Below are 54,661 nucleotides of genomic sequence, written 5' to 3'. Positions count from 1 at the left end.
CGGCGATCGACTCCTCGACGAGGACCGGGTTGAAGTTGTAGAAGGTGGCGACGACGACCGGCGCCGGGACCGCGCCGAGCGCCGCGGACCTCGACGCGAAGTAGCCCGCGCGGCCGCGAAGACCGAGTTCCCCGTACGCGGCAACGGCTTCCGGGGCGAAGTAGATCATTCCGTGGTAAGGCTCGAGCAATCGCCAGGTCCGCCGCGCCGTTTCGATCACCGGGTCAACATACCATCCGGTCGGTACGGCAGGGTGCACGTGGATCACTTCGCGCGTAGGTTCAGCGGGCTCAGTCGACCCGGCGGCGAGCCCCGGAAAGGTGATCACGTGTCGGACGACGACCTGTCCCCCCTGTGGCAGCGGCAGTGGCCCGAGTGCCGTCCGTTCGCCGATGAGCTGAAACTGGCGTACCGCGACCGATGGGTGCGTTTCCACAGCCTGCCCGAATCGCAACGCTATGCCGGCCGTCGGCCTTGGCGACCCGACCTCGTGGACGACTTGCTCCGCGCCGCCGCCGACGACGGAGGCTCCGACGTCCTGCTGCCCGCAATCGGTGAACACGACGACCTGAAACATCGCCACACCGACTGGCTGTCCGTTCACCCTTCGGGCTTCTGAACATCGGGTCGCGCGTCCACAATCGACTCCGGGCGCAGCGGCCACTCCGCGGAGGTCAGGCTGAGCCGGTCGTCGAAGGGGTACCGATCACTTGCGTCCGCCGGCACCGGCCCGCGGACGAAACAGCGGTGGAGCAACAGTTCTCGGCGCTCGTCCAGCGGCTCCGTCTCCTCCTCGGACCACCCCGCGCGAAGCGCCGGAGGATCGGCGCCGATGTCCACCTCGCCGTCCCAGTTGAGGTGCAGGCCGTCCTGGTCGGAGTAGAACCGCGGAAAACTGGTCCCCCACTGGGAGTTCGAACCCCAGCCGTGGGACAGGTCGGAGGTCGGGCGCTGCCCGCGGCGAAAGGTGAAGTACAGCGTCGACGTCGTGGCCACGGTGGCGTCGACGAGGTGCTTCGGGGCCCGCACCCGGACACCGGCGCGGCTGAACAGCAGGTCGCCGAACCACAAGCCCGGCCACAGCACTTCCTCCACGGTCACGGCGGTCGCCGATGGGTCCTGCACCACGGCGGAGATCTCGTGGTGGAACGGGGAAAACGACTCGGCGTGCTCGAACGGCGTCAGTCCGATGGCCGAGAAGAACTCCGCGTGCTCGCCTTGGCCGCCGAACCGCTCGATCAGGTAGTCGCTGACCCGGCTGAGCCCGTACAGCTTCATGATCCGCCACAGCTGCTCGTCGTCGCCGGCGGCAGGCACCGGTTCCCGCTTGCGGAGCGATTCCAACGCGGCCAGGTGGTCGGCTGCCTCCGACCGCTGGTCGCCCAGGTACGCCCGGCAGTCGTCGTGCTCGAGCAAGCCTTCGTACAGCCGGCGGAAGTACCACCAGTCGAGTTCCACGGCGTGATCATGACCCAGCCCGCCCACGACCGCAACGACGTTCTGGCGAGCGGAATTGCGTTGGCCGAAGCTCCATGATCGGGAACTATCGCCGGAATGGACATCGATCCGCCGGCCGCGCCAGCACGGCGGCGGGTCTTCGCCGACACCGTACGCGCGCTGGCCGGTTCCCCGCAGCTGTCCGCTCTGCTCGCGTGGATAGGCGACAACGCGGAATCTTCCTCGGCGTCACCATCGGCGTACTGGTCGTGCTGGCCGCGGTCTTCGCACTGCTGCAGGTGGCACCTGCCGCCGGCGAAGCGGTCGATGTCATCGCAACGGTACTGATGGTGGCCGGAGGTGTTGCGCTTGTCGGCGCGTTGATCGTTCTCCTGCGCCGTCGCAAAACATGACCGAAGCCCCAGCATGAAGGAGCACGGCGGTGAGCGCGGCCAGCGGGCTCAGGTCGGCTCCTGGCGCAAGGCGGCCGCCATCCATTCCTGGACCGCCGCCGTCTTGTCCGGGTCCGGCTTGGGGGTTCCGTTGATCGTCGCGACGAGCGTGGTGTACCTGACCATCAAGTTCGTCCCGGTCAGCTGGGCGCGCCTCTGCGCCGATCTCGTCCGGTCGAATTCGGCCATGGTGCGGCGGGACTTTTCGATGTCGTGGTCACCCGTCATGGCCGCGACGAAAGCGGCCGAGTCGGCCACCATCCGCTCGGCGATGTCCCGGGCCTGCGCGGAGTCCGCCGGGACGCCTGCCTGCTGCGCCGCCTGCGCCTCCAGGTAGAGGAGCCGCCGCCGCTCGGCGCGGGCCAGCATCTCCGGCGTGGCCATCAGCTTGCCCTGTTCGGTGCCGAAAGCCCGGTGGAAGTGGGCCCGCAGCTCCGTGCGGAACCCGTCGTCCTGCACGATCTCGGCGAGTTCGATCCACGCCTCGAGCTGCTCGGTGGACGGCTCTTCCGGCAGGTGCGGCCGCCGGTTGTGCAGCCGTTCCAGGTAGCCGGGGTGGACGTCCAGACCGTCGGTCACGAAGTCCCAGAACCGGCTGATGAGCTCGTCGCGGTCGTCGTCGGACATCGACACGAGCTTGTGCATCAAGCTCACCTGTTCCGTGGTGGTGTGCTGCCGCACGATGGTCCGCAGCACCGCTCGGCGCGCGCGGAACTGCCGCAGCTGGTCCTCGACCAGCCGCAGGTGCCTGACGGCCAGGTCCTGCAGCGTGCTCTCCTCGGCCAGCACCCGGCGGATGTCGGCCAGACCGGCGCCGAGGTCGCGCAGGGTGCGCACGAGTTCGAGCCGGGCGATGGCGTGCACGTCGTACTGCCGGAAGCCGCCTTCGGTGAGACCGGTGGGCGTCACGACGCCTTCGTCGGCGTAGAACCGGATCGCGCTCACACTCAGACCGGTGCGGCGGGCGACATCGCCGATGGGATAGAGCTCGTTCATACCCGCCACTATGCGATCTCGACCGGCTTGAGAGTCAAGGCGGCCGGTTCCTGGAAGCCACCGATCCGCTGTTCGAGCAGTTCCGCGAGCCGCAGCGGGGTGCGGTCCTCGAACGCCGGGCCGATGAGCTGCACCCCGACGGGCAGCCCCTCGGGAGACCGCCCCGCGGGGATGGCCGTGGCGGGCAACCCGGGCATGGTGGCCAAGCCCGCCCAGACGAGCTGGTCGAAGTACGGGTACTCGACGCCGTCGATGTCGGTGCGGCGCTCCAGTGGATTGGGGTGGTGGTCGTGCGGGAACGCCGGCGTCGGCGTGATCGGGCAGACCACCGCGTCGAACTCGGCGAACAGCTGCCGCCAGCCGTGGCGGTGGGCCTCACGGCTGTTGTTCGCCTCCAGCCATTGGCGGTGGCTGAAGTCCAGGGCGCGCACCCGCACCGCGTCGAGACTTTCGTCGTCCGCGCTGAGGGTCGGCAGCTGCTCGATCGGGAAACGCGCGATCGAGCCCGAAATCAGCAGCTTCATGTACAGCGCCGCGGCTTCGGCGAGATCGGGCAGCAGCGGACTGTGCCGTTCGACGCGCGCGCCGCCGTCGGCGAGCGCGGTGGCCACCCGGTTGACGCCCGCCCGGACGGCGGCGCTGGTCGGGATGAGCGGGTGCTCGTCGAGGACCAGAACCCGGAAGTCGGCGAGCCGCTCGTGGCGGGCCGGCGGAAGTGCCAAGCGGTGCGCCTTGCCGAACGTCAGCGGGTCCGGCCCGGCCATGACGTCGAGCAGGAGCGTGAGATCGCGGGCACTGCGCGCCATCGGGCCGACGACGGCGAGGTCGAGGTCGACCGGCAGGGCCGGCTCGGACGGCGCGACCATGCCGCGAACGGCCACCAGCCCGAGCGTCGGCTTGTGCGCGTAGACGCCGCAGAAGTGTGCGGGGGTGCGCAGCGAGCCGGCGAGGTCGGAGCCGATGGACAGTGCGCCGAACCCGGACGCCAGGGCCGCCGCCGACCCGCCGGACGACCCGCCCGAGGTCCGGCCGGGATCCCACGGGTTGGCGGTGGTCCCGTAGATCTCGTTGAAGCTCTGGATGTCCTGCAGTCCCAACGGGACATTGGTCTTGCCGAGCACCACCGCGCCCGCGGCCTTGAGCCGCGACACCTGCACCGCGTCCTCGGCCGGCACGTGGTCCCGATGCGGGGGCATGCCCCAGGTCGTGGGCAGCCCGGCGACGTCGTAGGACTCCTTGACCGTCACCGGAACGCCGAGCAGCGGCCGGTCCGCACCCCGCGCGCGGGCCTGGTCGGCCTGGCGCGCGGCGGCGCGTGCCCGGTCGAAATCCGGTACGCAGATCGCGTTGACCACCACGTCGTCGCGCTCGATGCGGGCGATCGCCTCATCGGTCAGTTCCACTGAAGTCACCGCACCGGCGCGCAACGCGGAAACGAGTTCTTCGGCCGTCTGATAGCTCCATTTCATGAATGCGAAGCTATCGAGACGCCATTGCGGGCACGAAATCCGGATTCGCGCAACGAAGGTCACCCGGGGCGCCGTAGGCCGACTCCACCTCATAAGCCATGAAATGCCGCGTCGCGCAATGGGATGCAAGTCTCCCCGGCGGGCCGCGAGATGGGCTTCTAATCCACCGACGCCGACGGCGGCAGCACCCTGCGGAACAGCCGCGCGATCCGGTCGAGGTCGACGTCCGCGGCCAGCTCGGCCTCGTCCGGCAGCTCGTCCACCGAACGCTCGATTCCGAACAACAGGCGCGGGAGCGTCGGGTGGACGACGAGGCCGATCAGCTCGTTCGCCGCCGCGTCGGCCTCGTCGGTCGCCAGCCCCCACGCCGCCGCCAGGTGGGCCGCGAGCTCGCGGGCCGTGGTCCCGAAGAGGACGTCGTAGAGGCCTGCCGCCAGGTCCGGCAGCCGGTCGGCCTCGGCGATGCCCAGCCGGAGCATCCGGGCGACCGACGACCACCGCACCAGCTGCAGGAAGCGCCCGCAGTAGCGCACGACCGCGTCCGCCGGGTGGTCGGCGTACTCGGCGGGCGTGCGCATCCGCGCTCCGAACAGGGCGCGGACGCGCTCGACGACCGCGAGGAACAGCTCGTCCTTGGTCGGGAAGTGCGCGTACAGCGACCGCTTCGACGTTTCCGCGCGCGCGGCGATCGCGTCCATGGTGGTCCGCTCGAAGCCGTCCTCCAGGAACGCGAGCTTCGCCGTGTCGAGGATGTGCTCGCGCAGCGCTTCCCCGCGTCTCGCCATGGCGTCCACCTCAAAGTATACGGTACAGTCGAGTTTACTTCTGGTCCTCGTCGTTCGGAGTCATCATCCATGATCGTGATCACCGCTCCCACCGGGCAGATCGGCAGCAAGCTCGTCCCCGCGGTGCTGCGGCACAGTGAGCCGGTCCGCCTCATCGTCCGGGACCCCGGCAAGCTGCCCGCCGAAGTGCGGGAGCGAGCCGAGGTCGTCGTCGGGTCGCACCGCGATCGCGACGTCCTGGAGCACGCCCTCGACGGCGCCGACGCGCTGTTCTGGCTCATGCCGGCGGCCCCGACCGCGAGCAGTCCGTACGAGGCGTACGTCAGCGCGTCCATCCCGGGCGCCGACGCCGTCGTACGCCACGCGGTCCCGCGGGTCGTGGTCATCTCCGCGCTCGGGCGCGGGTCGCAGATCTACGCCGGGCACATCTCCGCGTCGCACGCGATGGAAGACCTCTTCCGCAGCACCGGGGCGCACGTGCGCGCCCTGGAACTGCCCAGCTTCATGGACAACATCCTCCGGCAGGTGGCCTCGATCCGGAACGGCGTCGTCTCGGGCACGATCCCGCCCGATTTCACCATGCCGTGGATCGCGACGAAGGACATCGCGGCGCTCGCCGCCGGCTACCTGCTCGACCACACGTGGACCGGGCAGGACCCGGTCGAAGTCCTCGGCGGCGAGGACCTCTCGTACCGGGACATCGCCGGAATCCTGAGCGACGTCCTCGGCTCGCCCGTCCGGTACGAGGCCGGGGAACGCGCTGCCGTCGAACAGTTCCTCGTCGGCCGGGGGTTCTCCGAGGCGATGGCCCGGTCCGTGGTGGACATGGACCGGGCCGGCGAACGCGGCATCAACAACGCGATCCCCCGCACCGCCGAGAACACCACGCAGACCACCTTCCGCGCGTTCGCCGAGGAAGCCATCGCACCGGTTCTCGTTTAGCGAGCGGTGATCCGGCCGTTGCGGATCGCCGAGCGCAGCAGGAACGCCGCGGCGACGAGGCAGGACAGGATGCCGGCCACCCCGGCTTCCGGGCCGAAGGAGCCGCCGGTCAGCGCCGGCGGCCCGGACAACGCGGTGTGGACCAGGCCGCCGAACTCGCTCGACTTGCCCGACACCGCCGTGCCGACCCCCGCTTCGGCGACGTTCCAGGCGAAGTGGACGCCGATCGGCATCCAGAGCGCGCGGGTGGCGATGTAGGCGGCGGTGAGCAGGATGCCGCCTTGCAGAACGATGGCGGTGGCGCCCCACAGCATCGCGCCCGTGCCGGTTTCGGAGGTTCCGGCGAGGTGCACCGCGCCGAAGAGCACCGCGGAAATCGCCAGGGCGGGCCAGGTCCCGAACCGCTCTTCGGCGATGCGGAAGAGCACGCCGCGGAACACGACTTCTTCCGTCACCGCCACGCAGGCCATGACGCCGAGCGTCGCCAGGAACTTCCAGGAGTCGCCTTCCGTGACCTGCCAGCCGCCGAAGACGAGGATGATCAGCATCGTCGCCAGGAAGGCTCCGGCGCCGACGGCGATTCCGCCCAGCAGCCCGGGCAGCGCCCGGTCGCGCGCGAGCTCCGGCACGGATCGCCGGTGTTCGACGAGCTTGCTCAGCCGTGCGTAGCAGAACAGCGTGGCACCGCCGACGGCCACACCGACGACGAGGTCGACGACGCTGAAGCCGTTCAAGGCCACGGTCAGCTGTTGCGCGACGACCATCACGACCAGCATCGCGGCCAGCAGCAACGGAAAGCGCCACCGGCGCGACCAGGGTGCCGGGCGGCCGGTGGTCGTGTCGTCGGCTGGGGAAGTCATGTCGGGTGATCCCTTCGGTTCCGGACAATGCGGGGGTTGCCGGAAAAGCTAGAAGGGACGGCGGCCACGCGATTCCCCCTTCCGAGGACATCGGCGGGTAGCTCGCACGGGGGATACTAGGCTCTGCGCCATGCCGACGACGTGGGTCAGCAAGCGGCTGGGGGCGGTCGGGAACCGGTGGCGGGGCTGGGACGCCGCGGTCGTGGACCGGGGGATCGCCGTGGTGTTCACCGTGCTGGCGTTCGTGCCGGCGCTGGCCACCATGGGCGCGGAGTTCGGCGACCTGCCGCGGCGGCCCGCCGACCTCTTTTCGGTGGTGCTCGTGCTGGCGCAGACCGTGCCGCTCGCTGTGCGCCGCACCCGGCCCGCAACGTGCCTGGCGATCACGGGCCTCGCCTTCGCGGTCCACGAGTCGCTCGCCTACCAGCCGCAGTTCAGCACCGTGACCGTGTACCTGGCGCTGTATTCCGCCGGCGCGTACCTGGAGCGGTTCCGGCGGACCACGGCCGGCCTGGCGACGGCCGCGTACGTCGTGCTCTGCGTCGTCTTGACCGTCCTCGGCTCCCCCGACCGCCTGACCGAGTTTTCGGTCTTCTCCCTGATCTTCGTCATGTTCTGGGTGCTGGGCGCCTTCGTCCGGCACCGGCGGGCGGAAGAGTCCGAACGGCGCCGGTCGGCGGCGACCGCCGCGGCCGCCGCGGAACGGGCGCGCATCGCGCGGGAGCTGCACGACGTGATCACCCACCACGTCACCGCCATCGTCGTGCAGGCCGACGCCACGCAGTTCCTGGTCGGCTCACCGGACCGCGTCACCAAGGCGCTCACGGCGATGGGCGCGACCGGCCGGCAGGCGCTCGCCGAGCTGCGCCACCAGCTCGACGTCCTGGAAGCCACGGGCGAGTCCGCGCCGCGGCCGTCGGTCCAGGGCACCGTGCGGGACCTGGTGGAGCGCACGCGCGCGAGCGGACAACCCGTCGAACTGGCCGAAACGGGCGATCCGCCGCCCCTCCCCCTCGACGTCTCCCTGGCCGTCTACCGGGTGGTGCAGGAGGGCCTGACGAACGCCGTCAAGTACGCCGCCGGGCAGCCGACCGAGGTGCGGACCGCCTACCTGGACGGCCGCGTCGAGGTCGAGGTCACCAACTCCGCCGCGCCGGTCCCGGTCTCGGTGGGGGTCCGGCGGGAGCTCGCCGGCGGGCGCGGCCTGACGGGGTTGCGGGCACGGGTCTCGGCGCTCGGCGGCGAGCTGACGGCCGGTGCGCGGCCGGACGGCCGGTTCCGGCTGCGCGCGGTGGTCCCGATCGCCGGTGGCGCATGACCATCCGCGTGCTGATCTGCGAAGACCAGGAACTCGTCCGCACGGGTTATGCCACGGTTTTCGGGGCCCAGCCGGACATGGAGGTGGTCGGCGAAGCCGCCGACGGCGAGGCGGCGCTCGAAGCGAGCGAGCGCCTGAGCCCGGACGTCGTCGTCATGGACATCCACTTGCCGGGCCCGGACGGCATCGCGGTGACCCGGCGGATCGCGCGGCCCGGCGCCACCCGGCCGCCGAAGGTGCTCGTGGTGACGGCGTTCAACACCGACGAGTACGTCTACGAAGCGTTGCGCGCCGGGGCGAGCGGGTTCCTGCTCAAGGATTCCCCGGTGACCGAGCTGGTGAACGGGATCCGCACGATCGCCCGGGGTGAGTCGCTGCTGGCCCCGGCGGTGACGCGAAACCTCATCGGCCGTTTCGCCACCCGCGTCCGGCCGGCGGCGCAGGACAGCCGAGCACCGGCGATCCTGTCCCCGCGCGAGCGCGAGGTGCTGCGGTTGATCGCGAAAGGCTTGTCCAACACGGAGATCGCCGAGGAGCTGGGGCTCGGCTTCGAAACGGTGAAGACGTACGTTTCCAGCATTCTGACCAAATTGGACTTGCGGGACCGGGTGCAAGCGGTCGTGTTCGCTTACCGGACGGGCTTTGTCAGCAGTGAGGGGTACTAGAGGCTCGTCCAGCAGAACATGAGCTCCCCGGCTTCCCGAGCGCGTCGCGCGAGTCCGACCATCGACTCGATGAACTCCTGTGCGTGCGCGACGTCGACGTCGTGTTCTTCGATCCGTGCCCACTCCTGCGCCACGCGAGGCAGATCGTCGGCTTGGGCCAGCGCATCGCGGACCGAGGTGTCCAGTTCGGTCACCCAGGGGCCCTCGAAGTCGGCGTCTTCTTCCCCACCGGCCGGCCACACCAGGCGGTCGTCCACGAGGTCCGAACTCCACGGCACCTGCCGGATCGCGGCGACCATCTGGCCCAGCACGACGGTCGGATCGACGCCCTTCGCTTCGACGCCGTCGAACGCGGTACCGACCGGCGTGGACCCGTCATCGGCATCCAGCACTCGTCGCACGGCGTCGGCATCGGGTGCGCGGAAGTAGTCGAACAGCGGCATGCGACGGATTATGTCGGTACGGCGCCATCCGCGTCAGGCCGACCCGGGGTGGATGCCGTAGCCAGGACACAGGCCAAGCACTCGCCGCACAAGCTCGGGCCAGGCTCAGCAGGTGCCGTCCTGCACCGGGTAGTGGATGACGACCGCACCACCGGTGGCGTAGTTGGCGACATCGGCAGTTACCTGCAGGCCCTGCGGAGACGACCTTGCCGCGGTCATTGCCGCGGCGTCAGCGAACTCGGCCTCGAAGACCGCGAAGTACGGCGTCTGTCCCTGCGTCGCTGTCACCTCGAAGCTGTAGCGCCACGCGAGCAGGCCGGGCATGCGCTTGACCAGCGGGAGGTGGTTGTTGACGTAGTAGTCGCGGAAGTGGTCGGGATCGGCGGGCTCGGGATACAGGACCACCAGCTTGTGCATGACACCCTCCGTTCAGCGGCGAGCGACCACGACAATTCGAAGGTCGCGGTCTGTCGCCGTACCGCCGCCACCCTAAAGGCACACGAGCGGGAGCAACGAGCGAATATCCGCTGATGGCGTATGTAATGAACTTCCCGGTCGACGCGACGCGCTGGGCAGCCGGACTACCTCCGGACGCCTGGCCGGCGGGCTTCGCCACGAGCGGGAAGGTCTACCGCAACGAGGTCTTCGCCCTCGCCGAACGTTGGCGTGCGCGGGACGTCTCGAGCGTGCAGCTCGCGGCGGGCGTACTGGCCTGGGGACACGGGATCCGCGGGTACGGACCGTATCGGACCGGCCGCGTCCTCACCCGGGAACTGGCCGGCGAGCGGCTGGAAGCCGCGCTCGGCGGACTGCGTCCGGACCTCGTCACCCCGGTTGTGCTCGAAGACTGCTACGAGCGGTTCACGACCACCGCGAAGCTCCCCGGTCTCGGAGCTGCCTTCTTCACGAAGCTGCTCTACTTCACCGGCTATCGCCGCGGCAAAGGGGGAATTCAGCCGTTGATCCTGGATCGGGTCGTAGCGGGCCGAATGCCCACGGCGGCAGGGCCGGCCGGGAAGTACAGCACGGCCTGGTGGACCAGCACCTGGCTGACCTACCTGCACTGGGCAGCGGACCAAGCCGCCCGTCCCGGGTTCGGCGACGAACCGGACCGCGTCGAGATGGCGCTCTTCACCGGCTCTTGGACACCATGACTTTCCGCGCAGGTTTGCCTTGGGCGGGCTCCGCGGACAAGTTCGTGCCGGACGGGTTCGATCCGCCGACCTCGCTCGTCGCCGACCGGTTTCGCCTCGAACCGCTGGGGCCGCAGCACAATTCCGCCGATCATGCCGCCTGGATGTCGAGCATCGAGCACATCCGGGCGACTCCCGGCTACCACCACCGCAACTGGCCACCCCGCGACGGCATGACCCCAGAAGCCAACCTCGCCGACCTTCGCCGCCACGCCGACGACCTCGCGCGGCACGCCGGTTTCACCTTCACGGTTCTCGACCCGCGCGACGACGACGTCATCGGTTGCGTCTACCTGTACCCCTCGGCCTCCGACGAATGGGACGTCACGGTGCGGTCCTGGGTGCGCGCCGACAGATCAGACCTCGACGGACCGCTCGCCGACGCCGTCGCACGCTGGCTCGCGACCGACTGGCCCTGGCCACGCGTGGACCGCTGCGGTCGCTGACCACGTCGAGGGCTCAACGTTTGCTCATGCGCAGGATCAACGCGACCGAGTCCTCCGAGTGGGCTGACGGAGTCAAAACCTCCTGCAAGAGCAGGCCACGCATCGCAGCAACAGTCACCGTGGCCAAATTCAGCGCCTCCCCGGGGTCGAGCCCTTCGCGTTCCGCCAGCGACGCCAGCATCTTGGTCAGGTCGTCGAGCGAGTCGATGAACTCGCGGAAGTCCTCGGGGCTGTACGCGGCGAGTCCCACGACGTGGAAGAACCCTCGGACCCGCGACAGCTGCTCCGGCCGCGTGTAGGTCCGCCAGATCGCCACGACGAGGTCGTCGAACGTGCCCTGGCGGGCGGCCTCGACCAGGACCTCGTTGTCCCGGGAGCGCTGCGCCCCGAGCATGGCCGCCAGCACGCCCGGCAGGGACCCGAAGTGGTAGCGCAGGAGCGCGTGGCTGGTGTCGGCCCGGACGGCGATCTCGCGGAGCGACACCTCCGGTGCGGGCAGGTCCTCGCCGAAGGCGTCGAGAAGTCGGGCGAGGAGACGCTCCCGCGCGTCGCCCCGGCGTTCCGTGCTTGACAGGATCACTCCCACAGTTTATCCATTGGAAAAGAACCGCCGCGTTGCCCCCACATGGTCGCAGCCGGCGCCTGCGGAGGGAACGACTCATGGGACCGTGTCAAGTGGTCGGTGCGACGGTCGTCGACGGGTCGGGCCGCGACCCGGTCGACGTCGACGTCAGCATCGAAGACGGGGTCATCGCTCAGGTGGGGGCCGCCGGCGAACGCGGTGAGCGCCTCGATGCCGGCGGCCTGACGATGACGCCCGGCCTGATCGACGCGCACGTCCACTTGGGATTGTCGAGCCCGATCCAGCCGCAGTTCTCGTTCCGGATCAGCGCCGCCGAGCTCGCGGCCGACATCTTCGCCACGGCCGGCGCGACGCTCGACGCCGGCTTCACCACCGTCCGGGACACCGGCGGGGTCGACGGCGGCCTCGTCACCACGATCGCGAAGGGCAAGGTCAGGGGGCCGCGCGTCCTCTCGTGCGGACCGGTCCAGTGCCAGATCGGCGGCCACGGCTACTACGGAGCCGAATGGGAACCCACCGAGCGGTGGAGCGACCACCACCTCCCCGGCCTGTGCGCCCTGTCCATGATGTCCGGCAACGCGGACGAGCTGCGGCGCAACGTGCGCGAGGCCTTCCGGCGCGGAGCCTCCTTCCTGAAGCTCTGCGTGACCGGCGGAGTGGTCGGCGCGCACGACCGGCTGACCGACACCCAGTTCACCGTCGAGGAGATCGCCGTCGCCGTCGAGGAAGCCGCGGCGCGGGGCACCTACGTCACGGTGCACGCCCACAACAACGACGGCATCCGCAACGCGGTCGAGGCCGGGGTGCGCTGCGTCGAGCACGGCACCGATCTCGACGAAGCCACGGCCACCCTGATGGCCACTCACGATGTCGCCCTCGTGCCCACGTTCGCCGTCGTCGAGCAGCTGCTGCACGACACCGCCGGCGCCGGCCTCGACGCGTCGACCCGCGATCGGGTGCTGGGTGTTCGTGAGCGGATGACCGACGCGCTCGCCGTCGCCAAGGAAGCCGGGGTGCGGATCGGGCTGGGTTCCGACCTCATCGGCCCGGCTCAGGACCGCCGCGGCGAAGAGCTCAGGCTGCGCGCGAAGCTCGAAACCCCCATGGACGCCCTGGTGGCGGCCACCAAGACCAACGCCGAGATCCTCGGCCTGTCCGGCCAGGTCGGGGTCATCGCTCCCGGCGCGCAGGCCGACCTCGTGTTGTGGAACGGCAACCCGGTCGAAGACCCGGAGCTGTTCGCTGATCCCGCCAATGCCGTCCTCGTCATGCAGGCCGGCCGAATCGTGAAGGACCTCCGATGAGCACCATGTGGCAGGGCTGCCTCGCCGACACCGACTACTTCGAGCTGCGGTCCGGCGGAGGGCACGACTACGGCGTCTGGGTCACCACACCACCGGGCTACGACCCGGCCTCGACGCAGGCGCCCGCCGTGTACGTGCTCGACGGCAACTGGGCCGTGGGCATGACGGCGCCGCTCATCGTCACCCAGAAAGACCCCATGCAGCAGATCCGGCCCTACATCCAGGTCAGCGTCGGCTACGCGGGCGAGGACGCGCAGCACTGGGCGCGGCTGCGCAACCGGGACCTCGTGCCGCCCGGCGAGCCCATCGCCCCGGAGTTCGTCGACGCCGTGGAGACGGGGATCCGGACGGGCGCGATGACCCGCGAGGAAGCCGACGCCTACCTCGCCGAATTGAAGGAAACCCACGCCGACGCGTTTCTGGGCTTCCTCACCGAGGAGCTGCACCCGCGGATCGAACGCGACTACGGCACCGCCGCGAGCGGTCACGGCCTCTTCGGCTACTCCTACGGCGGGCTCTTCAGTCTCTACGCCTGGCTCACCGGCAACACGCTCTTCGAGAGCATCGGAGCGGGCAGCCCCGGTGTCGTCGGTGAAGACAGCCAGGTTTTCGCGATGCTCGAGAAACTGGGTGACAGCCTGCCCGCCGCCAAGCTCCACCTGACGGTCAACGACCAAGAGCTTCTCGGAAGCCTGGCCGTCTACCAGAACCTCGCGAAGAACGCGGCCACCGTCCTGCACCGGCTGACCGCCGGCGGCGGAGCCGTCACCAGCGCGGTGCTGCGCGAAACGCACGTGACCGGCCTGCAGGCGTCGTTCCTCAGCTACCTCAGGACCTGCCGTGCCCGGTGAGCGCGCGAGTGCCGAGGTGGTCGTGATCGGGGCCGGGGTGATCGGTGCGTCGATCGCCCTCGAGCTGGCGCGGGCGGGGCACCGGGTGACCGTGCTCGACCGGGCCGCGGGCGCCGGCCAGGGGTCGACCTCGGCATCGAGTGCGGTCGTCCGGTTCAACTTCTCCACCACCGCCGGGGTGGCGACGGCGTGGGAAGCGCACTTCGGCTGGCTCGACTGGGCCGGCCACCTCGGGCACGACGTCGGCGATCTGGCGGTGTTCCGCAAGAGCGGGCTGGTCATGCTGGACGTCGAGGCGGCTCCGCGCGCGTCCTGGCTTCCGTTGTTCGACGAAATCGGTGTCCCCTACGAGGAATGGGACAGCGCGACCTTGGCCGAGCGCGTCCCGGGGATCGACACCGGCCGCTATTGGCCGCCGAAGCGGCTCGACGACGAGGAATTCTGGGAGGACGCGAAAACCTCGCTCGGTGGCGTGTACACCCCGGACGCCGGATACGTCTCGGACCCGGGCCTCGCCGCCGTGAACCTCGCCGCCGCAGCCTCGGCGTGCGGGGCGGAGTTCCGCTTCCGCAGCACGGTGGCAGCGGTGGAAAAGGCCGGCGGGCGCGTGACGGCGGTGCGGCTGTCGGACGGGACCCGGATTCCCTGCGCCGTCGTGGTCAACGCGGCCGGCCCGTGGTCGGGCGCGGTGAACCGGTTGGCGGGCGTGGGTTCCGACTTCACGGTCGGTGTGCGCCCGATGCGGCAGGAAGTGGCGCACGTGCCGGTCCGGGAGGGCTACGGCGGCCCGGTGGTGGCGGACATGGACCTGGGCACGTACTTCCGCGGTGAGGTCGGCGGGGACCTGCTCGTCGGCGGAACGGAACCGGAGTGCGATCCGCTGCAGTGGACCGACGACCCGGACACCGTCGACGTCCACCCGACGGCCGCGGTCTTCGAGGCCCAGGTGACGCGGGCGGCGCGGCGGTTGCCCGACCTGGCGGTGCCCAACCGGGCGCGCGGCGTGGTGGGCGTCTACGACGTCGCCGACGATTGGACGCCGATCTACGACCGGACCGAACTGGAGGGCTTCTACGTCGCGATCGGAACGAGCGGCAACCAGTTCAAGAACGCGCCGGTCGTGGGGCAGCTGATGACGGAGCTGATCGACCGCGTGGAGAACGGCGCCGACCACGACGCGGTGCCGGTCCGGTTCCGGGCCCCGCGCACCGGCCTGGAGATCGACCTGGGCGCGTTCTCCCGCAAGCGCAGCCGGAACACCGCCAACTCGGGCACGGTGCTGGGCTGAGCCGGAACTCGGCGGACACCACCCGGCCGGCCGCGGCCCGGGTTTGAGCCGGCCGCGCTCGTGGTACTGACCGGGATCATCGCTATTCCCGGTTTCGGAGGGTGCTCGTGCAGATCCAGGTCAACACCGACCACAACATCCACGGTGGCGAAGGGCTGGCCACCTACGTGACCACCGAGCTGGAGAACAGCCTCTCCCGGTTCGGCGGGTGGTTGACCCGGGTGGAGGTGCACCTCAGCGAGGACGGCGGCAGCAAGCCGGAAGACAAGAAGTGCGTGATCGAAGCCCGGCCCGGTGGCAAGCAACCCGTCGCCGTCACCCACCACGCCGCCACCGTCGATGACGCCTACGCCGGTGCGGCGCACAAATTGGGGCGGGTACTGGATTCCCGGTACTCCCGCGCCCACGACCACAAGGGCAGCGACAGCATCCGGCACATGCCTGCTCCGGAGGACGAGGACGTCGAGCAGGACGAGACGCGGGGCTGAGCGAGCGCCGCCCGTCGGTCGTCGCCGGCGGGCGGCGCGACCGCTCACCCCCGGCCGGGGTCGCTCGGGTGCGCCTTCAGCGGTGTCACCGTCACCGCCATCCACACGTGCAGCGGCATCGACTCCAGCACCGCCTGCAGCTCTCCCTCGTCCGCGGCCGCGAACAACCCGATCGTGTGCCACTCCCCCGGCGCCTCCGGCGGCTTCCACAACCGCAGGATGTGGCCCTGCGCCGCCAGTTCGCCGGTGTGCGCCGCCTCGCGACGGCGCGTGGCCGCCACCTCTTCGTCCGGGGTGCCCGGCGGGACCGTGGTCCTCATGTCGACGAGGAATTCCCTCATCAGAGCCTCGAGACCTGGTAGTGGGCGATCAACCACGCGTCGCCCACCCGCCGGACGACCACGCTCAGGTGCACCGACAACGTCGGCCGGTCCGTGAAGCCGAAGTCGACCTCCGCGTACCCGAGGACCACGTCGTCGGCCAGCCGCCGGGACTCCACGATCCGGTAGTCCGCCGTCATGCCGAGCGGCTGCGACGCGTAGTACGCGGCCACGCCGTCGCGGCCCACGCTGTACGGGTGCAGGCCCTGGAAGATCGCGTCTTCGGTGAACGACTCCGCGAGCCGAGCCGGCTCGTGCGCGTCCACCGCCGACTTCCACGCGTCCAGCACGCCGGTCAAGATGTCCATGACGTCAGTGTCCCGCGCTCTGGCCGCCGTCGACGTGCAGGATCTCGCCCGTCACGAACGGCGCGCCCTCCAGGTAGACGACGGCGTCGACGATGTCGCCCGGGTCGCCGATCCGCCCGACCGGGTGCAGGCCCGCGAGCGCTTCGTGCGTCGACGCCGGGTGCATCGGGGTGCGGATGATGCCCGGCGACACGGCGTTCACACGCACGCCGCGCGTGGCGTACTCGATCGCCAGGGACTTCGTGACCGCGTTCAGCCCGCCCTTGGTCAGCGACGCCAGCGCCGACGGCACCGCGCTGTTCGCGTGGTCGGTGAGGCTGGTCGTCACGTTGACGACGTGCCCGCCGCCGACCTCGAGCATCGCGGCGATGGCGCGCTGGGTGACCTCGAAGAAGCCGCGCAGGTTCACGCCGGTCACCAGGTCGAAGTCGGCGCCGGTGTACTCGGTGAACGGCTTCGCGATGAAGACGCCGGCGTTGTTCACCAGCGTGTCGACGCGGCCGAACGTCGCCAGCGCCTGCTCGATCACGCGGGCGCCGACCGCCGGGTCGGCGATGTCGCCCGCGACGGTCAGGATCCCGGCGTCCCCCGACGGGGTGATGGATCGCGAGTTCGCGACCACGGCGTAGCCGAGCTTCCGGTACGCCTCGACCACGGCCGCGCCGATGCCCTGCGAGGCGCCGGTGACGACCGCGACCTTCTGGGTGCTCATGAAAACCTCCTGGTGGGTGGTGCTTCCAGAGCCGAGGATCTGCTCGCCGGACCCGGTTCGCCACGACCGGTTCGCTCTCAGCTGGAAGGCCGTACCTCCCACCGCATTAAGCTCCCGGTATGGAGCTACGCCAGCTTCGGTACTTCGTGGCCGTCGCCACAGAACTGAACTTCGGCCGGGCCGCGGAGCGGTTGCGCATCGCCGGGCCGTCGCTGTCCCAGCAGATCAAGGCGCTCGAACGCGACCTCGGCGTGCGGCTCTTCGACCGCGACCGCCGCTCGGTCACCCTCACCGAATGCGGCGAGTCGCTGCTGCCGCAGGTCCGCGCGCTGCTGGAGCAGGCCGACGAGTTGCGCCGCTCGGCTGCCGGGATCGCCGCGCGCGAGCCGGTGCGGCTCGGGTACGTCAACTGGCGGCCCGCCGACCTGCTCGACCGCGTCGCGGGCGTCGCGCACCTGCACGTCGACACTTGGGTGCTGCCCTCGCACGCTCAGCTGAACCGGGTCGCCGACCGGAGCATCGACCTGGCGATCTGCTGGGCGCGGGCCGCCGACCTGGCCGACCACGACCTCGAAGCCCACCTGCTCGGCGCGGACCGGCTCCACGCGATCGGCACCGGCACCGCGGACGTCGAAGCGAAGGACGTCGTCGTGCTCGTCGACGCCGACACCGCCAGCTGGGCGTCGTGGAACGCTTACGCCGAGGAGTTCGCGGAGGCCACCGGCGCGCGGGTCGTGCGCATCCAGGACGGCGGCATCACCGGCGCGGCGTTCTTCGACCACGTCCGGCGGCTGCGGCGCCCGGTGCTCAACTCGCCCAAGGGCCAGACGGCGCCCGTCCCGCCCGATCTCGCGCGCCGGCCGGTGACCGGCCCGGCGCCGTTCTGGACGTGGTCGCTGGTGTCGCGCCGGGACGAGACCCGCGCGCCGGTCCGGGCCACCATCGAGGCGCTCACCCGGGACGTCGGCTCGCCGGACCTCGAGTGGCTGCCGGCGGACGACCCGCACGCGGCGCTCAGCCGAACGCCCGCACCGCCACGTCCTGCCAGTCGTTCCACGTCTTGAGCCGGGCCTGGTACTCGTCGGTGACCGCGGCGAGCGACTTGCCGAGGAACATCCGCAGAGGCGGGTCGGCGGCGTCGACGAGCTCGAGGATCGCCGCGCGGGTGGCGTGCGGGTCGCCGACCTCCCAGTGGCCCTCGCCGACGGCCGGGTAGTCGGGGTTCGGCGTGCTCCGGCGCGAGCCGACGTCCAGCCACTCGGTGGCATAGGGACCGGGTTCGAGGTTGGTGACGTGGATGCCGAACTCCGCGACTTCCTGCGCCAGGGACTGGGAAAGCCCTTCCAGCGCCCACTTCGACGCGTGGTAGGCGCCGATGCCGGGGAACGCGATCACGCCGCCCTCGCTGGTGACCTGGACGATGTGGCCGTGACGCTGGGCGCGCAGGATCGGCAGGGCCGCCTGCGTGACCCAGAGGGCGCCGAAGAAGTTCGTCTCCAGCTGGGCGCGGACGTCGTCCTCGGTGAGCTCTTCGACGCGGCCGAAGTGCCCGTAGCCGGCGTTGTTGACGACGACGTCGAGCCCGCCGAAGTGGTCGGCGGCTTCCTGGACGGCGGCGAACGCGGCGGCGCGGTCGGTGACGTCGAGGCGGAGCGGGAGGACGGCGTCGCCGTGCTTTTCGACGAGGTCGTCGAGCTGCCGGGGGTTCCGGGCGGTCGCGGCGACCCGGTCGCCGCGGTCGAGGGCGGCTGCGGCCCAGTGGCGGCCGAAGCCCTTCGAGGATCCTGTGATGAACCAAATCATGCTTCCATGCTCGGCCTGGACGCCCATGAGCACCAGCGATGTCTTTTCATGAGAGCCATGCGGCCTGGTCATGGCTAGGCTGGCGGCATGAGCGAAGTGACGCTGGCCGGGCTGCGGGTGGTCCGCGAGGTCGCGGCGAGCGGCTCGTTCACGGCGGCGGCCGCGTCGCTGGGCTACACGCAGTCGGCGATCTCGCGGCAGGTGGCGATGATGGAGGCCGCCGCGGGCACGGCGTTGTTCGAGCGGCACGCGCGCGGGGTGCGCCCGACGCCGGCCGGCGCGTCGCTGGCCCGGCACGCGGCGACCGCGCTGGCGGTCGTCGATACCGCGGAGCAGGAGCTGGCCGGCCTGCGCGACCGGCTGGCGGGCCGGCTGTCGGTCGGCGCGTTCCCGGCCGCGGCGGCGGTCCTGGTGCCCCGGGCGCTGGCCGTCTTGCGCACGCGGCACCCCGGGCTGGTCGTCACGCTCGACGAAGGGGCGACGCCGGCGCTGCTCGCCCGCCTGCGCGGCGGCCGCACGGAGGTGGTGGTGATCGGCGTCGGCGCGGGATTGCCGGGCTACGACCTCGCGGGCCTGCACCAGGACGTGCTGACCGAGGACGACCTGCGCGTCGCGGTCCCGGAAGGGCACCGGCTGGCCCGGCGCGGGCGGGCCGAGGTGGCGGACCTGCGGGAGGAGACGTGGATAGTCGGCCGCGGCGGCCGAGGCGAGCCCCAGTTCGGTGCGTGGCCGACGCTGTCCGAGCCGCGGGTCGGGTGGGCGGTCCGGAGCTGGACGACCCGGCTGGGCATGGTGGCGGCCGGGCTGGGGTTGGCGCTGTTGCCGGGCGTTGCGGCGGCGTCGGTGCCGGCTGGGGTGGTGGTGGTCCCGGTGGAAGATCCGGGGTGGCGGGGGCGGAGTGCGGTGGTGGTTACCAGGCCGGGGCGGTCGGCGGGCGCCACGGCCGTGGTCGAGGCGCTGCGGGAGCAGGCCGCCGCCCTGCGCGGCTGAGACTGGGCGGGCCGGAGCGCGGTGCGGCCGCCCGGCGGGCGCCACCGCCGCTGTCGAGGCACTGCGGGAGCAGGCCACCGCCCCGCGCGGCTGAGACTGGGGGCCCGGAGCGCGGTGCGGGAGCAGGCCACCGCGTTGCGTGGCTGACACCGGGCGGCCGGAGCACGGTGTGGTCACCGGGCCCCGCCGGTCGGCGGGCGCCGCCGCCGCGGTCGAGGCGCTGGCCACCGCGTTGCGCGGCTGACATCGGGGGATGAAACCTGCCCACCCACGGCCGCCCGGGCCGGGGGACAATCGAACTCATGGAGCCCACCGGACAGCCGAAGGAGCTCGGCGACTTCCTCAAGGCGCGCCGCGCGCAGCTGGATCCGCGCGATGTCGGCCTGCCGGAACCCTCCTCGCCGCGGCGCGTGGCCGGGCTTCGGCGGGAGGAGGTCGCGCAGCTCGCCGCGATCAGCGTCGACTACCTGACGCGGCTCGAACAGGGGCGGGTGCAGGCTTCGTCCTCGGTGCTCGCCACCCTTGCCCGCGCGCTGCGGCTGGACGACGACCAGCAGTCCTATGTGTACGAACTCGCCGGCAAGCCCTTCCGCCGGCCGCGGCGCCGGGCCAGCGAAAAGCTGCGTCCGGCGATGAAACGGCTTCTCGACCAGCTGGCGGAGACGCCCGCGATGGTGCTCGGCCGGCGGCTGGACATCGTCGCGTGGAACGACTCGGCCGCCGCGCTGTTCACCGACTTCGCTCGCTACCCGGCGAACCGCCGCAACTACGTCTACCTGCTCTTCGCCGACCCGCAGGTGCGCGCGCTCCACGTCGACTGGGACGAAGCGGCCCGCACGGCGGTGGCGGCTCTGCACCTGGAGGCCGCGCGCGATCCGGACGCGCCGGAGCTGGCGGAGCTCGTCGGCGAGCTGGCCGTGCACCACCCGGAGTTCCGCACGTGGTGGGCGGCCCACCACGTGACGAGCCAGGGCTACGGCGTCAAGCACTACCACCACCCGGTGGTCGGCGCCCTCACGCTGGACTGCGACATGTGGGAAAGCCCGGACGGCAGCGGGCAACGCCTGATGGTCCTGACGGCGGAACCGGGCTCGGCGGCGCACGAAGCGTTGCGGATCCTGGCTTCGTGGACCGCCGAGCCCGTCACCGGGTGATCACTCGCCGGCGGGACCGCGGCTACCGGCGCACCAGCACCGCGGTCGCGACGATGCCCGCCACCACGACCGCCGCCAGCGCCAGCATGCTGATCCCCATGCCGTGCGCGAAAGCCGCGCGGGCGGCCGGCGCCAGGTGCGCGTCCACCGCGAGCGCGCCCGCCAATGAGCCCTCCGCGGCCTCGCGCGCCTGCGGTGGCAGCGAAGCCGTCGCCGAGCGGATCGAATCCGTGTACGCGGCGGAAAGGACGCTGCCGACGAGCGCGATCCCCAGTGCCGCACCGATTTCGCGCGTCGCGTCGTTGACCGCCGACGCCACGCCGTACTGCGACGACGGCACGTTGTCGAGGATCGCGCTCGTCGCCGCCGGGGCTGTCACGCCGATCCCCGCGCCCAGCACGCACACCGCGATCGCCAAGGCGACATAACCACTTCCGGCGTCCAGCTGTCCGATGAGGACCATGCCGACGACGACCACCGCGAGCCCGGCGCACGTCACCACCCGCAGCCCGAACCGGCGCACCAGCGGCGCCGAAGCCAGCGACAGCGGGAAGAGCGACACCGCGACCGGCCACAGCGCCAGCCCCGACTTCAGCGCCGAATACCCCTGCACCAGCTGCAAGTACTGCGCCAGCGCGAAGAACATCCCGAACGCCGCGGTGAACTGGACGGTCACCGAGACCGAGCCGGCCGCGAAAGCCGCGTTGCCGAACAGCCGGACGTCCAGCAGCGGCGACGGGCGCCGCAGCTCGTAGACGACGAAGAGCACGCCCAGCACGAGCCCGCCCGCGATCGACCCGAGCACGACGCCGTCGCCCCAGCCGAGATCCGCGACGCGCAGGATGCCGTACACCACCGCCCCGATCGCCAGCGCGCTGAGCACCGCGCCGGCGACGTCGAAGGCGTGCGGATGGCGGTCGCGCGACGTCGGCACGGTCAGGCTCGCGGCCACCAGGACGACCGACAGCACCGCCGGTCCGAGGAACACCGAGTGCCACGAGAAGTGCTGCAGCAGGACGCCGGCGAGCACCAGGCCGCCGAGCCCGCCGACGCCGGCCACCGCCGCCCAGATCCCGATCGCCCGCCCGCGCCGCTGCGCCGGGAAGCTCGCGGTGATGATCGACAGCGTGGCCGGCATGATCATCGCGGCGCCGAACCCGGTGACGGCCCGGGCGACGATCAGCCACGTCGACGTGTCGAGGAAGACGGGCGCGGCGCAGCCCACGGCGAAGACGAGCAGGCCGGCGACGAGCACCCCGCGCCGCCCGTACCGGTCCCCCAGGGCGCCGGCGGGCAGCACGAGCGCGGCGAGCACGAGGGTGTAGACGTCGACGATCCACGTCTGTTCGGCCTGGCTCGCCCCGGTGTCGGCGGCGAGCGCGGGCAGGGCGGCGTTGACGATGGTCACCATGGCGATCACCAGGCCGACGGCGGTGCACATCAAGCCGACGGTCCACGCGCGGCGGCCGGTGGACAGGACGACGTCGCCGGTTGGTTCGAGCTCCGCCCGCATGCACCTCGCCCCTCGTCGGTGGCCCCGGTCTCCCCCGACGCTACGTGCGGAAACCGAGACCCGGAGGCTGGTCCGGTCTCATTTTCCGCCCCTGACCGGGCTACGAGAGGGGCGGTTCGAACGCCACTGAACGGCCTCGCGGCGTCGACCCCGCGAGCGGACCCGCATCCGCGCCCTTGATGACCCGCACTCCCGCCGCCGAGCCGGTGGCCACGCTTCGAGCGAAGGCCATCAGCAAGACCTCGGCGAACATACTGTTCGGGCCGGCATCGGGAAAGGGGATGATCCTCTCGAAGACGACGTCCTCCACCTCGCGTAGCCAGTCCACATCGGACTCGACGACCAGCCAGCGACCCCGCCGGGAGATGTGCACGGTGCTCGCACCGACAAGAATCGGCTCACCCGCAAGCATTTGAGCCATCTCGACCGGGTCGAATTCGCCACCCCGAAAGTAGCGACCAGGCTTCTCGCGCAAGTAGTCCATCAGATCGATTTGACGAATATCCTCGGCGCTGTACAACAAATCCCCCTTCGCCGAAGCCGCCGGCGCGTGGGCGGAGGGCGGTGGCTTCACCAGCATACCCTCGCGCGGCTCAATTCGAGCGGGGCTTGAGCACGTCCTCGACCAGCGTGGCGATCATGCCCCGCGGGACGCTCGCGCCGGTCAAAGCCGCGTACACCAGCGGGCCCAGCAATGCGTCGAGCGCCGCGTCCGGCGTCAGGCGAGGAGCGATCTCGCCCGCCTCCATCGCGCGGGTCAGCATTGCTCGCTCCTGCTCGCGGCGCGGGCCGAGGTAGCGCTCCTGGAAGCTCTCGGCCGTCGCGGGGTCGTGCTGGGCCTGGGCCAGCAGCGCCAGCAGGACCTTGCCCGCCGGGTCGCGGGTGAGGAACCGGGTGAACGCGCGGAGGTAGCCGCGGATGGCTTCGGCCGTCGCCTTGCCCGACGGGACCGGGAAGCCCTTCGCGCTGTCCTCGATGAGCGTGTCGAGGAGGATCTCGACCTTCGACGGCCACCAGCGGTAGATCGTCTGCTTGGCGACGCCGGCGCGGCGCGCGATCGCCTCGATCGTCAGCGCGGCGAAGCCGTGCTCGACGAGCAGGTCGTCCGCGGCGTGCAGCACGGCCAGGCGCGCGGCTTCGTCGCGCCGGTTGCCGGAACGCGGGCGGGGGCTGTCGGGCATGCGCGACACCCTACCGGGCCGCCGCTGACTGGACGCGACGTCTTGTCTAGACGCAACGTCGCGTCTAGTCTACGGGATGAATCCACCCGAAGGAGTTCCCGTGTCCCCCAAGCAAGCCCTCGTCGTCGGTGCCTCCCGCGGCCTCGGGCTCGTCCTCGCCCGCGAGCTGCTCCGCCGCGGCTGGCACGTCATCGCGACCGCCCGCCGCGACAGCCCCGGCCTGCGCGCCCTGGACGGCGTCGAGATCGAGTCCCTCGAGATGACGAGCGCCGACCAGCTCGCCGCGGTGCGCGGACGGCTGGCCGGGCGCCGGCTCGACCTGCTCTTCGTCAACGCCGCGATCGACCGCGGGAACACGCCCATCGGCGAGGTCCCCGCGGACGTCTTCACCGAGGTCATGCTCACCAACGCGCTGAGCCCGCTGCGGACCGTCGAGGCCCTGGGCGACCTCGTCGAACCCCGGGGAACCATCGCCGTCATGTCGTCCGAGCAGGGCAGCGTCTCGCTGAACACCGAGGACGGCTACGAGCTGTACAAGGCCAGCAAGGCCGCGCTCAACCAGCTGATGCGCAGCTACGCGACGCGGACGGCCGCGGACGGCCGGACCAAGCTGCTCATCGACCCGGGCCACAACCGCACGCGGCTCGGCGGGCCCGACGCGCCGCTGGACCCCGAAGAGAGCATTCCGGCGGTCGTCGACGTGCTCGAAGCCGAGGCGGGCACACCCGGCCTGCGGTTCCTCGACCGCCACGGCAAGCCCGTGCCGTGGTAGGTCACCGGGCCACGGCGTACGCCTGCTGACCCCGGGGACTCGCGGCCGCCAGGACGAACCCGTCGTCGAAACCCGTCGCGCACACCTTGCCCAACGACTTCTCCGCCGCCACCACGACGTCGTGGCCGCGCTCGCGCAGCTGCTCGACCACCTCGGCCGGGCACCCGGCCTCGACGACCAGGCTGTTCGGGCGGGCCGAGCGCGGAGCGAACGACGACGGGACCTGGTCGGTGTGGAACGCCCGCTGCTCGATCGCCGCCTGGGGACCCAGGCCGCCGTCCACGTGGCTGACGAAGAAGTTCAGCGTCCACTGGTCCTGCTGGTCGCCGCCGGGGGTGCCGAACGCCAGATGGGGGCGGCCGTCCTTGGTCACCAGTGTCGGGCTCAACGTGGTCCGCGGGCGTTTGCCCGGCGCGACCGTGTTCGGGTGCCCCTCGGTCAGCAGCGCCATCTGGCCGCGGGTGCCGAGCGGGAAGCCGAGCCCGGGGATGACCGGCGAGCTCTTCAGCCAGCCGCCGCTCGGGGTCGCGACGACCATGTTGCCCTCGCGGTCCGACGCGCTGATGCAGCACGTGTCCCCCTTGGCCGCGGTCAGCTTCACCACCGCCGGGATCCCGTCGGCGAGCTGGGCGCGCCAGTCCGGGTCGGCCGGGGCGGGCAGCGGCGGCTCCGGGAACCAGCCGTCCAGGCCCGGGCGCAGCGCCCCGCACGCCCGCTCCCCCACCAGGGCACGACGAGCCGCCGCGTACTCCGGATCGAGCAAACGACCAAGTGGGACGTCGGAAAACGCCGGGTCGCCGTAGAACGCCTCCCGGTCGGCGAAGGCGAGCTTCGCGCATTCGACGACCGTGTGCAGGTGCTCGGCGCCGCCGTGGTCCATCGCCGCCAGGTCGAAGCCCTCCAGCAGGCCCAGCTGCTGCAGGAACACCGGGCCCTGCGACCACGGACCCGCCTTGTGCACGGTGTGGCCGCGGTAGTCCGCGGTGACCGCCGGTTCGATCGTCGGCCGCCAGGACGCCAGGTCGTGGCCGGTGAGCAGGCCGCCGTTGCGGCGGCCGGTGGAGTCCAGCGGCTCGGCCGTGGCCAGGTACTTGTCGATCGCCTCGGCGACGAACCCCTGGTAGAACACGGCGACAGCGGCGTCGATCCGGTTCTCGCGTCCGCCCGGGGCGGCCTCGGACTCGGCGAGGATGCGCCGGTAGGTCGCGGCCAGGGGCCGGTTGCGCAGCCGGGACCCCGGCCGCGGCGGCCGCCCGTCGGGCAGGTAGACCTCGCCGGACGCCGTCCACTCCTCGCGGAACAGCGGCGCGAGCACCTCGATCATGTCCGCCGCCTTGGGCAGCAGCGGGAACCCGTCCGAGGCGTAGGCGATCGCCGGGGCGAGCACCGTGCCGAGGTCGAGCCGCCCGCGGTCGCGCAGCAGCCGCAGCCACGCGCCGAACGCGCCGGGCACGACGGCCGGCAGCAGGCCCGACCCCGGGATCGCGTCGACGCCGCGGTCGCGGAACGCCTGGGGCGTCGCCGCTTCCGGCATCGGGCCCTGGCCGCAGATGACCTCGACGTCGCCGGTCGCGCCGTCGTGGACCAGGATGGGAACGTCGCCGCCCGGGCCGTTGAGGTGCGGTTCGACGACCTGGATGACCAGCGCGGTCGCGACGGCCGCGTCGAAGGCGTTGCCGCCGAGGTCGAACATCGCCGTGCCGGCGGCCGAAGCCAGCCAGTGCGTGGAGGACACGGCCCCGCGGGTGCCGAGCAGTTCGGGTCGGTCGAGCACGTCAGCTTCCCTTCTCGCGGTCCGGGTCGGCCAGCTCGCCGGACCCGGCCGGCAGCACGGCACCGGACACCGACGCCGACACCGGCCGGCCGTCGGCGACCCGGACCGAGCAGTACAAAGTGGACGGACGGCCCTGCTCACGGCCTTGGCGCAGCGTGAAGTCGTGCACGCCCTCGCCGGTGAGCCACCCCGCCTCGACGAGCCAGACGCCGAGGCCGAGCGCGGCCGACGAGCACGCCGGGTCCTCCGGCATCCCGTAGCCGGGCGCGAACAGGCGGCCGTGCGCGGTGTTCGTCGCCGCGTCCCAGCTGAACACGAGCACGTCGGCGAGGCCGGCGGCGGCCATGGCCGCGAAGTCCGGTTCCGCGGCCGCGACGGCGTCCGCGCGCACCGGCAGGAAGTGGAACGCGGGGCCGAAGCCGCACGCGGCGGGGCGGGCGCCGTCGGCCGCGGGGGCGGGCAGGCCGACGGCGCCGAGCAGGGGCCCCGGGTCGAGCGGTTCGCTCTCCAGGGGGTCGTTCGCGGTGATCTTGCCCGCTTCGGCGGTCACGTCCAGGGGCAGCCGCTTCGGGCCGCACTCCTGCACGACCCGCCCGGCGGGCACCAGGCCGAGCCGCGCGAGCGTCACCGCCGTGCCGACGCTGGAGTGGCCGCCGAACGGCGATTCCGCCTCGGGGGTGAAGACCCGCACGCGGTAGTGGGCGCCGGTGCCGGTGGGCGGCAGGACGAACGCCGTCTCGGTGTGGTTGATCTCGCGGGCCAGCGCCTGCATGCCCGCGGTGTCGAGGTCGCCGGCCTTCGGGACGACGCCGAGCGCGCTGCCGGCGTAGACGTGGTCGGCGAACATGTTGACGATCTCGTACGCGGGCATGCTGCTCCCTTCAGGAGAGGTCCAGCTCGTCGAGGACGCGCTCATCCCCTTGGTAGGGCTCGGATTCGCGGGGCCAGTGCACGACCAGGTCGGTGAAGCCGAGGTCGGCGAACGTGCCCGAGGCGTCCCGGAAGGACTGCGCGGAGTCCAGCACGCCCCCGACGGTCGCGCCGGTCACCAGCAGCTTCCCGGCCGACGCCGGATCGCGGCCCGCCGCGACGCACGCGTCCTCGAACGCCCGGAGCTGGTCCTTCAGCTCCGGCACGACCAGGTCCCAGCGGCGGGCGTCGAACCGGCCCGGCGCGCCCGCGGTCAGCCACGTTTCGCCGTACCGGGCGGCCAGGCCCATCGCCTTCGGGCCGGTCGCCGCGACCGCGAACGGCACCCGCGGCCGCTGCACGCACCCCGGCTCCATCCACGCGTCTTCGCAGCGGTAGTACTGGCCTTCGTACGACGTGAGCGGCTGCCGCAGCAGCAGCTCCGTCAGCTCGAGGAACTCCGCGAACCGCGCAGAGCGGCTACCCGATGGCGCGACGCCGAAGACGCTCTCGTCGTATCCCCCGGCCCCCGACCCGACGCCGCAGATCAGCCGGCCGCCGGAAATGTCGTCGAGCGTCATCAGCTCCTTGGCGAACGGCACCGGGTGACGGAACGTCGGCGTCGCGACGAGCGAGCCGAGCCGCATCTTCGACGTCACCCCGGCCGCGGCGGTGAGCGTCGGCAGGCAGCCGAACCAGGTCTCGTCGCGCAGCCAGCGCCACATCAGGTGGTCGTAGGTCCAGGCGTGGTCGAACCCGAGCTCTTCGGCGCGGCGCCAGCGGTCCCGCGCGGCGGACCAGCGCTGCTCGGGCAGCAGGACGATGCCGTGGCGCACGGCTCAGTCCGCCGGCGAGCCGGCGGCGCACGCGGCGACGTCGGCGAGCAGGCCGACGAACCCGGCCTCGCAGGAGCGGACCTCGGGACTGGTCAGCTCCGCCGGCGGGTCGGCGGCGTCGGACACGGAGTCGACGCCGTTGACGGACACGTCCAGCGCCACGGCGTTGAGCCGCCGCAGCAGCTGCGCGACGACGTCGGGCAGCGACGTGGGCGCCCGCAGCGTCATGAAGTAGTTGTCGTAGACGACGCTGAGCACGTCCGGGTGGGTCGGCTCGGCGGCGCCGGACGCGTCCTGCAGCAGCGACCGGCCGCTGGGCACCAGCTTCGCCGCGATGCCGCCGTGGACGCGTTGGTAGAAGCCGACTTCGTCGCGCAGCGCCTTGACGCCCGGCGAGTCGTCGTCCGGCAGGCCCTTGCCGCGGTAGAGGTCGCGGACCGGGGCGAAGTCCGGTGCCCAGGTGCCGCTGAACCCGCGGTGCTGCAGGAACATGCTCGGCCGGATGACCTCGTGGTAGACGTCGATCGGTGTCGAGCTGGTGTAGAGCAGCATCGCGCTGAAGCCGCGGGTGAACAGGGCCGCCGAGGCCAGCGCGGCCTCGCGGTCGCGTTCGCCGCGTTCGGCCAGCGCCAGTTCGCGGGCGACCAGCTGCCACAGCACGAACGTCACCTGGTGACCGGTGATCCAGCGGAACCAGTAGAGCCGGTCGGACGACTCGACGGGCTCGACCGCGCCCGGCGCGCCCTCGCGGGAGAGGTGCTCCAGGTGCGTGCACAGGCCCGCGAAGCGGGAGCACGGGCCGTCGCCGTCGGGCTCGGTGCCCGCGTCGGGGATGGTCAGCGGTTCGAGACCGTAGGGGAAGTCGCCGAAGTCCCACCCCTCGCGCACGGGGACCTCGGTGAGCACGGGAACGGTCATCACGCGGCCTCCGGAATCCAGGTGAACTCGTATTCCAGGCCGTTGACGTCGAACGCGTAGAAACTTTGCACGCCGTCGGCGTCGGTGACGATCTCCGTGGCCGGTTCGTCGCGGACGAAATGGTAGCGGCCGGATTCGTACAGTTTCATCCAGTGGCGCTGCCACGCGCGCATTTCGGCGGCCGAGCCGACCTCCATGCAGACGTGCTGGAACTGCGCCTCGCCGGGATCGGGGGCTTGAGCCCCCGCGCCGGCGCGTTCGAAGAGGTGGAACCGGGTGCCGCCGGCCCGCAGCTCGACGAGCTTGACGATGCCGGGCAGCCGGCTCGTGGTCAGCTCGGAGAACTCCTCCAGGGACCAGTTTTCCTTGCAGCCGAAGAAGTCCTGGTACCACGAGACGCAGTTGCCGAGGTCGGCGGTCTGGATCCCCAGGTGGTGGAACGCGGCCGCGCGCAGCGAGGCGAGGCGCGGCGACTCGAGGGTCGCCACGGCGTTCTCGGTCATGGTCGCCATCCTTTCTTCCGGCGCCGGTTCACATTCCCAGACGGCGCCTCGAGAGTGGCCTTGATGGATCACGGGGAGCGGCGGTGAATACAACCGCCCGATCTCCTTCGAGCCTACATTGGTTGCCGCCGGGAAATCAAGTTGACGGCAAAAGAATTTCGATTCTCCCTTAAGCCGCGCGCGATCCTCCAGTACGATCGGGAGACATGAGCGAAGACCAGTGGACGAAAATCGACACCTACACCTCGGCCCTGATGGTGGAGCACGACGCCGCCCTGGACCTCGCGGCCAAGGCGAGCGCCGAGGCCGGGCTGCCGGAGATCGCGGTGGCGCCCAACCAGGGCAAGTTCCTCCACCTGCTCGCCCGCACGCACGGCGCGCGCCGGATCCTCGAGGTCGGCGCGTTCGGCGGCTACAGCGCGATCTGGCTGGCCCGCGCGCTGCCCGAGGGCGGCACGCTGACCACGCTGGAGGCCGAACCGTCGTTCGCCGAAGTGGCGCAGCGGAACATCGACAACGCGGGTCTGTCCGATGTGGTCGACCTGCGCGTCGGCAAGGCCCTCGACACGCTGCCGACGCTGGCGGGCGGTGAGCCGTTCGACTTCGTGTTCATCGACGCCGACAAGGCGAACATCCCGGAGTACTTCGGCTGGGCCCTGAAGCTGACCCGCCCGGGCAGCGTGATCGTCGTGGACAACGTGGTGCTCGACGGGCTCGTCGTCGAGGCCGACAGCCCCAACCCGGCGGTGCAGGGCGTGCGCCGGTTCAACCAGCTGGTGGCCGACGAGCCGCGCGTCACCGCGACGACCGTGCAGACCGTCGGCAGCCGCGGCCACGACGGGTTCTGCCTGATGCTCGTCGAGAGCTGACGGACCCCCGACCGGAGGGCCTTCCCGCACCGCGGGGAGGCCCTCCGTCCATTCGGGACACACGTCAGAGCCGATCGGGGTTGATCAGGTCCGGGGCGGTCCAGCCGTCGAGGTCGTACTCGGCCAGGCACTGCTCGGCGAACCCCTTGTAGCCGTCGACCTGCCCGGACATCTGCTGCGCGGTGAGCATCTCGATCCGGACGTTCTCGTGGTTGCCCGAGAAGTTCCGCTCGTAGAGCTCGTTGCGGCCGGCGAACTCGGTGCCGACGGAGTCCCAGATCAGCTTCATCAGCTTGACCCGCTCGACGGCGTCGTAGCCCGACGAACCCCGGACGTACTTGTCCAGGTAGGGCCGCAGCTCCGGGTTCTGGAAGTCGCTGGCGTGGGAGTTGAGGTAGATCAGCGCGCTGCCCAGGTCCTGGTGGATGATCTCGCGCACCCGCGGGTAGCCGATCGTCATGAACCAGCGGTAGGCCATGCCGTAGTCGAGCTTCGGCAGCAGCGCGCCGTCCTTCCACGGGTCCGGGTTCAGCGCCATCGCGTCGCTCAGGCCCCAGAACATGTTGCGCCACGCCAGGACCTCGCCGATGCGGGTCTGGATGCCGCGGAAGTCCTTGGTGCCGGTGACGTCGACGCCCTTGAGCAGCAGCCCGGCCAGGAAGTCCAGCTTGACGGCCAGCCGCGTCACGCCGTGGAACGTCGAGCGGTTCAGGAACCCCGACGCCGACAGGAAGGTCGCCGCCTTGGCCTGGTCGCCGTAGACGAAGACGTTCTCCCACGGGATCTTCACCTTGTCGAGCACGAAGATCGTGTCGTTCTCGTCGAGGCGGCTGGACAGCGGGTAGTCGAACGGGCTGCCCATCGTGTCGGCCTGCAGCGCGTACGACGGCCGGCAGATCAGCTTCAGCCCCGGCGAGTCCATCGGCAGCGTCGCCACCAGCGCGAACTCGCGCTTCTTCACCGGCAGCCCGTAGTGGGCGATGAAGTTGCCGTGCGTCAAGGCGGACCCGGTCGCGACGACCTTGGCTCCGCTGACGACCAGGCCGTCGTCGCGCTCCTCCTCGACGTGCACGAACACGTCCCCGACGTCGTCGGCCGCCTTGTGCCGGTCGACCGGCGGGTTGATGATCGCGTGGTTCCAGAACAGGACCTTCTCCTGCGCCTCGGCGTACCAGCGCCGGGCGTTGCCCTCGAACTCGCCGTAGTAGCCCGGGTCGACGCCCAGGGTGGCGAGGAAGCTCGCCTTGTAGTCCGGGCTGCGGCCGAGCCAGCCGTAGCTCATCCGGGCCCACTCGGCGATCGCGTCCCGGTCGCCCAGGAGGTCCTTTGTGGACTTCGGGGCGCGGAAGAACTTGTGCGTGAACCCGCCGCTGCCGGTGTCGGTCGGTGTGGTGAGCACGTCCTTCTTCGCCGGGTCGTGCAGGGCGTCGTACAGCCGGGCGGTCATCCGCGCGGTGTTGCGGAACGCGGGGTGCTTGGTCACGTCGTCGACGCGCTCGCCGTAGGCCCAGATCTCGCGGTCGTCGCGGATGCTTTCCAGGTACTCGTCCCCGGTCATCGGCCGGGTCGTCGTCTCGCTCACTTGGCTGCCTCCCATCGGTGCGGCGCCGCGAAGGGCTGCGGCGCGATCGGGTCGTCCAGCGACCACGACCAGTGCGGTGCTTCGGGTTCTTCGGCCAGGCGCGGGAACTCGCCGCCGAAGAACAGCAGCGGCCGTCCGCCGGCCAGGTCGAGGCCGGTCACCTCGCCGACGTGCAGCACGTGGTCGCCGCCGTCGTAGGCGCGCCACGGCGTGCACTCGACGTGCCCGACCGTGCCCGCGAGCCGCGGCACCGGCGAGTCGAGGTCGGCCCACGGCACGGCGTCGTCTTCCAGGGGCTTGCCCGCGAAGTGCAGGGCGACGTCGCGCTGGTCCTCGGCCAGGATGTTGACGACGAACGGGCCGTCGCCGAGGTGCTGGACCGAGCGGCTGCGCCGGTCCAGCGAAACGAGCACGAGCGGCGGGTCCAGCGACACGGACGTGAACGCGTTGACGGTCGCGCCGCGCACCAGCTCGCCGCGGCGGTAGGTCACGACGGTGACGCCGGTGGTGAAGTGGCCGAGGAAGGCCCTCAGCCTCGCCCGGTCGAACGCCGGGGCGGTCGTGGTCATGGGGTTCCTCCTTCGGTGGCGTGGTCGACAGCGTGGTCGACGACGTCGCGCAGGATGGCCGGCCCGTCCTCGGTGAGGAACGACTCGGCGTGGAACTGGATGGTCGCCAGCCGCGGCCCGCGCAGGCCGATGACCTGGTCGTCGAGCCCGCGCACGACGTCGGCGGGCGCGCGGCCGGGCACTTCGACGCGGTCGTCGGGAGTGCGCGCGGCGAAGCTGTTGTAGAAGCCCACCGCCCGCCGCTCGCCGTCGATCGTCACGTGCGCCTGACGTCCTTGGTTGGGCCGCGCGAGCCGCTGGACGGGCAACCCCAGTTCGGCGCAGAGCACCTGGTGGCCCAGGCAGACCCCGGCGAGGGGGCGGCCCGAGCGCAGCAGGTCCGCGGCCAGCGCGCGCAGCCGGCCGACCTTCGCGCCCTCGACGTCGTTGGGATCGCCGGGCCCGGGGCCGAGCAGCACGAGGTCGTGCTCCGGCAGCTCGCCGGCGTCCCACGGCACGGTCGTCACCGCGCAGTTCACCGACTTCAGCTGGTAGGCCAGCATCGCGGTGAACGCGTCTTCGGCGTCGACGACCGTGATGCGCACCCGCGAGCCGCGGCCGGGGCGGGCGCCGTCGAGCCAGAACCGCGACTTGCCCCGGTTGCGGGCCTTCAGCGCGGAGCGCACCTCATCGGACGACGTCGGCGGCGGGGGTGTCGCGGACTGGCGGGCTTCGCCGGACAGCGACTTCAGGACGGCCGACACCTTCGCCGTCGTCTCGGCGGCTTCCGACAGCGGCGCGGACTCGCGCACGATCGTCGACCCGGCCGCCAGCCGGACGTCGCCGCCCGGCGAGATGTCCGCGGTGCGGATGAGGATCGCCGAGTCCAGCGAGCGCCGGCCGTCGTCGTCGCTGCCGACGAGCCCGATGACGCCGCTGTAGTAGCCGCGCCCCTTCGGCTCGTACCGGCGGATCACCCGGCAGGCGTTGACCAGCGGGCTGCCGGTGACCGTCGGCGCGAGCAGCGTGTGCCGCAGCACCTCGGTCAGCGGCTTGCCGGTCTCGCCTTCGAGGGAGTACTCGGTGTGCGCGAGCCGCGACATGCGCCGCAGCCGCGGCCCGGACACCCGGATGCCGCGGTCGCACAGCTCGGCCATCATCTTGAGCTCCTCGTCGACGACCATGCAGAGCTCGTCGGCCTCCTTCTCGTCGTGGAGGAACTCGAGCAGGCCGCCGGCGTCGGCGCCGCCTTCCGGGTAGCGGTAGGTGCCGCTGATCGGGTTCATCGTGACCGTGCGGTCGAACAGCCGGACGTGCTGCTCCGGCGTGCTGCCCAGCAGGTAGCGCTCGCCGGTGAAGACCAGGAACGTCCAGTACGCGCCGGCTTCCGCGCCGAGCAGGCGCTTGAACACCGCCCGCGCGACGTCGTCGTCGAAGCCCGGGAACCGGCCGCGCAGGCTGCGGGAGAGCACGAAGTTCGCGCCCTCGCCGGCACCGATCTCGTCGTCGAGGATCCGCTCGACCGTGCGGGCGTACTCGTCGTCGCCGAGGTCGAACGCGCGGTTCTCCAGCGGCGGGGCGTGGTCGGGCAGCGCGGCCAGGGTCTCGGCGACGGTCAGCGTCGCCTGCGACTCGATGTCCATCACCTGCAACGGAACCTGGTCGTCCGGGCAGTCGTAGCCGCGCTCGGCGAGCTGCCGGTACGGGAGCAGGACGAGCTTGGTGTGCCGGCTGCGGCCTTCCCACGACCCCTCGTCGAGCGTCAGGTCGGCCAGCCGGCCGGCCGTGCGGACCGGGCCGGAGACGACCTCGACCTGGTCGCCGCGGCCGCTGCCGGGCCGGTGCAGGATCGCGTACGGCGACCCCGCGCGGATCGGCAGCCGGCTCACGCGACCACCGCGCCTTCCAGCTGCCCGGCCAGCGCCGCCGTCGTCGTGGCGACCGCGCAGTTGCGGGCCGCGTAGTCGACGGCCAGCCGGTGCTCGTCCGGGCCGAAGTCGGCGACCGCGTCCGCGACGAAGAACGTCTCGATGTCGTGCGTGAACGCCTCGACGGCCGTGACCAGGCAGCCGACGTGGGCGTAGATCCCGCAGACGATCAGCTGGTCGCGCCCGGCCCCCCGGAGCCGGTCGAGCAGGTCGGTGCGGTGGAACGCGCTGTAGCGCCACTTGGTCAGCACGAGGTCCGCCGGTGTCGGCGTGAGCTCGTCGATCACCTGCCGGTCGGCCGGGGTGGCCTTCATGCCCGGGCCCCAGATGTCCTGCAGCAGCCCGCGGTCCTCGGGCGTCATCGAGCCGGGCTGGGCGGTGTAGTACACCGGGATCCCCAGCCGGTCCGCGGTTTCCCGCAGCCGGACGATGTTGCCGACCAGCGTGCGCCGCAGCTCGCCGTCTTGGGCGTAGAAGCCGACGAAGTAGCGCTGCATGTCGTGGATCAGCAGGGCCGCGCGGCCCGGGTGGGCCCGCCAGCCCGCGGTGCTGACCGGGACGGACGTGGGCAGGTCGTACGGTTCGATCGTGATGCCGCTCATCAGGCCTCCTTTCAGACCGCGCCGAGGGCCGCGCCGCCGTCGACGAGCAGGGTCGCGAGAGTGACGTGCCGGGCTTCGTCGGACAGCAGGAACGCCACGCTGCGGGCGACGTCCTCGGGCGACCCGATGCGCCCGAGCGGGATGCCCAGCCGGAACTGGCCGGGATCGCCGTCCAAAGTGGACTGCGAGCCGGTCTCGTCCGTCCACATGGACCGGAGCATCGGGGTGTCGGTCGAGCCGGGCGCGACGACGTTGCAGCGGATGCCGAGCGGCGCGAGGTCCAGGCCGAGGCTGCGGGTCAGGCTGGTCGCGGCGGCCTTCGACGCGGCGTAGGCGGCCATGTGGCTGCGCGGCACGCCGGCGGCGTTCGACGCCACCGTGACGATCGAACCGGCCTTCCGCGTGGCCATCCGGCGGGAGACCGCCCGGCAGACGTGGAAGACGCCGGTCGCGTTGACCGCGAAGGTCGCGTTCCAGTCCTCGTCGGACAGGTCGGCCACGCGGCCCATCCGCAGCACGCCGGCGACGTTCGCCAGGCCGGAAATGGGGCCGAAGCCGTTCTCGACGCGCTCGACGGCGGCGTCGACCTCCGCGCTGGAGGTGACGTCCACGGTGTAGGTGTAGACGCTGTGGCCTTCGTCCAGCAGCGGCTTCGCGACCAGGGCCAAGGCGGCTTCGTCGCGGTCGAACAGGGCGAGGGTGTGCCCGCGCCCGGCCAGCAGGGTCGCCGTCGCGGCGCCGATCCCGCTCGCCGCGCCGGTCACCAGGGTCACGCTCATGACGCCAGCTCCGTCCTCAGTTCGTGGGTGGCCTCGGGCTGCCAGTGCGCGGTCAGCGCGACGGCCTGGGTCAGGTTCAGCCGCGGGTCGCACAGCGTCGTGTAGCCGGGGCCGCGCGACGCCGTGATGCCGGCGCCGTGGCACTCCGAGATCTCGCTCGGCGACGCCTCCATGTGCAGCCCGGCGCACGCGCCGCCTTCCACGGTGACGATCCGGACGAACTGGCGCAGCTCGTTCATGATGTCCTCGAGCCAGCGGACCTTGAGCCCGTCGTCGGCGACGACCGTGTTGCCGTGCATGGGATCGCACAGCCACAGCACCGGGTGCCCGGCGTCGCGCACCGCGCGCACCAGCGGCGCGAGCTGCCCGATCCGGGCGGCGCCGAACCGCGGGATCAGCGTGAGGCGCCCGGGGGTGCGGAAGGGGTCGATCCGCCCGCACAGCTCGAGGACGTCCTCGATCGACGCCTTCGCGCTCACCTTCGCCGCCACCGGGTTGACCACAGTGGACAGCAGGTGCACGTGGGCGCCGTCCGGGCGCCGGGTCCGCTCGCCGATCCACGGCCAGTGCGTCGACGCGAGGTAGCGGCGGCCGCCCGGCATGCCGCGCACCAGCGGGACCTCGTAGTCGAGCAGCAGGGCCTCGTGGCTGGTCCAGATCCGCTCGGCCGGGTCGGCGCCCGCACCGCGGCCGAGGCGCCCGATCGACGCGCGGACGTCGAGCGCGGCCCGGTGCGCGGCGAGGATCCGGGTGGGGTCGGGGGTGCGGGCTTCGGCCGTCGGCTCGGGGCTGTTGACGATCGGGCCGCGGTAGACCGGCAGCTCCCGGCCGTCGACCTCCTCGACGTTCGCCGAGCGCGGCTTGGCGTACTGGCCCGCGATCCGGCCGACCTCCAGGACCGGGCGGCCGGAGCCGACGCGCATCACCTCGGCGAGCGTGTCGAGCATGCCGACCTTGCGGGCGACCGCGTGGACGCCGGTGTCGGCCGGGTCCTCGGCGCAGTCGCCGGCCTGCAGGACGCAGAACTCGCCTTCGGCCGCGCGGGCCAGCAGGGACCGCAGCTGGAGCACTTCGGCGGGACCGACGACGTCTTCACGCTCGGCCAAGGTGTCGCGGACCTCGGCGAGCGCGTGCGGGTCGGGCCACTCGGGTTGCTGGGCGGCCGGGTAGCCGGTCAGGGTCTCGGCGCTCGGCTCGGGGGTGCGGTGCAGCACCGGCCGGGCGCGTGCGGGCAGCGTCTTCCTCATCGCGCATTCCTTGCTGGAGAGGGAAAATCGGGAAAGAACGGGGGCGATACGGCCTCAGCCGGTGAATTCGCCCGTTTCACGGAAATAGCCGATCATTCTCGTGAACACGGCCGGCGTGATCTCCGGCCAGCGCAGGCCCAGCCGGGCCAGCTCGCGTCCGGTGCGCTCGTTGGCGTAGGTGTTGTCGCCGATGTCGAGCGCGCCTTCCTGGTAGAGCGGGGCCATCGCGGACAGCGGGTTGTCGCGGTCGGCGAGCGCCGCCCGCCACTCCCCCACCGGGATCTCCCGCAGCGGGTACCCCAGTTCGCGGATGGCCCGGTAGACGACGTCGAAGGTCTTGATGTCCGGGTTGAACAGGTGCCAGGTGTCGTTTCCGGCCGGCCGCGCCTTCGCCAGCCGGACCAGGGCGCGGCCGACGAAGTCGACCGGCAGCAGGTCGGTGTCGTGCTCCTCGGGCGGCGGGACGACGCCCAGCTCGAGGAAGCTCTTGACCTGGCGCCACAGGAAGTCTTCGGCCTGCAGGGCGCCGGTCTCGCTGTCGCCGGCGATCCGGCCGATGCGGTAGATCGTCACCGGCACCCCGCGGTCGCGGGCCAGCCGCGCGACCTCTTCGGCGACCCACTTGCTCTGCGTGTAGCCGATCGTGAGGTCGTCGGCGTCGTCCGGGACGTCGTCCTCGGTGATCGCCTCGGCCCGCGGCTTCGGCGAGAACACCGCCACGGTCGAGGTGTAGTGCACCGGCTTGACCGGCCCGGCCGCGGCGAACTCGACGACCCGGACCAGACCGTCCACATTGGCCTGCTTCACCGACGCGTAGGGCGCGACGAAGTTGATGTGCGCGGCCGTGTGGTGGATCGTGCCCACGCGGTGGGCGAGGTCTTCGTAGTCCTTTTCGGACAGTCCCAGCCGCTCGGCGGCGAGGTCGCCCGGCACGGCGGTGACGCGGTCGCGATCGAGGAACTCCCCGATGCCGTAACGGCCGGCCGTCTCGGCGATCCGCTCCCACGCGCTTTCGGCGTCCGACGCGCGGACCAGGCAGTGCACCCGGCCGGTCGTCTCGGCCAGCAGCTCGCGCAGCAGGTGGATGCCGAGGAACCCGGTCGCGCCGGTGAGCAGGACGTCCTCGGCGGTCGCCGGACCTTCGGTGGCCCGGATGTGCTCCGGCAGCTTCACGTCGGCGCGCAGGTCGACGCGGCCGCCGTCGTCGGTGCCGGCCACCAGGGCGTCGATGCGCGCGGCCATCCCGCCGACGGTCGGGTCGTCGAACAGCGTCCGCAGCGGGACGTCGACGTCGAAGCGCTTGCGCAGCCGGTACATCAGCTCGGTCGCGAGGATCGAGTGTCCGCCGGCGGCGAAGAAGTCCTCGTCGAGGCCGACTCCGCCGGTGCCCAGCAGGTCCGTCCACGCTTCGGCGACGGCCAGCTCGGTCGGTGTCTCCGGCGGCCGGGACGAGCCCGCCGTGCCGGGGTCGAACAGGTCCGGCAGCGCCTTGCGGTCGATCTTGCCGCTGGGCGCGGTCGGCAGCGCGGCGAGCCGCACGAAGTGCGACGGCACCAGGTAGTCCGGCAGTGACCCCGACAGCGCGGCGCGGACCGCGACCGGGTCGATCTCGTCGTCGGTGACGAGGTAGCCGGCCAGCCGCCGGTCCCCCGCGCCGAACGCCACCGCGGCGACGGCGGACGCGCGGACGCCGGGCAGCTCGTTGAGCGCGGCTTCGACCTCGGCGGGTTCGACGCGGTAGCCGCGGATCTTGATCTGCGTGTCGGCGCGGCCGAGGTAGTCGAACTCGCCGTCGCGGTCGTAGCGGACCAGGTCGCCGGTGCGGTAGAGGCGCCCGAACGGCGTCTCGACGAACCGTTCGCGGGTCTGCTCGGGCAGGCCGTGGTAGCCGGGCGAGAGCAGATCGCCGCCGAGGTACAGCTCCCCCGGCACCCCGGGCGGGACGAGCCGGCCGCCCTCGTCGAGGGCCAGCATCGACAGGCCCCCGATCGGGCCGCCGATCGACGGCGCCTCCGGCCACCCGGCCGGGTCCCCGGTCAGCTCGTGCGCCGACGCGAGGTGCGTCTCGGACGGGCCGTACATGTTGAGGAACCGGATTTCCGGCCGGCGGGCGAAGAACTCGCGGATCTGCGGGGTGATCACCAGCTGTTCGCCGACGGAGGCGACCTCCACCAGGTCCGGGAACGGCTTGTCCTCGGCCACGGCGGCCAGCTGCTGCACGGCGACGTACGGCAAGTACGTCCGGGAAATCCGGTGGTCGCGCAGGAAGCCGCTGAGCCGGTGCAGGTCCTTCTGCAGGTCTTCGTCGATCAGCACGAGCGTGCCGCCCGCGCAGAGCGTCCCCAGGATCTCCATCACCGAGACGTCGAACGACAGCGTCATGTACTGCAGCGTCCGGCCGGTCGCGCCGATGGGCGAGGTCCGGCGCATGTACTCGACGAGGTTGGTGACCGTGGCTTCGGTGAGCACGACGCCCTTGGGCCGGCCGGTGGAGCCGGACGTGTAGATCACGTAGATCTCGTCGTCGCCGCTCTTCAGCCGCCCCAGATCGGTCTCGTCGGCGGACTCCGGCTCCACGGACTCCAGCACCAGCGCGACGCCGGAGTCGGCGAGCATGTACTCGATCCGCTCGGCCGGGTAGGACGGGTCGACCGGCACGTACGCGGCCCCCGCCTTCAGGACCCCCAGCAGCGCGACGACCATCTCCGGTGACCGCGGCACGTGGATGCCGACGCGGTCGCCGCGTCCGATGCCCTTCGCCCGCAGGTCGCGGGCGAGACGGTTGGCGCGGCCGTTGAGCTCGCGGTAGGTCAGCACGCGGTCGCCGTGCTCCAGCGCGGGCGCGTCCGGGGTGACCGCGGCCTGCGTCTCGAACAGCTCCGCGACCGGGCGGCGGGTGGTGTCCTCCGCCGGCGGCGCGCACCACTCCAGGACCTCCCGCTCCTGCTCTTCCGACAGGAGCCCCAGGTCGCCGACCGTGCCGCCGGGGTGCTCGACGAGGGCGTCGAGCAGCCGGACGTACCGGTCGCCGAACGCCTCGACGGTCTCGCGCTCGAACAACGCCGTGTCGTACTCGAAGACCCCGCGCAGCGCGGTGCCGTCCTGCTCGACGATCAGCGACAGGTCGTACTTCGAGCTGCGGCTGACGTAGAGGTCGAGGTCGGCGTCCAGGCCGAGCCGGTCCAGGGCCGCCCAGTCGGAGTCCGGGAGCACGAACATGGTCTGGAAGACCGGCGAGTGGCTCGGGCTGCGCGGCGGGTTGACGCGCTCGATGACCTTCTCGAACGGCGCGTCCTTGTGCCGCAGCGCCTCGGTGACCTCGGTGCTCGCCTGCGCGTACAGCTCCCGCAGCGGCAGGTCCGCGCGCACGCTGTGGCGGAAGACGACCATGTTGACGAAGTAGCCGAGCATGTCGGCCGTCTCCGGCAGGTCCCGCAGCGAGACCGGGCTGCCGACGAGGAGGTCGTCCTGGCGCGTGTGCAGGTGGAGGAACGCCGCGTAGGCGGCCTCCAGCAGCATGAACAGCGTGACGCCCTCGTCGGCGGCGAGCCGGCGCAGCCGGTCGGTCAGCTCCGGCGGGAGGTCGAAGCGGACGATGTCGCCGCGGTGCGACTGCTCCTGCGGCCGCGGCCGGTCCGCCGGCAGGTCCAGCAGCGGCAACGGCCCGGCGAGCCGCGTCTCCCAGTGCGCGAGCAGCTCTTCCAGCCGCTCCCCGCGGACGGTTTCCCGCTGCCGGCGGGCGAAGTCGCGGTACTGCGGCCGGGGCTCGCCTTCGTCGTAGGCGTCCCCGGCGAGCGCGGCGTGGTAGCGGGTGAACCACTCGGTGAGGAACACCCCGGCCGAGGCCGCGTCGAAGACGATGTGGTGGATGCTGCACACGACGTGCGTCGGCCCGTCGGGCTCGACCGCGCAGACCACCTTGACCAGCGGTCCGGCGGCCAGGTCGAACTCGGTGTCGACGACTTCGGCGACCACGTCGTCCAGTGGCCGGCCGGCGCTCAGCTCGACGACCGAGAAGTCGCAGGCCGGTTCCGCGCCGACGTGCTGGCGGACGTCGCCGTCCTCGGCGGTGAACGTGGTGCGCAGGATTTCGTGGCGGGCCATGAGCGCGCGCAGGCTGTCGTGGAGCACGCCGGTGTCGAGCGGCGTCTTGACGGTGAACACGAACGGCGCGTTGTAGGCCGCCGGGTGCGGCGAGTACTGGTCGATGAACCAGATGCCCCGCTGGCCGTAGGAGGCCGGGGCGGGACCGTCCGCCGGGGTCGCGGTCAGCCCGGGCGGGCCGCCGCGCAGGTCGTCGATGTGGCGCGCCAGGTCGGCGGGATCTTCGTGCCGCCGGACGTCGTCGGCCCCCAGGGTGACCCCCAGCAGCGCACTGAGCAGCCCGGCGAACTGCTCGTGGCCGGCCGCACCGTCGGCGGTGACGCCGGAACGGGTCCGGCGGATCACCGACTCGAGTGGGTTTTCCATGGTGTCAGTACCTCTCCGATCATCGCGGCCCCCCGTGCGTCGGTTCGGTCTGCCGGCTCAGCGCGCGGGAGCGCCCGCTCGCAGCGACTCGATGTGCTCGGCCAGCCCGCGGACGGTGCCGTGCCGGAACACGTCTTCGGGGCGCACTTCGACCGCGAAGACCGACTGCAGCCCGGAAGCGAACTTCACGAAGTGCAGGGAATTGCCGCCGTGCCCGACGAACGGGTCGGTGGCGGAGTAGTCGTCGGTGCCGATGATGTCGCGCCACATCTGCAGGATGACCGTTTCGAGGGGGTTCGTCATGGGCTGCTCCTTTTCTTCCCGGGACCGGGCGCGCGGGTCGTGCAGGGCGGCCCGGTCGATCTTTCCGTTGAGGTTCGCCGGCATCGCGTCGAGCCGGCGGAAGTCCGAGGGGATCATGTACTCCGGCAGGGAGTCGGCGAGCTGGGCGATCAGTTCGCCGGTACCGATCTCCTGACCGCTCCAGGTGGTGTAGAACGCGACGAGGCTCTTTTCGTTGGCCTCGTTGCCGAACGCCTTGACGACGGCGTGCTCGACGTCGTCGAACGACTTCAGGGCGAGCTCGACGGCGCTGGTCTCGACGCGGAACCCGCGGATCTTCACCAGGCTGTCGGACCGGCCGACGAGCACGACGTCGCCGTCGGGCGTCAGCCGGGCCAGGTCGCCGGTGCGGTAGCGCGCGCCGCCGTCGATGAACTTCTCGGCCTGGACGTCCGGCAGGTCGAGGTAGCCGTTGGCGACGCCGAGGCCGCCGATGACCAGCTCGCCGGCGTCGCCGGGCGGGCACGGCTTGAGGTCCTGGTCGAGCACCTCCATGGTGACGCCGGACAGCGGCTTGCCGACCGGCACCCGGTCGAGGTCGCGGACCGCCGGCGTGACCGGGTACAGCGACGAGATGGCCGAGTTTTCGGTGCAGCCGTAGCCGTTGAAGATCGCGGCGGTGGTGTGTTCCGCGGCCGTCGCCAGGTGCGCCGGGGACGGGAAGTCGCCGCTGACCATGATCACGCGCAGCCGGCGCAGGACGTCGAGCTCGTTGTCGACCAAGAGGTTGAACAGTCCACAAGGCAGGCTCAGCACACTGACCCCGCGCTTCTCGACGACGTCCCGCAGATCGGACAGCGACGGCAGGCCGGGCGGCAGGAGGACGAGCTCGGCGCCGTTGAGCAGGCTCAGCCAGAACTCGTTGCCGGACGCGGCGAAGGAGAACGCGGCCAGCTGCACCAGGCAGTCGTCCGGGGTGACCGTCAGCTTCGGGTCGGCGACGGCCAGCCGGGCGAGGCCGCGGTGGGCCAGCCGGACGCCCTTGGGCCGTCCGGTGGACCCGGAGGTGAAGAGGACGAACGCGTCGTCCCCGGCGGCCGGGGCCGTGGGCAGGTTGCCGTCCTCGTGTGAAGCGCTTTCCCCGACGAGGTCGGCGACGTGCGCCTGCCGGACCGGAAGATCCGCCTCGGCCAGCGACGGCTGTCCCTGGTGGACGACCGTCCGCAGGCCGGTCGCCTCGACGATGTGGCGGATCATCCGGGCCGGGTAGGCCGGGTTGAGCGGGACGACGCAGCCGCCGGCCTTGAGGACCGCGAGCAGCGTGACCACGAGGTCCGTCGAGCGGTCGAGGAAGAGGCCGGCCGGGGCGCCGTCGCGGACCTGCATCACGCGCAGGGTCCGGGCGAGCCGGTTGGCGCGGGCGTTCAAGTCCGCATAGGACACTTCGGGGCCGTCGCCGCTCAGGGCCGTCCGATGTGGATGGTCGGCGGCGGCGCGCTCGAACAGCCGCGGCAGCACGAGTTCTTCGCGCCCGGCCGGATTTCCGTCGACGGGCATGGATCCCCCTGTCCGATGCCGCCGCGCACGGCGGCAGCAATGATCAATTGAGATGAGATGATTTCTTTTCAGCAACCAGTATGCAAAGGGCCCGGAGGACTGTCAACCCGCCGGAAATCGTCGAATACTCAAATAACCGAGGGTCGCGCTTATCGTCTGAAAACGATTACCTGAGAAAATGGTGAATAGCGGTGAATTCGCGCGCGAACGGTACCGGCCGGCGCTGGTGCCGCAACTCGGGCGCGGGGATCCGGGGTGGATTGACGACCATCAGCGGTGCGCGCTGCTCCGATCGGCGCAACGGGGGCGCGGGGGCCCGGCGTGCACACCGCGTGACATCGCCGCGGCCGCGTTTGGGCACCCCGGAGCCGGGGAATCCGCCACACGGTGTGCACGTCTGGGGGCCGGGCGTGACCGGCGCGGCTCAAACGTCGCGGAGCGGGAAAGGCTGGGGTGTGGAGTGCAGCGAGTCGGCGACCTTCTGGCAGAGCTCGGCGAACAGGCTCGCCTCGCCCGCGGTCAGCGCGGCGCCGGCGACCTTCGCGGTCTCCCGGCGGCCCTGAGCTGCGCGCATGAGGAACTCTTCGCCCTCTTCGGTCAGCGACGTGGTCTGCTCGCGCCGGTCGGTGCCGCGCGAGGCCTGCTCGATGAGGAACTGGTCCTTGAGCACGCGCAGCAGCTTGGACGTGCTCTGGCGCGAGATGCCCAGGGACTCCCCGATCGCCGAGGGCGTCATCGGGCCGTGGATCCGCAGCGTCTCCAGCACGTCGTACTGCGACCAGGTGATCTTCTCCGGGGTCGCGCGCGTGCGCCGCGCCACCAGCACGCACTGGAGGTAGGAGAGCGCGTTCTCCAGCTCGCCGGGACGGCCCGGCGGGGCGGTCGGGGAACCGTGGAACTTCGTCATTGCCCACCTCAGCTTTCGAGGAAAAGCGCACCGCAGTCGGAAGGTCAGAGGATATCACTTCCCGTTCGCCCGCAGGTCACCCTCGAGGCACGGCACTCCTCGCGCGGCCGCGAAGGACTCGAGCTGGTAAAGTGATTGCCGAACGGAAACCAATCGTCCGATCGACCCCGGTGCCGCGCACGCGCCGTCCCGGGACGAGGAGGCGCAGGTCATGGCGAACGGGCAAACCCGGCGCACCGGCGGCCACATCGTGCTCGAGGGTGCGTGCGAGAACAACCTGAAGAACGTCTCGCTCTGCATCCCCAAGGGCGAGATCACCGTGTTCACCGGCGTGTCGGGCTCGGGCAAGTCGTCGATCGTGTTCGACACGATCGCGGTCGAGTCGCAGCGGCAGCTCAGCGAGACCTTCAGCTGGTTCATCCGCAACCGGCTGCCCAAGCACGAGCGGCCGCGCGCGGAGCGGATGAGCAACCTGTCCACGGCGATCGTCGTGGACCAGAAGCCGATCGGCGGCAACGCCCGCTCGACCGTCGGCACGATGAGCGAGATCCACGCGATGCTGCGCGTGCTCTTCTCCCGATACGGCAAGCCGAGCGCGGGGTCGTCGAACCTGTACTCGTTCAACGACCCCCAAGGCATGTGCGAGGAGTGCCAGGGCCTCGGCAAGACCACGAAACTCGACCTCGACCTGCTGATCGACTACGACAAGTCGCTCAACGAGGGCGCACTGGACTCGCCGCTGTTCGCCATCGGCACCTACATGTGGCAGCTCTACGCGCAGTCCGGGCTGTTCGACCCGGACAAGCCGCTCAAGAAGTTCACCAAGAAGGAATGGGACCTGCTGCTGCACGGCGGCGGGTTCCGGGTGGACCGCTCGGGCAAGCGGCAGAACTACTCGAACGAATACGAAGGCGTCGTCGTCAAGCTCACCCGCCGCTACCTCAAGAACGGCCTGGACACGCTCAAGGAGCGCGACCGCCGCGAGGTCGAGAAGATCGTGGTCGAAGGGCCGTGCGCGGTGTGCAAGGGCGGCCGGCTGAACAAGGCGGCGCTCGCGTCGAAGATCCACGGCAAGTCCATCGCCGACCACTGCGCGATGGAGGTCAGCGAGCTGATCGCCGAGCTGAAGTCGCTGGACATCCCGGCGGCGAAGTCGGTGCTGGCCGGCGCACTCGCGGCGCTCGAACGCGTCGAAGCGATCGGGCTGGGGTACCTGAGCCTCGACCGCGAGACCTCGACGCTGTCCGGCGGTGAGGGCCAGCGCCTCAAGACGGTCAAGCACCTCGGCAGCAGCCTCACCGACCTGACCTACGTCTTCGACGAGCCGAGCGTCGGACTGCACCCGCGGGACGTGCACCGGCTCAACGAACTGCTGTGCGAGCTGCGGGACAAGGGCAACACGGTCCTGGTCGTCGAGCACGACCGCGACGTCATCGCCATCGCCGACCACGTCGTCGACATGGGCCCCGGCGCGGGCACGCACGGCGGCGAGGTCGTCTTCGAAGGCACGGTCAAGCAGCTGCGGCGAGCGTCGACGCTCACCGGCAAGTGCCTGACGCACATCCCCGGGCTCAAGGAGGAGTTCCGCGAGCCGACCGGGCAGCTGCCGATCAAGAAGGCGGCCCTGCACAACCTGCACGACGTGACCGTCGACATCCCCACCGGCGTGCTCACCGTCGTGACCGGGGTGGCGGGGTCGGGTAAGAGCACCCTCGTCTCGGGAGCGCTCCGGCAGCAGCACCCCGACGCGGTGATGATCGACCAGTCGGCCATCGGGGTGTCGACGCGCTCGACGCCGGCGACCTACCTGGACGTCATGGACGTCATCCGGAAGCTGTTCGCCGAGGCCAACAACGCGCAGCCGGGCCTGTTCAGCTTCAACTCCGAAGGCGGCTGCCCGGAGTGCAAGGGCCGCGGCGTCATCGAGACGGACCTGGCGTACATGGACCCGGTGACCACGATCTGCGAGGCGTGCGACGGGCAGCGTTACCGTCCCGAGGTGCTGGACAAGACGTTGCGGGGCAAGAACATCGTCGACGTCCTAGCGCTGACCGTCGAAGAGGCGCTCGGCTTCTTCGACGAGGAGGCGATCACGCGCAAGCTGGAGCTGCTGGCCGAGGTCGGGCTCTCGTACTTGACGCTCGGGCAGCCGCTGTCGACGCTGTCCGGCGGCGAGCGGCAGCGCGTCAAGCTCGCGCACCGGCTGCGGGAGACCGGCAACGTCTACCTGTTCGACGAACCGACCACCGGCCTGCACATGGCCGACATCGGGCACCTGCTGGACCTGCTGGACCGCTTGGTGGACGGCGGCAACACGGTGGTGGTGATCGAGCACGACCTCGACGTCGTGAAGCACGCGGACTGGGTGATCGACCTGGGCCCGGAAGCCGGGCGCCACGGCGGGCGCGTGCTGTTCGAGGGGACGCCGGAGAAGCTGCTGAAGGACCGCAAGTCCTACACGGCCGAATACCTGCGGGCGGACCTGAAGAACGCCTGAAAGACGCTCTCGGCAGCCGCGGTGGCGGATTCCCGCCGCCGCGGCCTCCGCACGACCGCGCGGTCGGCTGACCGCGAAATGATTTCCCGCCGTATTCGTTAACTGTCCACAAAGGACTTGCTAACTCGTGGATTTTAGTTGATCCACAAGGTAAACGGTTGACACTTCACCCTATCGCGTGATTACTATGGTTGCCTGAAAGCAACCATCGGATAGGAGATGCGCATGTCCCGTGGCACGACCAAGGACCGCCTCCCCGACGGGCAGCTGCGATTCGGCTTCATGTGGCTCAGCTCGCCGACGCCCACCGCGACGTCCAAGGCGGTCGCCGACCGCAACCCGGACTCGCTCGACCCGGCCACGCAGATGGACCTCGCCCGCCGCGTCGAAGACATCGGCATGGACTACGTCTTCTTCGCCGACGGCTACATCACCCACGGCGAGAACAGCGCCCGCATCGGGCACGCCCAGCCGCACATCTCGGCGCCGATCTACGCGCCGGTCGTGATGGCCGCGACGCAGCACATCGGCGTCGTCACCACCATGCACACCCGGTACCTCTCCCCCGGCGTCATCGCCCGCCTCGGCGCCAACCTGGACGCGCTCAGCGGCGGCCGCTGGGGCTGGAACATCGTGCCCGGCTGGAAAACGCCGGAAGCCGAGTTGCTCGGCGCGCCCACCGACACCGACCACGACCTGCGCTACAAGATCACCACCGAGGCCGTGGAAGCCGTCAAGACGCTGTGGGCTTCGCGCGGCGAACACGTCGAGTTCCACGGCGAGTACCACGACCTGCGCGGCAGCCTGATCGGCCCCCACATCGAGCAGCAGCCGTGGCCGTGCCTGTTCAACGCGGGCGTCTCGGCCGCGGGCCAGCAGCTGATCGCCGAGACCTGCGACTTCGCGTTCACGCCGTTGCCCGACGACTACTCGAAGGTCCGCAAGACCGTCGACTCCCTGGCCGAGCGCACCGAAGCCGCCGGCCGGGACCCCCTCGACGTCAACATGGCGGGCGCGGTCGGCGTGCTGCTCGGCAAGACCGACACCGAGGCCCAGGAGAAGTTCTCGTGGGTGCGCGACTCGCTCGACATGGGCGCCGCCCGCGACATCGCGACCGAGCTGATGGGCGGCAGCGAGACCTACCAGGAGAACTACGAGGGCGAGTTCGACGACATCGCCCGCACGCTCGGCCTCGCGTGCGGCAGCAAGGTGCTGGTCGGGTCGCCGGAGACGGTCGCCGGGCAGCTGCTGGACCTGCACCGCGAGACCGGCGTGCGCGGGTTCATGTTCCTGCCGGTGATGTACGAAGCCGAGCAGATCGAGCTGATGGGCGAGGTCTTCCCGTACCTGGAGAAGGCGAACGTCTGGACCCCGCCCGCGGAGCGCGGCTGGAGCTGGTGACGGTGCCCGCCCCCACCCCCGCCGACCTGCGCCGGCACCTCGGCGAGGACCTGCGCGGCCTGCGCCCGCCCCGGACGGCGATCGTCGTCGGGGCGGGGCTGGCGGGCCTCGCCGCCGCGTACGAGCTGCACCGGGCCGGCTGCGAAGTCACCGTCCTCGAAGCCACCGAACGCGCCGGCGGCCGGGCCCGCACCCTGCGGCAGCCGTTCGCCGACGGCCTGCAAGTCGAGGCCGGGGCGATGACCGTGACGCCGGAATGCCACTACGTCACCCACTACCGGCAGCGGCTAGACGTCGGGCTGGACCGGTCGGACCTGCTCGACCAGGACTTCTCCTACTTCGTCGACGGCCGGTTCGTCCGGCCGGACGCGGATTCCCTGGCGGCGGCGGGTCTTCCGCTCGCCGAGCACGAGCGCGGCCTCGGCGTGCCGGAGCTGATCGCCCGGTACGTCACGGCGGCGGCCGACGAGCTCGGCGCCGAGCTGACCGCCCCGCACTGGGCGCCCTCGGCCGACCTCGAGGAGCTCGATCAATCCTCTGTGGACGAAGTGCTGCGCGCCCGGGGCGCCTCGCAGACGGCGATCGACCTGATGGAACCGATGTTCCTGGAGATGCGCGGCGGCGACCTGCTTTCGGCGTCGGCGTTGTCGTGGCTGCGTCATGAAAGCGGTTACCGCTCGCTGCTGACCTCGACCGAAGGGTGGGGCAAGATCGCCGGCGGCACCGACGAGCTGCCCCGCGCCTTCGCCCACGAGCTGCGCGACCGCATCCGCTACCGCGCCCCGGTCGTGCGGCTCGACCAGGACGACGACTCGGCCACGGTGACCTACCTCGACCACGGCCGGCTGGCCCGGGCCACCGCCGACCGGATCGTGGTGACGGTGCCGTTCAGCGCGATCCGCCACGTCGACGTCAGCCACGCGCGGCTGACCGACGCCAAGATCGAGGCGACGCGCAAGCTGCGGTACGCGTCCATCGTCCGGGTGTACCTGCAAGTGCGCGAGCAGTTCTGGAAGGGGCACAACGTCTCGGTGTCGACGGACCTGCCGATCCGCTGGGTCCGCGACGCGACGGCGAACCAGCCCGGCCCCAGGCGGATCCTGGAGGTCCTGATGACGGGCTGGCGTGCCCGCGCGATCGCGGCGATGACCGGCGAGGAGCGCGTGCGGTTCGCGCTGGACCACGTCGACACGATGTTCCCGGGAGCGCACGAGCAGTTCGAGCTGGGGGTTTCGGTGGCGTGGGACCACGAGCCGTGGATCGAAGGGTCGTACGTCCTGCCCGAGCGCGGCCACAGCAAGCTGATGCCGGCCATCCGCGCGCCGGAGCACCGCATCCACTTCGCGGGTGAGCACACGAGCTTCGAACCCAACGGGGGGTCGATGAACTACGCGCTCGAGTCGGGGGTCCGGGCGTTCGTCGAACTGAGCACCGCGGCCTGAGCCGCCGTGTATTTTTCCGCGGCCCCGCGCCTCTCCTCACCAGGAAGTCCAGGTGAGGGGGCGAACTCCGATGAAGGTCTGCTGGGGCGCGGCGGTCGCGGCCGTGGTTCTCGTGGCGGGGTGCGGCGGGACGTCCGCGCCCGGAAACCCGACGGTGACACCGGGTGAACCGGCTCCGGTGACGCCCGGGGTCCCGGAGCCGCCCCGGGGTTCGGATTCGCCTCCGCCCGGGGCGCTGGGCAGCCCGATCGAGTACGACAGCACCCAGGTGGGGTCGGGCGACCGCCTGGCCGGGGACGTCCGGGAGTCCCTCCAAGGACAACTGGACGAAGCCACCCGGGGCTTGGGCTGCCCGCGCCCGCGGTGCGGCATCACCGTCGTGATCGACGGCCGGGCGACCGCTTGCGCCAAGCGGCTCACGCCGGCCAAGGAGGTCCGGCGTGGCGGGGTCATCACCGTCCACACCGGACCGTGCCCGGACACCCGGGAACCGGCGCCGCCGGCGGAAAGTACGTCGGACTCGCCTTCGGAAACACCGTAGGCCCCCGTGCCCGGTCGCAGCGTCCGCCGCACCGGCCTGCGGCGGCCCTTGCCCGAGGACGGCGCTGCCCGCGCGAAGGCCGGGGCCTCGCAGGCCGGCAAGGTCATCGTGTCGGTGGCGGCGAACCTCGCGCTGTCCAGTGCGTTGCTGTACTTCTTCGGGCTCGTCTACACGCAGAAGTTCTTCGGCTACTTCCGGGTGCACTACACCGTGCTCGACCAGTCCTCGGACGAGATCCTCGCGCGCGGCGCCTTCGGGCTGCACCTGCCGATCGGCGCCGCGGCGGGGATCGGGCTCGGCTCGTTCGCCGTCGTCCGGCTCGCGCGGTTCCTGCTGCCGGACCGGATCCGGGCCGGGCTGGCCCGCTTCGGTCCGCCGTTCGCGACGATCGCGGGCCTGGCCCTGGTCGGGGTCACCGTGCCCGAGGTGCTCGGCGTCGATCCGTTCGGCTTCCACGCCGGGTTGCCGGGGCTCGCGTTCGCGGCCGGCGTGGTCCTCGCGGTGGTCGGCTCGCGCCGGCTGGCACCCGGCGAACACGCCCCGGCGTTCCTCGTCGCCGAATGGACCACCACGTACCTGCTCGTCGCGTTCGGGCTGTTCTGGGCGGTCTCCGACTACTCCGCCCAGGTCGGGATCCGGGAGGCGTACGCCACGGCGGCCCGGATCTCCGCGATGCCGGCCGTGACCGTCTACAGCGAGCGCGGCCTCAGCCTCGAAGCGGACGGTGTCCGGCAAGTCGTGTGCGCGCAGCCGGAAGCCGCCTACCGGTACCGGTACACGGGGTTGAAGCTGCTGCTCCAGTCCGGCGGGCAGTACGTGTTCGTCACCGCGCGCTGGCGGACGTCGGACGGCGTGTCGTTCGTCGTCCCCCGCTCGGCCGCGCTGCGCCTGGAGTTCGCCCCGCCCGGCACGAGGCCGAGCGGGACGTGCTGACCCTCAGAAGCCCGGGAACACCCGGCGCAGGTCGTCGAGCGTGACGCTCCCCTCGACCGTGACGCCCTGGTCGTACGGCGCCTTGAGCCGGCCGCTGAGCAGCCGGACGAACGCCTCCACCGGTCCGGTGAACGTCGCCGACGGCGCCTCCAGGTGGTCCACCACGGTCACCGAGTCGTCGATCACCAGGCCGCCGCCGGGCACCGCGACCGACACCGGGTTCGCCAGCTCGGCCGGCTTCGCGAAGAAGCCCACCAGGAAGCCCACCGGCCCGGCCAGGAGGTCGACGATCACCTCGGCCGACTCGGCGGACACCCCGGCCGCCGGGTCGAACGCCACCCGCACGTCCCACGAGTGGTTGGCGACCTCGTTGAGCCGCATGCCCAGCGCCGTCACCAGCGGGACCGGCTCCGGCAGGAAGCCGAGGTCGACGGTCAGCGACGAACGCTGCTCGGCCGTGAGCGCCTCGACCGTGTCGAGCCAGCGGGCGTTGTGCTCCAGGAAGCCTTCGGCCTGCGCGCGCGGCGTGGACGAGTCCCAGCGGGCCCAGATCGTCGGGTTGTCTTCGGCCTCGACGGTCTCCCCCGCGGCCCGGGCGATGGGCGCGCGGCCGATCTCCGCGCCGCTGCCGAGGTGGGAGACGGCCTGGGCGACGGTCCACTCCTCGGCGCCGCTGGGCGCGGCCAGCTGCTCGTCGGTGAGGGTGCGGACGAGGCCGGCGAGCACGTCGTGCTCGGCACGCAGGGCGGCGATCGTGCGGTCCACGAGTTGGTTCATGCCCACCCTCAACTCGCGGGTGGACGCGGATGTTCCGCGGATCACCCCCCGATTCGGCGCGTACCGGTGTCCGTGCGGCCGAACAGCCGCTGGGCGACGGTCTCGCACACTTCGGCTCCGTACCGGTGCCCGTCCCCCTGCTCCGGGTAGTGCACCATGACCGCGAGCACCCAGCGGTCCCAGATCGCCAGGCAGTCCACCGCCCACCAGGTCCCGTGCCGGGTCCAGCCGTTCCCGACCGCCGGGCGCAGGCCCGCTAAGGCGGGCGCGGCCGGGATGCCGAACGCGCCGCCCGCGTCGACCGGCCGCATGAGGTCGAGCAGCTTGTCCCGCCACCGCGGGCTCAAGCCCGGACCGCGGGCCACGCACCGGCCGAGCAGGCTCGCGTCGGCCGCGGACATCGTGGTCTTGGACCACCAGCCCGGGTGGATCACCGTCTCGCGCAGCCCGCAGGTCCGGATCATCCGCGCGATCGAACCGTCGCCGCCGAGCCGGAGGTACAGCGTCCGGGCGGCGCGGTCGTCGCTGCCGCGGATCATCCGGGTCACCCGGCCCTCGTCTTCGATCGAGATCCGCGAGTCCCGCGTAGCGAGGTAGTCGACGGCGATCCAGATCTCGACCAGGGATTCGGCCGCGGTGCGCAGGGCCCCGTCGCCGACCACGGCGCCGGTGTCGAGCTCCCGCAACGCCCACGACCATTCGCCGCGGACGTCGACGGCCACCTCGGCCCGCTTCGGGCTCACCGCGATCGTGGCCGGCGACGGTGGTACGGAGGAAACCGGAAGTTCCGCCGCCGCGGGCGTTCTCGCGGGGCGAAGCCAGACCGCCGCGGTGAGCGCACCGAAGACGAGGCCGGCCACGACGACGAGCACGGAAACACGCATCGGGACCCCCTCGGCCGGGCGAGGGCCGCGCTCATCGGTTGAGCCGGACCGAATTCAGCAACGCCAGCGCGGCCGCTTTGTTGGGGTACGAGCTGTTCATTTCGAGGGTGTACCCGCCGAGTTTCCGGCTCTGGTGCGCGGGCAGCGGGTCTTTCGGGTCGACGCCACCTGTCGATTCACCGGTGCCGGTCAGGAACACGAACAGGGAGAAGCACCGGGGGTCGAGCGGTGCCAGGTTCGCTTCGAGATCGGGGCAGAGCACCAGGGTGTTGGTCTCGGGCTCGCTGGTGAACCCCGCGACCTTCTGCCCGTCGGGGACCTGCAGCGACTTCAGCGGGGACGCGAGCACCGGCGGCGTGGTGCCGATCTTCGCCAGCAGGGCGAGCATCTGCTCGGCCGTCACCGGCTTCGTGGTCCGCACCCGGACCCACCGCTGCGGGCCGTCCTGCCACATGACCGTCTTCGGGTGCGCGATCTGGGCGGCGGCCGTGGGTTTCGCGGGCAGCGCGCTTTCGGGGGCGCGGCCGTCCTCGACATCGATGTCGAACCCGTACTGGTGGTCCTGGCCGTAGTGGAGGCTGGCGGAGTGCGGGTGGACGGCCCAGAACAGCAGCTCCCAGGACTTGTCCTCGAGGCTGATCGCCGGCGCGGCCGGAGGCACCTTGGCGGCGTCCGGTGCCTCGCTCGCCGCGGGGCTCGCGAGGGTGGCCGGCGGCGTCGCCGGAGTCCCCCGGTTCAGCAGCCCGACGGCCCCCGCGCCGAGGGCGGCCACGGTGAGCGTCACCGCGGCGACGCTGGTCGCCCGCCGCCGCCGGATCCGCCGGGTGGCGCCGGCGAGCACGGCACCCGGGTCGGGGGCCAGGTACTCCCGGTCGCGCAGCACGCGGCGCAGCTCGTCGAGGTCGGTCATCACACGCTCTCCTTGCCTTCTTCGATCCCGACGCGCAGCGAGCTGAGGCCACGCGAGATGTGACTGCGCACGGTCCCGGGCGCGCACCCGAGGACGGCGGCGATCTCGGCGTCGTCGCGGTCCTCGTAGAACCGCAGCACGATCGACGCCCGCTGGGCCCGGCTCAGCCGCGCGAGCAGCCCGCTGAGCTGGTCGGCATCGGCGATCCGCCGAGCCGGATCGGGCGCGGTCGGCTCCCGGATCCGGGCGACGTCCGCCGTGGGGTGCACGGACCGCTGGTACCACCGGCGCCGCCAGCCGAGATAGCCGTTGACGACCATCTTCCGCAGGTAGAGCTCGGGCCGATCGGCCGCCGCCACCTGCCGCCACCCGCGGTGCGCCCGCACGAGCGCGTCCTGGACGACGTCCTGGGCCAGCTCCCGGTCCCCGGTGAGAACGGCGGCGAACCGCACCAGGCCCGGCAGCTGCTCGCGCGAGAACTCTTCGAACTGCACACCCTTAAGATGCCGCTGCCCCGGTGGGCTGTTGCAGTTGCGGCGGAGATTGTTCGGACCACCGAGAGCGGCGGTCCCCGGCGACTCAGACGCTGAAGCGGTCCGGGTCGGCCTCGGCCCAGTCGCGCGCCCACTGCTCGGGCGGTTCCGACAGCAGCTGCCCGGGGGCGAGCCAGTCGTAGAGCTCGGCATACGACAGCACCCGGTGCGGGTCGACGCGGCGGCGCAGCATGTGCGGGCGCAGCTCGGCGGGGAATCGCACGCCCATCGACGCCATGATCCGCTGGGCGCCGGTCACGGTGGCGCGCTGGAAGCGCTCGACGCGCAGGGACTTGTCCGCGACGTCCAGGGCGCGGGCGCGCCGGGCGTCCTGGGTCGTGACGCCGACCGGGCAGGTGTTCGTGTGGCAGCGCTGCGCCTGGATGCACCCGACGGCGAACATCATCGCCCGCGCCGCGTTGGTGTAGTCCGCGCCCTGCACCAGCCGCTTGACGATGTCGGCGCCGGTGGCGACCTTGCCGCTGGCGCCGATCTTGATCCGGTCGCGCAAGCCGGTGCCGACGAGTGCGTTGTGGACGGTGATCAGCCCTTCGGTCAGCGGCGTTCCGATGTGGTCGGCGAACTCCAGCGGCGCGGCGCCGGTGCCGCCCTCGGCGCCGTCGACGATGATGAAGTCCGGCGTGACGCCCTCGGCGAGCATGGCCTTGCAGACGGCGAGGAACTGCCGACGCGAGCCGA

Annotated in this window: 56 protein-coding genes (2 of these 56 only partly in view); 21 read left to right on the top strand and 35 right to left on the bottom strand. The window is 71.5% G+C overall.

The genetic code is table 11. The features are described from left to right. On the bottom strand, positions 1–220 hold the start of the coding sequence (locus ACIRSS_RS07370; protein WP_400891706.1) for a hypothetical protein. It extends 629 nt beyond the left edge of the window; the window shows 220 of its 849 coding nt (coding positions 1–220); it begins with the start codon at positions 218–220; its stop codon lies beyond the left edge, outside the window. Positions 221–328: 108 nt separating this feature from the next. Between ACIRSS_RS07370 and ACIRSS_RS07365 the strand changes: the two genes are divergently transcribed. Continuing rightward, on the top strand, positions 329–619 hold the full coding sequence (locus tag ACIRSS_RS07365; RefSeq protein ID WP_400891704.1) for a hypothetical protein: 291 nt from the start codon (positions 329–331) through the stop codon (positions 617–619). Here the strand turns inward: ACIRSS_RS07365 and ACIRSS_RS07360 are convergent. After that, the gene (locus ACIRSS_RS07360; RefSeq protein ID WP_400891702.1) at positions 601–1,458 is read right to left on the bottom strand and encodes a hypothetical protein; all 858 of its coding nucleotides are present in this window, start codon (positions 1,456–1,458) and stop codon (positions 601–603) included. The two genes, ACIRSS_RS07365 and ACIRSS_RS07360, sit on opposite strands and share 19 nt — an antisense overlap. 194 nt (positions 1,459–1,652) lie before the next feature. Here ACIRSS_RS07360 and ACIRSS_RS07355 point away from each other — a divergent pair, with 194 nt between their 5' ends. Next, positions 1,653–1,850 carry an LPXTG cell wall anchor domain-containing protein gene (locus tag ACIRSS_RS07355; RefSeq protein WP_400891700.1) on the top strand — a complete coding sequence of 66 codons (198 nt, stop codon included), beginning with the start codon at positions 1,653–1,655 and terminating at the stop codon, positions 1,848–1,850. Between the two features lie 48 nt (positions 1,851–1,898). On the opposite strand, the gene ACIRSS_RS07350 is transcribed toward ACIRSS_RS07355, so the two are convergent. The 3 genes from ACIRSS_RS07350 to ACIRSS_RS07340 all read right to left on the bottom strand — a co-directional run bounded on the left by ACIRSS_RS07350 (position 1,899) and on the right by ACIRSS_RS07340 (position 5,139). Further along, positions 1,899–2,885, bottom strand: a complete 987-nt coding sequence (locus ACIRSS_RS07350; RefSeq protein ID WP_400891699.1) for a MerR family transcriptional regulator — start codon at positions 2,883–2,885, stop codon at positions 1,899–1,901. Positions 2,886–2,893: 8 nt separating this feature from the next. Next, positions 2,894–4,354, bottom strand: a complete 1,461-nt coding sequence (locus tag ACIRSS_RS07345) for an amidase (protein WP_400891697.1) — start codon at positions 4,352–4,354, stop codon at positions 2,894–2,896. 158 nt (positions 4,355–4,512) lie between these two features. Then, complete coding sequence (locus ACIRSS_RS07340; RefSeq protein WP_400891694.1) at positions 4,513–5,139, bottom strand: TetR/AcrR family transcriptional regulator; 627 nt, start codon at positions 5,137–5,139, stop codon at positions 4,513–4,515. A 69-nt stretch (positions 5,140–5,208) separates the two neighbouring features. Here ACIRSS_RS07340 and ACIRSS_RS07335 point away from each other — a divergent pair, with 69 nt between their 5' ends. Continuing rightward, positions 5,209–6,081, top strand: a complete 873-nt coding sequence (locus ACIRSS_RS07335) for an NAD(P)H-binding protein (protein ID WP_400891692.1) — start codon at positions 5,209–5,211, stop codon at positions 6,079–6,081. Here ACIRSS_RS07335 and ACIRSS_RS07330 read toward each other — a convergent pair. After that, a complete protein-coding gene (locus tag ACIRSS_RS07330; RefSeq protein ID WP_400891690.1) occupies positions 6,078–6,941 on the bottom strand; it encodes a lysostaphin resistance A-like protein in 864 nt (287 codons plus the stop codon). The two genes, ACIRSS_RS07335 and ACIRSS_RS07330, sit on opposite strands and share 4 nt — an antisense overlap. A gap of 130 nt (positions 6,942–7,071) precedes the next feature. On the opposite strand from ACIRSS_RS07330, the gene ACIRSS_RS07325 reads away from it, so the two are divergent. Together ACIRSS_RS07325 and ACIRSS_RS07320 are read left to right on the top strand one after the other, a co-directional pair. Further along, positions 7,072–8,259: a sensor histidine kinase gene (locus ACIRSS_RS07325; RefSeq protein WP_400891687.1), complete on the top strand. Its 1,188-nt coding sequence runs from the start codon at positions 7,072–7,074 to the stop codon at positions 8,257–8,259. Next, on the top strand, positions 8,256–8,924 hold the full coding sequence (locus ACIRSS_RS07320; RefSeq protein ID WP_400891685.1) for a response regulator: 669 nt from the start codon (positions 8,256–8,258) through the stop codon (positions 8,922–8,924). The genes ACIRSS_RS07325 and ACIRSS_RS07320 overlap by 4 nt, the downstream gene beginning before the upstream one ends. Here the strand turns inward: ACIRSS_RS07320 and ACIRSS_RS07315 are convergent. After that, a complete protein-coding gene (locus tag ACIRSS_RS07315) occupies positions 8,921–9,367 on the bottom strand; it encodes a hypothetical protein (protein WP_400891683.1) in 447 nt (148 codons plus the stop codon). The genes ACIRSS_RS07320 and ACIRSS_RS07315 overlap by 4 nt on opposite strands. 105 nt (positions 9,368–9,472) lie before the next feature. After that, positions 9,473–9,784: an EthD family reductase gene (locus tag ACIRSS_RS07310; protein ID WP_400891681.1), complete on the bottom strand. Its 312-nt coding sequence runs from the start codon at positions 9,782–9,784 to the stop codon at positions 9,473–9,475. Between the two features lie 113 nt (positions 9,785–9,897). Here ACIRSS_RS07310 and ACIRSS_RS07305 point away from each other — a divergent pair, with 113 nt between their 5' ends. Both ACIRSS_RS07305 and ACIRSS_RS07300 read left to right on the top strand, forming a co-directional pair. Beyond that, positions 9,898–10,521: a hypothetical protein gene (locus ACIRSS_RS07305; protein WP_400891679.1), complete on the top strand. Its 624-nt coding sequence runs from the start codon at positions 9,898–9,900 to the stop codon at positions 10,519–10,521. Beyond that, entirely contained in the window at positions 10,518–11,006 is a 489-nt protein-coding gene (locus ACIRSS_RS07300) for a GNAT family N-acetyltransferase (RefSeq protein ID WP_400891677.1), read from the top strand. The genes ACIRSS_RS07305 and ACIRSS_RS07300 overlap by 4 nt, the downstream gene beginning before the upstream one ends. Positions 11,007–11,019: 13 nt before the next feature. Here ACIRSS_RS07300 and ACIRSS_RS07295 read toward each other — a convergent pair whose 3' ends face one another. Further along, positions 11,020–11,586 (bottom strand): TetR/AcrR family transcriptional regulator, encoded by a 567-nt coding sequence (locus ACIRSS_RS07295; RefSeq protein ID WP_400891675.1) that lies wholly within the window; start codon positions 11,584–11,586, stop codon positions 11,020–11,022. Positions 11,587–11,666: 80 nt separating this feature from the next. Between ACIRSS_RS07295 and ACIRSS_RS07290 the strand changes: the two genes are divergently transcribed. From ACIRSS_RS07290 to ACIRSS_RS07275, 4 genes are all read left to right on the top strand, one after another. Continuing rightward, complete coding sequence (locus ACIRSS_RS07290) at positions 11,667–12,893, top strand: amidohydrolase family protein (protein ID WP_400891673.1); 1,227 nt, start codon at positions 11,667–11,669, stop codon at positions 12,891–12,893. Beyond that, positions 12,890–13,744 (top strand): alpha/beta hydrolase, encoded by an 855-nt coding sequence (locus ACIRSS_RS07285; RefSeq protein WP_400891671.1) that lies wholly within the window; start codon positions 12,890–12,892, stop codon positions 13,742–13,744. Before ACIRSS_RS07290 ends, ACIRSS_RS07285 begins: the two co-directional genes overlap by 4 nt. Then, positions 13,734–15,032 carry an NAD(P)/FAD-dependent oxidoreductase gene (locus ACIRSS_RS07280; protein ID WP_400891668.1) on the top strand — a complete coding sequence of 433 codons (1,299 nt, stop codon included), beginning with the start codon at positions 13,734–13,736 and terminating at the stop codon, positions 15,030–15,032. The genes ACIRSS_RS07285 and ACIRSS_RS07280 overlap by 11 nt, the downstream gene beginning before the upstream one ends. 107 nt (positions 15,033–15,139) lie before the next feature. Beyond that, on the top strand, positions 15,140–15,520 hold the full coding sequence (locus tag ACIRSS_RS07275) for an HPF/RaiA family ribosome-associated protein (RefSeq protein ID WP_400891666.1): 381 nt from the start codon (positions 15,140–15,142) through the stop codon (positions 15,518–15,520). A gap of 44 nt (positions 15,521–15,564) precedes the next feature. On the opposite strand, the gene ACIRSS_RS07270 is transcribed toward ACIRSS_RS07275, so the two are convergent. The 3 genes from ACIRSS_RS07270 to ACIRSS_RS07260 are packed head-to-tail and all read right to left on the bottom strand — an operon-like array spanning position 15,565 to position 16,920. Beyond that, a complete protein-coding gene (locus ACIRSS_RS07270; protein WP_400891664.1) occupies positions 15,565–15,861 on the bottom strand; it encodes a muconolactone Delta-isomerase family protein in 297 nt (98 codons plus the stop codon). After that, positions 15,861–16,208 carry an SgcJ/EcaC family oxidoreductase gene (locus ACIRSS_RS07265; protein WP_400891661.1) on the bottom strand — a complete coding sequence of 116 codons (348 nt, stop codon included), beginning with the start codon at positions 16,206–16,208 and terminating at the stop codon, positions 15,861–15,863. Before ACIRSS_RS07265 ends, ACIRSS_RS07270 begins: the two co-directional genes overlap by 1 nt. 4 nt (positions 16,209–16,212) lie before the next feature. Next, positions 16,213–16,920, bottom strand: a complete 708-nt coding sequence (locus ACIRSS_RS07260) for an SDR family NAD(P)-dependent oxidoreductase (RefSeq protein WP_400891658.1) — start codon at positions 16,918–16,920, stop codon at positions 16,213–16,215. 119 nt (positions 16,921–17,039) lie between these two features. On the opposite strand from ACIRSS_RS07260, the gene ACIRSS_RS07255 reads away from it, so the two are divergent. Continuing rightward, positions 17,040–17,984 carry a LysR family transcriptional regulator gene (locus ACIRSS_RS07255; RefSeq protein ID WP_400891656.1) on the top strand — a complete coding sequence of 315 codons (945 nt, stop codon included), beginning with the start codon at positions 17,040–17,042 and terminating at the stop codon, positions 17,982–17,984. Here ACIRSS_RS07255 and ACIRSS_RS07250 read toward each other — a convergent pair. Then, a complete protein-coding gene (locus ACIRSS_RS07250) occupies positions 17,935–18,723 on the bottom strand; it encodes an SDR family NAD(P)-dependent oxidoreductase (RefSeq protein WP_400891654.1) in 789 nt (262 codons plus the stop codon). The genes ACIRSS_RS07255 and ACIRSS_RS07250 overlap by 50 nt on opposite strands. An 87-nt stretch (positions 18,724–18,810) precedes the next feature. On the opposite strand from ACIRSS_RS07250, the gene ACIRSS_RS07245 reads away from it, so the two are divergent. Further along, complete coding sequence (locus tag ACIRSS_RS07245) at positions 18,811–19,713, top strand: LysR family transcriptional regulator (RefSeq protein ID WP_400891651.1); 903 nt, start codon at positions 18,811–18,813, stop codon at positions 19,711–19,713. Positions 19,714–20,015: 302 nt separating this feature from the next. After that, positions 20,016–20,867: a helix-turn-helix domain-containing protein gene (locus ACIRSS_RS07240; protein WP_400891648.1), complete on the top strand. Its 852-nt coding sequence runs from the start codon at positions 20,016–20,018 to the stop codon at positions 20,865–20,867. Positions 20,868–20,889: 22 nt separating this feature from the next. Here ACIRSS_RS07240 and ACIRSS_RS07235 read toward each other — a convergent pair whose 3' ends face one another. From ACIRSS_RS07235 to ACIRSS_RS07225, 3 genes are all read right to left on the bottom strand, one after another. Further along, positions 20,890–22,380, bottom strand: a complete 1,491-nt coding sequence (locus ACIRSS_RS07235; protein WP_400891645.1) for an MFS transporter — start codon at positions 22,378–22,380, stop codon at positions 20,890–20,892. Between the two features lie 100 nt (positions 22,381–22,480). Further along, positions 22,481–22,900 carry a hypothetical protein gene (locus ACIRSS_RS07230; protein WP_400891642.1) on the bottom strand — a complete coding sequence of 140 codons (420 nt, stop codon included), beginning with the start codon at positions 22,898–22,900 and terminating at the stop codon, positions 22,481–22,483. Between the two features lie 73 nt (positions 22,901–22,973). Then, complete coding sequence (locus tag ACIRSS_RS07225) at positions 22,974–23,561, bottom strand: TetR/AcrR family transcriptional regulator (protein ID WP_400891639.1); 588 nt, start codon at positions 23,559–23,561, stop codon at positions 22,974–22,976. A 100-nt stretch (positions 23,562–23,661) separates the two neighbouring features. On the opposite strand from ACIRSS_RS07225, the gene ACIRSS_RS07220 reads away from it, so the two are divergent. Continuing rightward, positions 23,662–24,333, top strand: a complete 672-nt coding sequence (locus tag ACIRSS_RS07220) for an SDR family NAD(P)-dependent oxidoreductase (RefSeq protein WP_400891637.1) — start codon at positions 23,662–23,664, stop codon at positions 24,331–24,333. Position 24,334: 1 nt separating this feature from the next. Here the strand turns inward: ACIRSS_RS07220 and ACIRSS_RS07215 are convergent, their stop codons facing one another. From ACIRSS_RS07215 to ACIRSS_RS07195, 5 genes are read right to left on the bottom strand one after another with little or no spacing between them, the layout of a single operon-like run. Further along, entirely contained in the window at positions 24,335–26,107 is a 1,773-nt protein-coding gene (locus ACIRSS_RS07215; protein WP_400891635.1) for a gamma-glutamyltransferase family protein, read from the bottom strand. Between the two features lies 1 nt (position 26,108). After that, positions 26,109–26,978 (bottom strand): PhzF family phenazine biosynthesis protein, encoded by an 870-nt coding sequence (locus ACIRSS_RS07210; RefSeq protein WP_400891632.1) that lies wholly within the window; start codon positions 26,976–26,978, stop codon positions 26,109–26,111. Positions 26,979–26,988: 10 nt separating this feature from the next. Then, the gene (locus ACIRSS_RS07205) at positions 26,989–27,852 is read right to left on the bottom strand and encodes an LLM class flavin-dependent oxidoreductase (RefSeq protein ID WP_400891630.1); all 864 of its coding nucleotides are present in this window, start codon (positions 27,850–27,852) and stop codon (positions 26,989–26,991) included. A gap of 3 nt (positions 27,853–27,855) precedes the next feature. Further along, positions 27,856–28,770: a hypothetical protein gene (locus tag ACIRSS_RS07200; protein WP_400891628.1), complete on the bottom strand. Its 915-nt coding sequence runs from the start codon at positions 28,768–28,770 to the stop codon at positions 27,856–27,858. Continuing rightward, positions 28,770–29,273, bottom strand: a complete 504-nt coding sequence (locus ACIRSS_RS07195) for a VOC family protein (RefSeq protein WP_400891625.1) — start codon at positions 29,271–29,273, stop codon at positions 28,770–28,772. Before ACIRSS_RS07195 ends, ACIRSS_RS07200 begins: the two co-directional genes overlap by 1 nt. 206 nt (positions 29,274–29,479) lie before the next feature. Here ACIRSS_RS07195 and ACIRSS_RS07190 point away from each other — a divergent pair, with 206 nt between their 5' ends. Then, entirely contained in the window at positions 29,480–30,142 is a 663-nt protein-coding gene (locus tag ACIRSS_RS07190) for an O-methyltransferase (RefSeq protein WP_400891623.1), read from the top strand. A 64-nt stretch (positions 30,143–30,206) separates the two neighbouring features. Here the strand turns inward: ACIRSS_RS07190 and ACIRSS_RS07185 are convergent, their stop codons facing one another. The 9 genes from ACIRSS_RS07185 to ACIRSS_RS07145 form a co-directional block, all read right to left on the bottom strand. Next, positions 30,207–31,739, bottom strand: coding sequence for a 4-hydroxyphenylacetate 3-hydroxylase family protein (locus ACIRSS_RS07185; RefSeq protein WP_400891620.1), 1,533 nt, complete (start codon positions 31,737–31,739; stop codon positions 30,207–30,209). Then, positions 31,721–32,293, bottom strand: coding sequence for a flavin reductase family protein (locus ACIRSS_RS07180; protein WP_400891618.1), 573 nt, complete (start codon positions 32,291–32,293; stop codon positions 31,721–31,723). The genes ACIRSS_RS07185 and ACIRSS_RS07180 overlap by 19 nt, the downstream gene beginning before the upstream one ends. Next, positions 32,290–34,161, bottom strand: a complete 1,872-nt coding sequence (locus tag ACIRSS_RS07175; RefSeq protein ID WP_400891616.1) for an anthranilate synthase family protein — start codon at positions 34,159–34,161, stop codon at positions 32,290–32,292. The genes ACIRSS_RS07180 and ACIRSS_RS07175 overlap by 4 nt, the downstream gene beginning before the upstream one ends. Then, positions 34,158–34,802 (bottom strand): isochorismatase family protein, encoded by a 645-nt coding sequence (locus ACIRSS_RS07170; RefSeq protein WP_400891614.1) that lies wholly within the window; start codon positions 34,800–34,802, stop codon positions 34,158–34,160. The genes ACIRSS_RS07175 and ACIRSS_RS07170 overlap by 4 nt, the downstream gene beginning before the upstream one ends. A gap of 11 nt (positions 34,803–34,813) precedes the next feature. After that, complete coding sequence (locus ACIRSS_RS07165; protein ID WP_400891611.1) at positions 34,814–35,581, bottom strand: 2,3-dihydro-2,3-dihydroxybenzoate dehydrogenase; 768 nt, start codon at positions 35,579–35,581, stop codon at positions 34,814–34,816. Beyond that, positions 35,578–36,828, bottom strand: a complete 1,251-nt coding sequence (locus ACIRSS_RS07160; RefSeq protein WP_400891608.1) for a 3-deoxy-7-phosphoheptulonate synthase — start codon at positions 36,826–36,828, stop codon at positions 35,578–35,580. Before ACIRSS_RS07160 ends, ACIRSS_RS07165 begins: the two co-directional genes overlap by 4 nt. 54 nt (positions 36,829–36,882) lie before the next feature. Next, the gene (locus ACIRSS_RS07155) at positions 36,883–41,298 is read right to left on the bottom strand and encodes an amino acid adenylation domain-containing protein (protein WP_400891605.1); all 4,416 of its coding nucleotides are present in this window, start codon (positions 41,296–41,298) and stop codon (positions 36,883–36,885) included. 57 nt (positions 41,299–41,355) lie between these two features. Continuing rightward, on the bottom strand, positions 41,356–43,137 hold the full coding sequence (locus ACIRSS_RS07150; RefSeq protein ID WP_400891602.1) for an amino acid adenylation domain-containing protein: 1,782 nt from the start codon (positions 43,135–43,137) through the stop codon (positions 41,356–41,358). 424 nt (positions 43,138–43,561) lie between these two features. After that, positions 43,562–44,044 (bottom strand): MarR family winged helix-turn-helix transcriptional regulator, encoded by a 483-nt coding sequence (locus ACIRSS_RS07145; protein WP_400891599.1) that lies wholly within the window; start codon positions 44,042–44,044, stop codon positions 43,562–43,564. 211 nt (positions 44,045–44,255) lie between these two features. Here ACIRSS_RS07145 and ACIRSS_RS07140 point away from each other — a divergent pair, with 211 nt between their 5' ends. The 5 genes from ACIRSS_RS07140 to ACIRSS_RS07120 all read left to right on the top strand — a co-directional run bounded on the left by ACIRSS_RS07140 (position 44,256) and on the right by ACIRSS_RS07120 (position 50,858). Then, positions 44,256–46,541 carry an ATP-binding cassette domain-containing protein gene (locus tag ACIRSS_RS07140; RefSeq protein WP_400891597.1) on the top strand — a complete coding sequence of 762 codons (2,286 nt, stop codon included), beginning with the start codon at positions 44,256–44,258 and terminating at the stop codon, positions 46,539–46,541. A gap of 225 nt (positions 46,542–46,766) precedes the next feature. After that, on the top strand, positions 46,767–47,942 hold the full coding sequence (locus ACIRSS_RS07135) for an LLM class flavin-dependent oxidoreductase (protein ID WP_400882861.1): 1,176 nt from the start codon (positions 46,767–46,769) through the stop codon (positions 47,940–47,942). A 2-nt stretch (positions 47,943–47,944) separates the two neighbouring features. Continuing rightward, positions 47,945–49,384 (top strand): flavin monoamine oxidase family protein, encoded by a 1,440-nt coding sequence (locus ACIRSS_RS07130; RefSeq protein ID WP_400891595.1) that lies wholly within the window; start codon positions 47,945–47,947, stop codon positions 49,382–49,384. A 52-nt stretch (positions 49,385–49,436) separates the two neighbouring features. Continuing rightward, positions 49,437–49,925 (top strand): hypothetical protein, encoded by a 489-nt coding sequence (locus tag ACIRSS_RS07125; protein ID WP_400891592.1) that lies wholly within the window; start codon positions 49,437–49,439, stop codon positions 49,923–49,925. Between the two features lie 6 nt (positions 49,926–49,931). Beyond that, positions 49,932–50,858 (top strand): hypothetical protein, encoded by a 927-nt coding sequence (locus ACIRSS_RS07120; protein WP_400891589.1) that lies wholly within the window; start codon positions 49,932–49,934, stop codon positions 50,856–50,858. 3 nt (positions 50,859–50,861) lie between these two features. Here the strand turns inward: ACIRSS_RS07120 and ACIRSS_RS07115 are convergent, their stop codons facing one another. From ACIRSS_RS07115 to ACIRSS_RS07095, 5 genes are all read right to left on the bottom strand, one after another. Continuing rightward, a complete protein-coding gene (locus ACIRSS_RS07115) occupies positions 50,862–51,635 on the bottom strand; it encodes a maleylpyruvate isomerase family mycothiol-dependent enzyme (protein ID WP_400891587.1) in 774 nt (257 codons plus the stop codon). 41 nt (positions 51,636–51,676) lie between these two features. Next, positions 51,677–52,519 carry a serine hydrolase gene (locus ACIRSS_RS07110; RefSeq protein ID WP_400891585.1) on the bottom strand — a complete coding sequence of 281 codons (843 nt, stop codon included), beginning with the start codon at positions 52,517–52,519 and terminating at the stop codon, positions 51,677–51,679. Positions 52,520–52,550: 31 nt separating this feature from the next. Next, positions 52,551–53,429, bottom strand: a complete 879-nt coding sequence (locus tag ACIRSS_RS07105) for a hypothetical protein (RefSeq protein ID WP_400891583.1) — start codon at positions 53,427–53,429, stop codon at positions 52,551–52,553. Then, on the bottom strand, positions 53,429–53,923 hold the full coding sequence (locus tag ACIRSS_RS07100) for a SigE family RNA polymerase sigma factor (protein ID WP_400891581.1): 495 nt from the start codon (positions 53,921–53,923) through the stop codon (positions 53,429–53,431). The genes ACIRSS_RS07105 and ACIRSS_RS07100 overlap by 1 nt, the downstream gene beginning before the upstream one ends. Positions 53,924–54,008: 85 nt before the next feature. Then, positions 54,009–54,661, bottom strand: partial view of an FMN-binding glutamate synthase family protein gene (locus ACIRSS_RS07095; RefSeq protein WP_400891578.1) — the end only. 919 nt of this gene lie beyond the right edge of the window; only the last 653 of its 1,572 coding nucleotides appear in the window; its start codon lies off the right edge, out of view — the gene reads right to left on this strand; the stop codon is at positions 54,009–54,011.

It is taken from the genome of Amycolatopsis sp. NPDC101161 (assembly GCF_044768185.1).
GTDB lineage: Bacteria > Actinomycetota > Actinomycetes > Mycobacteriales > Pseudonocardiaceae > Amycolatopsis.
The sequence above is the reverse complement of the archived record's forward strand: the minus strand, read 5'-3'. Positions and strand labels throughout refer to the sequence as shown.

Bases quoted from the DNA above. Each gene is read 5' to 3' on its own strand.
- ACIRSS_RS07115 (WP_400891587.1), bottom strand. From the start codon at position 51,635: ATGAACCAACTCGTGGACCGCACGATCGCCGCCCTGCGTGCCGAGCAC.
- ACIRSS_RS07330 (WP_400891690.1), bottom strand. From the start codon at position 6,941: ATGACTTCCCCAGCCGACGACACGACCACCGGCCGCCCGGCACCCTGG.
- ACIRSS_RS07250 (WP_400891654.1), bottom strand. From the start codon at position 18,723: ATGATTTGGTTCATCACAGGATCCTCGAAGGGCTTCGGCCGCCACTGG.
- ACIRSS_RS07285 (WP_400891671.1), top strand. From the start codon at position 12,890: ATGAGCACCATGTGGCAGGGCTGCCTCGCCGACACCGACTACTTCGAG.
- ACIRSS_RS07350 (WP_400891699.1), bottom strand. From the start codon at position 2,885: ATGAACGAGCTCTATCCCATCGGCGATGTCGCCCGCCGCACCGGTCTG.
- ACIRSS_RS07240 (WP_400891648.1), top strand. From the start codon at position 20,016: ATGGAGCCCACCGGACAGCCGAAGGAGCTCGGCGACTTCCTCAAGGCG.
- ACIRSS_RS07325 (WP_400891687.1), top strand. From the start codon at position 7,072: ATGCCGACGACGTGGGTCAGCAAGCGGCTGGGGGCGGTCGGGAACCGG.
- ACIRSS_RS07335 (WP_400891692.1), top strand. From the start codon at position 5,209: ATGATCGTGATCACCGCTCCCACCGGGCAGATCGGCAGCAAGCTCGTC.
- ACIRSS_RS07180 (WP_400891618.1), bottom strand. From the start codon at position 32,293: ATGACCACGACCGCCCCGGCGTTCGACCGGGCGAGGCTGAGGGCCTTC.
- ACIRSS_RS07160 (WP_400891608.1), bottom strand. From the start codon at position 36,828: ATGAGGAAGACGCTGCCCGCACGCGCCCGGCCGGTGCTGCACCGCACC.
- ACIRSS_RS07345 (WP_400891697.1), bottom strand. From the start codon at position 4,354: ATGAAATGGAGCTATCAGACGGCCGAAGAACTCGTTTCCGCGTTGCGC.
- ACIRSS_RS07235 (WP_400891645.1), bottom strand. From the start codon at position 22,380: ATGCGGGCGGAGCTCGAACCAACCGGCGACGTCGTCCTGTCCACCGGC.
- ACIRSS_RS07200 (WP_400891628.1), bottom strand. From the start codon at position 28,770: ATGACCGTTCCCGTGCTCACCGAGGTCCCCGTGCGCGAGGGGTGGGAC.
- ACIRSS_RS07290 (WP_400891673.1), top strand. From the start codon at position 11,667: ATGGGACCGTGTCAAGTGGTCGGTGCGACGGTCGTCGACGGGTCGGGC.
- ACIRSS_RS07255 (WP_400891656.1), top strand. From the start codon at position 17,040: ATGGAGCTACGCCAGCTTCGGTACTTCGTGGCCGTCGCCACAGAACTG.
- ACIRSS_RS07315 (WP_400891683.1), bottom strand. From the start codon at position 9,367: ATGCCGCTGTTCGACTACTTCCGCGCACCCGATGCCGACGCCGTGCGA.
- ACIRSS_RS07185 (WP_400891620.1), bottom strand. From the start codon at position 31,739: ATGGGAGGCAGCCAAGTGAGCGAGACGACGACCCGGCCGATGACCGGG.
- ACIRSS_RS07310 (WP_400891681.1), bottom strand. From the start codon at position 9,784: ATGCACAAGCTGGTGGTCCTGTATCCCGAGCCCGCCGATCCCGACCAC.
- ACIRSS_RS07105 (WP_400891583.1), bottom strand. From the start codon at position 53,429: ATGACCGACCTCGACGAGCTGCGCCGCGTGCTGCGCGACCGGGAGTAC.
- ACIRSS_RS07190 (WP_400891623.1), top strand. From the start codon at position 29,480: ATGAGCGAAGACCAGTGGACGAAAATCGACACCTACACCTCGGCCCTG.
- ACIRSS_RS07210 (WP_400891632.1), bottom strand. From the start codon at position 26,978: ATGCCCGCGTACGAGATCGTCAACATGTTCGCCGACCACGTCTACGCC.
- ACIRSS_RS07305 (WP_400891679.1), top strand. From the start codon at position 9,898: ATGGCGTATGTAATGAACTTCCCGGTCGACGCGACGCGCTGGGCAGCC.
- ACIRSS_RS07195 (WP_400891625.1), bottom strand. From the start codon at position 29,273: ATGACCGAGAACGCCGTGGCGACCCTCGAGTCGCCGCGCCTCGCCTCG.
- ACIRSS_RS07245 (WP_400891651.1), top strand. From the start codon at position 18,811: ATGAGCGAAGTGACGCTGGCCGGGCTGCGGGTGGTCCGCGAGGTCGCG.
- ACIRSS_RS07340 (WP_400891694.1), bottom strand. From the start codon at position 5,139: ATGGCGAGACGCGGGGAAGCGCTGCGCGAGCACATCCTCGACACGGCG.
- ACIRSS_RS07135 (WP_400882861.1), top strand. From the start codon at position 46,767: ATGTCCCGTGGCACGACCAAGGACCGCCTCCCCGACGGGCAGCTGCGA.
- ACIRSS_RS07155 (WP_400891605.1), bottom strand. From the start codon at position 41,298: ATGGAAAACCCACTCGAGTCGGTGATCCGCCGGACCCGTTCCGGCGTC.
- ACIRSS_RS07110 (WP_400891585.1), bottom strand. From the start codon at position 52,519: ATGCGTGTTTCCGTGCTCGTCGTCGTGGCCGGCCTCGTCTTCGGTGCG.
- ACIRSS_RS07270 (WP_400891664.1), bottom strand. From the start codon at position 15,861: ATGAGGGAATTCCTCGTCGACATGAGGACCACGGTCCCGCCGGGCACC.
- ACIRSS_RS07225 (WP_400891639.1), bottom strand. From the start codon at position 23,561: ATGCCCGACAGCCCCCGCCCGCGTTCCGGCAACCGGCGCGACGAAGCC.
- ACIRSS_RS07140 (WP_400891597.1), top strand. From the start codon at position 44,256: ATGGCGAACGGGCAAACCCGGCGCACCGGCGGCCACATCGTGCTCGAG.
- ACIRSS_RS07260 (WP_400891658.1), bottom strand. From the start codon at position 16,920: ATGAGCACCCAGAAGGTCGCGGTCGTCACCGGCGCCTCGCAGGGCATC.
- ACIRSS_RS07170 (WP_400891614.1), bottom strand. From the start codon at position 34,802: ATGAGCGGCATCACGATCGAACCGTACGACCTGCCCACGTCCGTCCCG.
- ACIRSS_RS07320 (WP_400891685.1), top strand. From the start codon at position 8,256: ATGACCATCCGCGTGCTGATCTGCGAAGACCAGGAACTCGTCCGCACG.
- ACIRSS_RS07165 (WP_400891611.1), bottom strand. From the start codon at position 35,581: ATGAGCGTGACCCTGGTGACCGGCGCGGCGAGCGGGATCGGCGCCGCG.
- ACIRSS_RS07300 (WP_400891677.1), top strand. From the start codon at position 10,518: ATGACTTTCCGCGCAGGTTTGCCTTGGGCGGGCTCCGCGGACAAGTTC.
- ACIRSS_RS07265 (WP_400891661.1), bottom strand. From the start codon at position 16,208: ATGGACATCTTGACCGGCGTGCTGGACGCGTGGAAGTCGGCGGTGGAC.
- ACIRSS_RS07150 (WP_400891602.1), bottom strand. From the start codon at position 43,137: ATGCCCGTCGACGGAAATCCGGCCGGGCGCGAAGAACTCGTGCTGCCG.
- ACIRSS_RS07145 (WP_400891599.1), bottom strand. From the start codon at position 44,044: ATGACGAAGTTCCACGGTTCCCCGACCGCCCCGCCGGGCCGTCCCGGC.